At 62.3% G+C, this 56,794-nt stretch carries 49 protein-coding genes and 2 tRNA genes (1 of these 51 only partly in view); 18 read left to right on the forward strand and 33 right to left on the reverse strand.

From position 1 onward, the window contains the following. From recJ to ACRTG1_RS12820, 5 genes are all read right to left on the reverse strand, one after another. Window positions 1-667, reverse strand: partial view of a single-stranded-DNA-specific exonuclease RecJ gene (gene recJ, locus ACRTG1_RS12800; protein WP_432516223.1) — the 5' portion only. The gene continues 1,115 nt to the left of window position 1, outside the view; the window shows 667 of its 1,782 coding nt (coding positions 1-667); its start codon is at window positions 665-667; the stop codon falls past the left edge of the window. A 260-nt stretch (window positions 668-927) separates the two neighbouring features. Then, the gene (gene glpX / locus ACRTG1_RS12805; protein ID WP_113155452.1) at window positions 928-1,905 is read right to left on the reverse strand and encodes a class II fructose-bisphosphatase; all 978 of its coding nucleotides are present in this window, start codon (window positions 1,903-1,905) and stop codon (window positions 928-930) included. Window positions 1,906-2,045: 140 nt separating this feature from the next. Further along, window positions 2,046-3,359 (reverse strand): homoserine dehydrogenase, encoded by a 1,314-nt coding sequence (locus ACRTG1_RS12810; protein WP_113155453.1) that lies wholly within the window; start codon window positions 3,357-3,359, stop codon window positions 2,046-2,048. A gap of 40 nt (window positions 3,360-3,399) precedes the next feature. After that, the gene (locus ACRTG1_RS12815) at window positions 3,400-4,620 is read right to left on the reverse strand and encodes an LL-diaminopimelate aminotransferase (RefSeq protein WP_206546348.1); all 1,221 of its coding nucleotides are present in this window, start codon (window positions 4,618-4,620) and stop codon (window positions 3,400-3,402) included. A gap of 84 nt (window positions 4,621-4,704) precedes the next feature. Next, window positions 4,705-5,061 carry a hypothetical protein gene (locus tag ACRTG1_RS12820; protein ID WP_432516224.1) on the reverse strand — a complete coding sequence of 119 codons (357 nt, stop codon included), beginning with the start codon at window positions 5,059-5,061 and terminating at the stop codon, window positions 4,705-4,707. A gap of 200 nt (window positions 5,062-5,261) precedes the next feature. Between ACRTG1_RS12820 and ACRTG1_RS12825 the strand changes: the two genes are divergently transcribed. The 10 genes from ACRTG1_RS12825 to ACRTG1_RS12870 all read left to right on the forward strand — a co-directional run bounded on the left by ACRTG1_RS12825 (window position 5,262) and on the right by ACRTG1_RS12870 (window position 17,618). Next, entirely contained in the window at window positions 5,262-7,091 is a 1,830-nt protein-coding gene (locus ACRTG1_RS12825) for a PHA/PHB synthase family protein (RefSeq protein ID WP_113155455.1), read from the forward strand. A 280-nt stretch (window positions 7,092-7,371) separates the two neighbouring features. After that, on the forward strand, window positions 7,372-8,520 hold the full coding sequence (locus ACRTG1_RS12830; protein ID WP_432516225.1) for a D-Ala-D-Ala carboxypeptidase family metallohydrolase: 1,149 nt from the start codon (window positions 7,372-7,374) through the stop codon (window positions 8,518-8,520). 81 nt (window positions 8,521-8,601) lie between these two features. Further along, a tRNA-Glu gene (locus ACRTG1_RS12835) sits at window positions 8,602-8,677 on the forward strand. 148 nt (window positions 8,678-8,825) lie between these two features. After that, the gene (locus ACRTG1_RS12840) at window positions 8,826-9,800 is read left to right on the forward strand and encodes a hypothetical protein (RefSeq protein ID WP_210344230.1); all 975 of its coding nucleotides are present in this window, start codon (window positions 8,826-8,828) and stop codon (window positions 9,798-9,800) included. Between the two features lie 61 nt (window positions 9,801-9,861). Next, window positions 9,862-10,563, forward strand: a complete 702-nt coding sequence (gene sfsA / locus ACRTG1_RS12845) for a DNA/RNA nuclease SfsA (protein ID WP_113155457.1) — start codon at window positions 9,862-9,864, stop codon at window positions 10,561-10,563. Window positions 10,564-10,620: 57 nt separating this feature from the next. Beyond that, a complete protein-coding gene (map, locus tag ACRTG1_RS12850) occupies window positions 10,621-11,448 on the forward strand; it encodes a type I methionyl aminopeptidase (RefSeq protein WP_113155458.1) in 828 nt (275 codons plus the stop codon). 71 nt (window positions 11,449-11,519) lie between these two features. Then, window positions 11,520-12,275, forward strand: coding sequence for a RadC family protein (radC, locus tag ACRTG1_RS12855; RefSeq protein WP_206546353.1), 756 nt, complete (start codon window positions 11,520-11,522; stop codon window positions 12,273-12,275). A 346-nt stretch (window positions 12,276-12,621) separates the two neighbouring features. Then, window positions 12,622-13,401, forward strand: coding sequence for a sulfate reduction electron transfer complex DsrMKJOP subunit DsrO (gene dsrO, locus ACRTG1_RS12860; protein ID WP_113155460.1), 780 nt, complete (start codon window positions 12,622-12,624; stop codon window positions 13,399-13,401). After that, a complete protein-coding gene (gene nrfD, locus ACRTG1_RS12865; RefSeq protein WP_317087882.1) occupies window positions 13,382-14,539 on the forward strand; it encodes an NrfD/PsrC family molybdoenzyme membrane anchor subunit in 1,158 nt (385 codons plus the stop codon). The genes dsrO and nrfD overlap by 20 nt, the downstream gene beginning before the upstream one ends. After that, on the forward strand, window positions 14,532-17,618 hold the full coding sequence (locus ACRTG1_RS12870; RefSeq protein ID WP_432516226.1) for a molybdopterin dinucleotide binding domain-containing protein: 3,087 nt from the start codon (window positions 14,532-14,534) through the stop codon (window positions 17,616-17,618). The genes nrfD and ACRTG1_RS12870 overlap by 8 nt, the downstream gene beginning before the upstream one ends. 132 nt (window positions 17,619-17,750) lie before the next feature. Here ACRTG1_RS12870 and ACRTG1_RS12875 read toward each other — a convergent pair whose 3' ends face one another. The 4 genes from ACRTG1_RS12875 to ACRTG1_RS12890 all read right to left on the reverse strand — a co-directional run bounded on the left by ACRTG1_RS12875 (window position 17,751) and on the right by ACRTG1_RS12890 (window position 20,931). After that, window positions 17,751-18,248: a GNAT family N-acetyltransferase gene (locus tag ACRTG1_RS12875; protein WP_299935307.1), complete on the reverse strand. Its 498-nt coding sequence runs from the start codon at window positions 18,246-18,248 to the stop codon at window positions 17,751-17,753. 76 nt (window positions 18,249-18,324) lie between these two features. After that, window positions 18,325-19,137, reverse strand: coding sequence for an aminoglycoside phosphotransferase family protein (locus tag ACRTG1_RS12880; RefSeq protein ID WP_432516227.1), 813 nt, complete (start codon window positions 19,135-19,137; stop codon window positions 18,325-18,327). Between the two features lie 184 nt (window positions 19,138-19,321). After that, the gene (gene tig, locus ACRTG1_RS12885; protein WP_206548883.1) at window positions 19,322-20,758 is read right to left on the reverse strand and encodes a trigger factor; all 1,437 of its coding nucleotides are present in this window, start codon (window positions 20,756-20,758) and stop codon (window positions 19,322-19,324) included. A gap of 88 nt (window positions 20,759-20,846) precedes the next feature. Next, a tRNA-Leu gene (locus ACRTG1_RS12890) sits at window positions 20,847-20,931 on the reverse strand. Window positions 20,932-21,267: 336 nt separating this feature from the next. Here ACRTG1_RS12890 and ACRTG1_RS12895 point away from each other — a divergent pair. Continuing rightward, entirely contained in the window at window positions 21,268-21,408 is a 141-nt protein-coding gene (locus ACRTG1_RS12895) for a DUF1127 domain-containing protein (RefSeq protein ID WP_008599151.1), read from the forward strand. Between the two features lie 510 nt (window positions 21,409-21,918). Here the strand turns inward: ACRTG1_RS12895 and ACRTG1_RS12900 are convergent. After that, window positions 21,919-22,500, reverse strand: coding sequence for a hypothetical protein (locus tag ACRTG1_RS12900; protein ID WP_432516228.1), 582 nt, complete (start codon window positions 22,498-22,500; stop codon window positions 21,919-21,921). 123 nt (window positions 22,501-22,623) lie between these two features. On the opposite strand from ACRTG1_RS12900, the gene trmFO reads away from it, so the two are divergent. Then, window positions 22,624-24,027, forward strand: coding sequence for a methylenetetrahydrofolate--tRNA-(uracil(54)-C(5))-methyltransferase (FADH(2)-oxidizing) TrmFO (trmFO, locus tag ACRTG1_RS12905; RefSeq protein ID WP_206552324.1), 1,404 nt, complete (start codon window positions 22,624-22,626; stop codon window positions 24,025-24,027). An 84-nt stretch (window positions 24,028-24,111) separates the two neighbouring features. On the opposite strand, the gene ACRTG1_RS12910 is transcribed toward trmFO, so the two are convergent. The 5 genes from ACRTG1_RS12910 to yajC form a co-directional block, all read right to left on the reverse strand. Beyond that, a complete protein-coding gene (locus ACRTG1_RS12910) occupies window positions 24,112-25,869 on the reverse strand; it encodes a DUF4153 domain-containing protein (RefSeq protein ID WP_432516229.1) in 1,758 nt (585 codons plus the stop codon). A 178-nt stretch (window positions 25,870-26,047) separates the two neighbouring features. After that, window positions 26,048-26,896: a phytoene/squalene synthase family protein gene (locus ACRTG1_RS12915; RefSeq protein WP_432516230.1), complete on the reverse strand. Its 849-nt coding sequence runs from the start codon at window positions 26,894-26,896 to the stop codon at window positions 26,048-26,050. Window position 26,897: 1 nt separating this feature from the next. Beyond that, on the reverse strand, window positions 26,898-27,287 hold the full coding sequence (locus ACRTG1_RS12920; protein WP_113155468.1) for an Mth938-like domain-containing protein: 390 nt from the start codon (window positions 27,285-27,287) through the stop codon (window positions 26,898-26,900). Then, window positions 27,287-29,857, reverse strand: coding sequence for a protein translocase subunit SecDF (secDF, locus tag ACRTG1_RS12925; RefSeq protein WP_206546361.1), 2,571 nt, complete (start codon window positions 29,855-29,857; stop codon window positions 27,287-27,289). Before secDF ends, ACRTG1_RS12920 begins: the two co-directional genes overlap by 1 nt. A 70-nt stretch (window positions 29,858-29,927) precedes the next feature. Further along, the gene (gene yajC / locus ACRTG1_RS12930; RefSeq protein ID WP_113156340.1) at window positions 29,928-30,275 is read right to left on the reverse strand and encodes a preprotein translocase subunit YajC; all 348 of its coding nucleotides are present in this window, start codon (window positions 30,273-30,275) and stop codon (window positions 29,928-29,930) included. Window positions 30,276-30,528: 253 nt separating this feature from the next. On the opposite strand from yajC, the gene ACRTG1_RS12935 reads away from it, so the two are divergent. Continuing rightward, window positions 30,529-31,407, forward strand: a complete 879-nt coding sequence (locus ACRTG1_RS12935) for an ATP-binding protein (protein ID WP_297559965.1) — start codon at window positions 30,529-30,531, stop codon at window positions 31,405-31,407. Window positions 31,408-31,533: 126 nt separating this feature from the next. Here ACRTG1_RS12935 and ACRTG1_RS12940 read toward each other — a convergent pair whose 3' ends face one another. The 14 genes from ACRTG1_RS12940 to ACRTG1_RS13005 all read right to left on the reverse strand — a co-directional run bounded on the left by ACRTG1_RS12940 (window position 31,534) and on the right by ACRTG1_RS13005 (window position 47,809). Continuing rightward, on the reverse strand, window positions 31,534-33,018 hold the full coding sequence (locus ACRTG1_RS12940) for a peptidoglycan DD-metalloendopeptidase family protein (protein WP_432516231.1): 1,485 nt from the start codon (window positions 33,016-33,018) through the stop codon (window positions 31,534-31,536). Window positions 33,019-33,221: 203 nt separating this feature from the next. Then, window positions 33,222-33,875: a protein-L-isoaspartate(D-aspartate) O-methyltransferase gene (locus tag ACRTG1_RS12945; protein WP_283800867.1), complete on the reverse strand. Its 654-nt coding sequence runs from the start codon at window positions 33,873-33,875 to the stop codon at window positions 33,222-33,224. After that, the gene (surE, locus tag ACRTG1_RS12950; RefSeq protein ID WP_113155472.1) at window positions 33,872-34,630 is read right to left on the reverse strand and encodes a 5'/3'-nucleotidase SurE; all 759 of its coding nucleotides are present in this window, start codon (window positions 34,628-34,630) and stop codon (window positions 33,872-33,874) included. The genes ACRTG1_RS12945 and surE overlap by 4 nt, the downstream gene beginning before the upstream one ends. A 4-nt stretch (window positions 34,631-34,634) precedes the next feature. Continuing rightward, on the reverse strand, window positions 34,635-35,918 hold the full coding sequence (serS, locus tag ACRTG1_RS12955; RefSeq protein ID WP_432516232.1) for a serine--tRNA ligase: 1,284 nt from the start codon (window positions 35,916-35,918) through the stop codon (window positions 34,635-34,637). 68 nt (window positions 35,919-35,986) lie between these two features. Further along, complete coding sequence (gene tatC, locus ACRTG1_RS12960) at window positions 35,987-36,772, reverse strand: twin-arginine translocase subunit TatC (protein WP_113156342.1); 786 nt, start codon at window positions 36,770-36,772, stop codon at window positions 35,987-35,989. Between the two features lie 52 nt (window positions 36,773-36,824). Next, the gene (gene tatB / locus ACRTG1_RS12965) at window positions 36,825-37,412 is read right to left on the reverse strand and encodes a Sec-independent protein translocase protein TatB (protein WP_432516233.1); all 588 of its coding nucleotides are present in this window, start codon (window positions 37,410-37,412) and stop codon (window positions 36,825-36,827) included. 52 nt (window positions 37,413-37,464) lie between these two features. Then, window positions 37,465-37,689, reverse strand: a complete 225-nt coding sequence (locus ACRTG1_RS12970) for a twin-arginine translocase TatA/TatE family subunit (RefSeq protein ID WP_113155475.1) — start codon at window positions 37,687-37,689, stop codon at window positions 37,465-37,467. A gap of 35 nt (window positions 37,690-37,724) precedes the next feature. Continuing rightward, window positions 37,725-38,843 carry an ABC transporter ATP-binding protein gene (locus tag ACRTG1_RS12975; protein ID WP_432516234.1) on the reverse strand — a complete coding sequence of 373 codons (1,119 nt, stop codon included), beginning with the start codon at window positions 38,841-38,843 and terminating at the stop codon, window positions 37,725-37,727. 53 nt (window positions 38,844-38,896) lie between these two features. Then, window positions 38,897-39,628, reverse strand: a complete 732-nt coding sequence (scpB, locus tag ACRTG1_RS12980; protein WP_113156343.1) for an SMC-Scp complex subunit ScpB — start codon at window positions 39,626-39,628, stop codon at window positions 38,897-38,899. Continuing rightward, window positions 39,621-40,427, reverse strand: coding sequence for a segregation and condensation protein A (locus tag ACRTG1_RS12985; RefSeq protein ID WP_204360910.1), 807 nt, complete (start codon window positions 40,425-40,427; stop codon window positions 39,621-39,623). The genes scpB and ACRTG1_RS12985 overlap by 8 nt, the downstream gene beginning before the upstream one ends. Window positions 40,428-40,487: 60 nt before the next feature. Then, on the reverse strand, window positions 40,488-41,507 hold the full coding sequence (nagZ, locus tag ACRTG1_RS12990; protein ID WP_206548875.1) for a beta-N-acetylhexosaminidase: 1,020 nt from the start codon (window positions 41,505-41,507) through the stop codon (window positions 40,488-40,490). A 91-nt stretch (window positions 41,508-41,598) separates the two neighbouring features. Then, a complete protein-coding gene (locus ACRTG1_RS12995) occupies window positions 41,599-44,652 on the reverse strand; it encodes an SPOR domain-containing protein (RefSeq protein WP_432516235.1) in 3,054 nt (1,017 codons plus the stop codon). A gap of 111 nt (window positions 44,653-44,763) precedes the next feature. Then, on the reverse strand, window positions 44,764-46,521 hold the full coding sequence (gene argS, locus ACRTG1_RS13000) for an arginine--tRNA ligase (RefSeq protein ID WP_299935267.1): 1,758 nt from the start codon (window positions 46,519-46,521) through the stop codon (window positions 44,764-44,766). Between the two features lie 67 nt (window positions 46,522-46,588). Then, complete coding sequence (locus tag ACRTG1_RS13005) at window positions 46,589-47,809, reverse strand: deoxyguanosinetriphosphate triphosphohydrolase (protein ID WP_206552316.1); 1,221 nt, start codon at window positions 47,807-47,809, stop codon at window positions 46,589-46,591. A gap of 170 nt (window positions 47,810-47,979) precedes the next feature. On the opposite strand from ACRTG1_RS13005, the gene erpA reads away from it, so the two are divergent. Next, a complete protein-coding gene (erpA, locus tag ACRTG1_RS13010; RefSeq protein WP_206546368.1) occupies window positions 47,980-48,330 on the forward strand; it encodes an iron-sulfur cluster insertion protein ErpA in 351 nt (116 codons plus the stop codon). Window positions 48,331-48,530: 200 nt separating this feature from the next. Further along, on the forward strand, window positions 48,531-48,971 hold the full coding sequence (locus tag ACRTG1_RS13015) for a cupin domain-containing protein (RefSeq protein WP_224873587.1): 441 nt from the start codon (window positions 48,531-48,533) through the stop codon (window positions 48,969-48,971). Window positions 48,972-49,031: 60 nt separating this feature from the next. Here ACRTG1_RS13015 and ACRTG1_RS13020 read toward each other — a convergent pair whose 3' ends face one another. After that, window positions 49,032-50,411, reverse strand: coding sequence for a uracil-xanthine permease family protein (locus ACRTG1_RS13020; protein ID WP_420506326.1), 1,380 nt, complete (start codon window positions 50,409-50,411; stop codon window positions 49,032-49,034). A 269-nt stretch (window positions 50,412-50,680) separates the two neighbouring features. On the opposite strand from ACRTG1_RS13020, the gene ACRTG1_RS13025 reads away from it, so the two are divergent. From ACRTG1_RS13025 to ACRTG1_RS13035, 3 genes are all read left to right on the forward strand, one after another. After that, window positions 50,681-51,748: a polysaccharide deacetylase family protein gene (locus tag ACRTG1_RS13025; protein WP_432516236.1), complete on the forward strand. Its 1,068-nt coding sequence runs from the start codon at window positions 50,681-50,683 to the stop codon at window positions 51,746-51,748. 95 nt (window positions 51,749-51,843) lie between these two features. After that, entirely contained in the window at window positions 51,844-52,635 is a 792-nt protein-coding gene (gene xth, locus ACRTG1_RS13030) for an exodeoxyribonuclease III (RefSeq protein WP_432516237.1), read from the forward strand. 97 nt (window positions 52,636-52,732) lie between these two features. Further along, complete coding sequence (locus ACRTG1_RS13035) at window positions 52,733-53,020, forward strand: hypothetical protein (RefSeq protein ID WP_432516238.1); 288 nt, start codon at window positions 52,733-52,735, stop codon at window positions 53,018-53,020. A gap of 19 nt (window positions 53,021-53,039) precedes the next feature. On the opposite strand, the gene ACRTG1_RS13040 is transcribed toward ACRTG1_RS13035, so the two are convergent. The 3 genes from ACRTG1_RS13040 to ACRTG1_RS13050 all read right to left on the reverse strand — a co-directional run bounded on the left by ACRTG1_RS13040 (window position 53,040) and on the right by ACRTG1_RS13050 (window position 56,716). Beyond that, a complete protein-coding gene (locus ACRTG1_RS13040; protein WP_113155487.1) occupies window positions 53,040-53,843 on the reverse strand; it encodes a tetratricopeptide repeat protein in 804 nt (267 codons plus the stop codon). Continuing rightward, entirely contained in the window at window positions 53,830-55,554 is a 1,725-nt protein-coding gene (gene ilvD / locus ACRTG1_RS13045) for a dihydroxy-acid dehydratase (RefSeq protein ID WP_206546373.1), read from the reverse strand. Before ilvD ends, ACRTG1_RS13040 begins: the two co-directional genes overlap by 14 nt. A gap of 229 nt (window positions 55,555-55,783) precedes the next feature. Beyond that, window positions 55,784-56,716 (reverse strand): TerC family protein, encoded by a 933-nt coding sequence (locus tag ACRTG1_RS13050; protein WP_299935241.1) that lies wholly within the window; start codon window positions 56,714-56,716, stop codon window positions 55,784-55,786. Between the last annotated feature and the right edge of the window lie 78 nt (window positions 56,717-56,794).

The following is a 56,794-nucleotide window of genomic DNA, read 5'->3' on the forward strand; positions in this document are numbered from 1 at the left end:
TCTGGACAAGCGCCAGAAACACGACGCCCGCAGCGCACAGGAACCCCTGGCCGGAAAGATCGTCCTCGCGATTGGGGTTCACCACCGCAACCGCATCCGGCAGATCGCCGCCCACCTGGTGGTGATCGAGCACGACCACATCCGCGCCCGCCTCGTTGGCGGCGGCGATGGCGGCGGCGCTGTTGACGCCGCAATCGACGGTAACGATGAGGCTCGCACGCCCCGCAAGGTCGCGCATCGCGTCGGGATTGGGGCCGTAGCCCTCGAAAATGCGGTCGGGAATATAGATCTCGGCATCGATGCCGTAATGCCCGAAAAAGCGCTTCATCATGGCCGAGGAAACAGCGCCATCGACGTCGTAATCGCCGAAGATCGCCACCTTTTCGCCGCGCCGCACCGCATGGGCGAGCCGCTCGGCAGCCTTGTCCATGTCGGTCAGCGTTGCCGGATCTGGCAAGAGATCGCGAATGGTGGGATCGAGGAAGCGCTCTGCATCATCGATATCCACCCCGCGACCGGCCAGAACCCGCGCCACGATTTCGGGAATGCCATGGGTCTGCGCCATGGCCAGCGCAGCGTTCTCGCCGCGCAGGTCAAGCCGATGCTCCCACGCAAGACCGCGTGCGGAGTGCCGGACATCGAGGAAATACCGTTTTTCGCCAGTCATTACCGCCTACGTTTCACAGCGGCCGAACAAAGGCAAGCGGGCCGTAACCCGCCTGGATATTTGTGCGTCCTCTCGGACGCACAAAGGACGATCTAAACCTATTGATCAAGCGTCGGAGCGCCCAGAAAGCCGCCCCTCCACTTTTCGGTCCGATGCATTAGATCGCCGTGCGTCCATCAGGACGCACAAAGGACGATCTAAATCATTGATGGAGCATCGGAATGACCCGAAAACCGGATCCCACTTTTCGGTCCGATGCTCTAAAACTTGTCCAGATCCTGGTGGCGGGCGATGATCTCGCGCACCGTCTGCGAAGAAGAGCGCATGACGATGGTGTGGGTGGAGATCTGGTCACGGCCGAACTTCACGCCTGAAAGCAGGTTGCCGTCCGTCACGCCGGTCGCAGCGAACAGAACGTCGCCCTTGGCCATCTCGTCCATGCGGTAGACCTTGGCGGGATCGGAAATTCCCATCTTGGCCGCGCGCGCCACCTTTTCCTCGGTGTTGAGCTGCAGACGTCCCTGCATCTGGCCGCCAATGCAGCGCAGGGCGGCAGCCGCCAGAACGCCTTCCGGCGCGCCACCGATGCCCAGATAGATGTCGATGCCGGTTTCGTCCGGGTCGGTCGTGTGGATCACGCCGGCCACGTCGCCATCGCCGATCAGGCGAATTGCAGCGCCGGTGCCGCGCACTTCCTCGATCAGGCGCGCATGGCGCGGACGATCGAGAATGCAGGCCGTGATCTCATTGACCGGAACGCCCTTGGCCTTGGCCAGCGCTTCGATGTTCTCCACGGCCGGCGCATCGAGATCGACAACGCCCTCGGGATAGCCCGGGCCGACGGCAATCTTTTCCATGTAGACGTCGGGCGCATAAAGCAGGCTGCCGCGCTCTGCGATGGCGATCACCGCCAGCGAGTTCGGCAGGTTCTTGGCGCAGATCGTGGTGCCTTCCAGCGGGTCGAGCGCGATGTCGACTTCCGGGCCTTCGCCCACGCCCACTTCCTCACCGATGTAAAGCATCGGCGCTTCGTCGCGTTCGCCTTCGCCGATCACCACCGTGCCCTGAATGGGCAGGCGGTTGAGTTCGGAGCGCATCGCGTCGACGGCCACCTGATCGGCGGCCTTCTCGTCACCACGTCCGCGCAGCCGCGCTGCAGCCACAGCCGCGCGCTCCGTCACACGAACGAGTTCCAGCGTGAGAATGCGGTCGAGACCCGCCTGCGAGGCTTTCAACATTGACTCAAATCCTGATGTTCTTCCGCTCCCCATGAGCGGGCCGGCTTCTTGTGACAAAGACGGCGCGGGACGGCAAGTCCCTCACCGCCCCGTCAAAAACATGAATCGATTGAATAAATGTGACAGACGCTAAACCTGCGTCAGGCTGCCCGCTCGATGCGGATAACCTGGGGCTTGTCGACCATGTGACCGTCCGCAATCACACCATCCACCGCCTTGCGCACGGCTTCCTCGGTGGTCTCATGGGTCACGAGAATCACGTTCTTCTGATCCTCCGGCAGACCGCCATCGGCGTGCTGAACGATGGATTCCAGCGAAATCTCGTTATCGGCCATACGCTTGGCAATGGCTGCGAACACGCCGGCGCGGTCATGCACGGTCATGCGGATGAAGTAGCCGCCCTCATGCGCACGCATGCGCGCACGCTGGTAAGGCTTCAGCTTCGCGGCCGGACGCCCGAAGACCGGGCCATGCTGGAAGCCGGGCCGGCTCTTGGCGATATCCGCCATGTCGCCGATCACGGCAGAGGCCGTCGCATTGCCGCCGGCGCCGGGGCCGGAGAGCAGGAGCTCGCCCAGAACATCGGTCTCGATTGCCACGGCGTTGGTCACGCCGTGCACCTGAGCGATCACGGACTGCGTGGGAACCATGGTCGGGTGCACGCGCTGCTCGATGCCGCTGTCGGTGCGCTGCGCGACGCCCAGAAGCTTGATGCGGTAGCCGAGTTCGCTGGCGGCGCGAATATCGGCCTGGCTGATGTTGGAAATGCCTTCCATGTAGATGTCGTCAGCCGAGATCTGGCAGCCAAAGGCAAGGCTCGTGAGGATCGAGAGCTTGTGCGCCGTGTCGTGTCCCTCGATATCGAAGGTCGGATCGGCTTCGGCATAACCAAGACGCTGAGCCTCTGCGAGGCAGTCCTCAAAGGAAAGCCCCTCTTCTTCCATCCGCGTCAGAATGTAGTTGGCCGTACCATTCATGATGCCGAACACGCGGCTCACATCATTACCGGCCAGCGCTTCGCGCATGGTCTTGATGACCGGAATGCCGCCAGCGACCGCCGCCTCATAGTTGAGGAGAACGCCCTTTTCCTCAGCAATCGTCGCCAGCGCCACGCCATGTTTGGACAGAAGCGCCTTGTTGGCGGTCACCACGTGATGACCAGCCTCAAGCGCTGCCTTCACCGCGTCATAGGCAGGGCCGCTATCGCCGCCGATCAGTTCGACGAACACGTCGATATCAGACGAACGGGCGAGCTCCACCGGATCATCGAACCACTTTGCATTGCCGAGATCGACGCCACGGTCACGGGTTCGGTCGCGCGCCGAGACAGCCGTGAGCGTCATCATGCGTCCGCATTGCCTGGTCAGTTCCGCTTCCTTCTCCGTCATGCAGCGCACGACAGAAGCTCCTACGGTTCCCAAACCCGCAATTCCAATACGCAACGCTTCGGACATGATGCGGCGTGCTCCTTCTTGAACAGTCTGTAAGTGGGACTCAGCGACGGGCGCCGAGCGGGATGACGTTGTCGGTGTTTTCGGGCGCCGTTGCAAGGAAGCGCTTGATGCTGCGCGCCGCCTGGCGAATCCGGTGCTCGTTCTCCACCAGTGCAATGCGCACATGCTGATCGCCAAACTCGCCGAAACCGATGCCCGGCGCGACCGCCACCTCCGCCTTCTCGACCAGCAGCTTGGAAAACTCAAGCGAGCCAAGCGCGCGATAGGCTTCGGGGATCGGCACCCAGGCAAACATGGTGGCCGGCGGAGGCGGAACCTCCCAGCCTGCGCGACCAAAAGACTCGACGAGCACATCGCGGCGGCGGTGATAGACCTCGCGCACCTCTTCGATCTCGGAGCCATCGGAATTGAGCGCGGCGGCAGCAGCCACCTGGATCGGCGTGAACGCGCCATAGTCCAGATAGGACTTCACCCGCGAGAGCGCTGCGATCAGACGCTCATTGCCGACCGCAAACCCCATGCGCCAGCCGGGCATGGAGAAGGTCTTCGACATGGAGGTGAACTCCACCGTCACATCCATTGCGCCCGGAACCTCCAGAACGGAGGGCGGCGGGTTGCCGTCGAAATAGATTTCCGAATAGGCGAGATCCGACAAAATGATGAGGTCATTCTTGCGGGCGAACGCAACGACGTCCCTGTAGAAATCGAGCGACGCCATACAGGCCGTCGGATTTGACGGATAGTTGAGGATCAGCGCCAGCGGCTTTGGCGTCGAATAGCGCACCGCGCGTTCAAGCGCGGGAATGAAATTCTCATCCGGCTCGGCGGGAATGGCGCGCACGACGCCGCCCGACATGATGAAGCCGAATGTATGGATCGGATAGGTCGGGTTCGGGCAAAGAACCACATCGCCCGGCGCGGTGATCGCCTGGGCCATGTTGGCAAAACCTTCCTTCGAGCCAAGCGTCGCGACAATCTGGGTCTCGGGATCAAGCTTCACACCAAAGCGGCGCTCATAATAAGCCGCCTGCGCACGGCGCAATCCCGGAATGCCCCGCGAAGAAGAATAGCGATGCGTGCGCGGATCGCGCACCACGTCGCACAGCTTGTCGACAATGGCCTGCGGCGTCGGCAGGTCGGGATTGCCCATTCCGAGATCGATGATGTCCGCGCCGCGCGCTCGCGCGCTGGCTTTCAGGCGGTTTACCTGTTCGAAAACATAAGGCGGAAGCCGGCGGATCTTATGGAATTCTTCCATCATCGTACCTCAAAACGGGATGCGCGATGCCGCGCCCGGTCCTCATATACCCAATCCCGTCAACGGTCGAGAGCAGGAACCCCGTCCCTACTCGGTCTTTTCGATTTCCTGAAGCTGCCGCTCGGCATGGGTTTTCGCCAGATTGCGCAGACGGCGCGCCTCGGCATCCGCATTATTTGCCGGCGCACTGTTCTCCAGCCTTTGCCGCGTCGCTGTCAGGTCGCGCATCAGCGCATCCTTTTCCGAAGGCGCGATGGGCGCGGTCGCCGAGGCCGGCGGCACATTCAGGTCAGGATACGCGCCGGTCACATTTGCACCCGGTGTGGGCGCACCCGGTGTCGGCTTCTGCGACGGCGTTGCCGCCGTGCGCGGGGCGGGTTGTGGAGCCACGGGCGGCGTGCGGAGGGCGGCGGCGGGCGCTGCATCCTCCAGGCTTGCGCTCATGCACCCCCCCAGAATCGGCGGCAACGCAACCACCGGAGCGAGAAGCGCGACTGCGCGAAAAAAACCGCCGTGAGATTTGATTTTCATATTCTCTTCCGATTCAAGCCACTACCATGCATGATGGCAGAGGGGGAGCCTCCCGTCAGATTATGTTAACACCGCGCCCGTTGAAAGGCGCGTTTAGGTTGTAGGCGCAGAACATGGCTCATGAAAAGCAGACCAATGGCGCAGAAAACCAAGCAGACAGCACGGTAGAGCAGTATTTCGCAAAAGATCCGCAGCGTTTTGCGCAGAATCTGGCGCAGGCGCTCGAAGAGCTCGGCAAGGCGGCCGCCTCCTGGAGGCAGGCCCGCGAAAGTGGCGAATCGACCGACATTTCCGCAGCGCCCCTCGCCGACATGGTCAAAACGTTCTCCCGCGTCAGTGAATACTGGCTGAGCGATCCGGCGCGCGCACTGGAGGCGCAGACGCGGCTCTTTGGCGAGTTCATGGGCATCTGGGCGAATGCGATCCGCCGCATGAGCGAAGACAACATCGCCGACTATGCGCCGGCATCCGACAGGGACAAGCGGTTTCAGGACCCCGAATGGGGCCGCAACGCCTTTTTCAGCTTCCTGAAACAGGCCTATCTGGTTACCGCGCGCTGGGCGGCCGACCTGGTTGATGGAGCCGACAATCTGGATGAGGCGACGCGCCACAAGGCCCGCTTCTATGTCGAGCAGATGAGCCAGGCCCTCTCGCCGTCGAACTTCCTGCTCACCAATCCCGAGCTTTACCGTGAAACCATGGCGAGCGACGGCGAAAATCTCGTGCGCGGCATGCGCATGCTCGCCGAGGACATCGCCGCTGGCAAGGGCGACCTGAAACTGCGCCAGTCCGACGCCTCCAAGTTCAAGGTGGGCGAGAACATCGCCACCACGCCGGGCAAGGTCATCGCCCGCAACCGGCTTGTGGAAGTGCTGCAATACGAGCCGACCACCAAGAAAGCTTTCAAGCGGCCCTTGCTCATCGTGCCGCCATGGATCAACAAGTTCTACATTCTCGACCTCAACCCCAAGCGCTCCTTCATCCGCTGGGCGGTGGAACAGGGCCACACGGTGTTTGTCATCTCGTGGATCAACCCGGATGAGCGCCACGCCTGTCTGGACTGGGGTGATTACATTGATGAGGGCATTCGCTTCGCGCTCGACACGATCGAACAGGCGACGGGCGAGAAGCAGGTCAACGCAATGGGCTATTGCGTGGGCGGCACGCTGCTTGCCGCAGGCCTCGCGCTGATGGCGGCAGAGGGTGAGCAACGCATCGCGTCTGCAACCTTCCTCACAACGCAGGTGGACTTCACCTTTGCCGGCGATCTCAAGGTCTTTGTCGATGAAGAGCAGATAAAGGCGCTGGACGCGGCAATGCGTGAACGCGGTTTTCTGGACGCCACACGCATGGCCACCGCCTTCAACATGCTGCGCGCGGGCGACCTGATCTGGCCCTATGTGGTCAACAACTACCTGCGCGGTCAGGCGCCCCTGCCCTTTGACCTTCTCTACTGGAACTCCGATTCCACCCGGCTCGCAGCGGCGAACCACTCCTATTACCTGCGCAACTGCTATCTGGAGAACAATCTCTCGCAGGGTCGCGCGGTGCTGCGCGGCAGGACGCTGCATCTGGAAGATGTCGACATACCGATCTTCAACCTCGCCACCCGCGAGGATCACATCGCGCCTGCGAAATCCGTCTTTTTGGGAAGCCGTTTCTTCGGTGGACCGGTGGAGTTCGTGCTCGCGGGGTCCGGCCACATCGCCGGCGTGATCAACCCGCCCGAGATGAAGAAATACCAGTTCTGGAGCGGACCGAAGCCTGAAGGCGAACTGGACGACTGGATGGCGCAGGCGAAGGAGAACGCGGGCTCCTGGTGGCCCAGATGGCACGAATGGATCACCGGCCTCGACAAGGAAGAGGTAAAGGCGCGCAAACCCGCAAAAGGCAAGAAAGCTCTGGCCGACGCACCCGGAGATTATGTTCGCACCCGCGCCTGATCACGCCCTTGGATAAGGACCAAAACCTTGATCACGCGTTGTAACCGAACGAAAGAAGCTTTTACGCACTGAGCCGGGTCTCTGGCCTATGCTTAAAAGCTAACATGTTGTTGCCTTAATTGTTTTCTAACGCCTATGATAGTTATCCACATGGGGACCAAGATTCGTTAGCAGACAAACGGTGGCTGCATGCCCGTAACCGGGCATGGGTTGTTTGGTTCGTGAATTCATATGAGGGGGCAGACTTCTGTTGCTGGGGGACGAGAGCGGAAAGCGCTGTATGAAGTTGATGAGTAGCGGGCGTGCGAGCCTTGCCAGCGTTCTTTGCGCTCTTTTTCTTGCTTCATGCTCCACCACATCAGATCCGGTAACGCAGTTCGGCCTGACACCGACCGATTTGCAGGCGAGCGCCGGCGAAGACGGGTTTGAGGCCAGCGACAGCGACCTTATTGCCGCAGCACCCGGCGAAGAGAATGCCGCTGAAGGCAGCAGTGTTCCACTCCCGGCAGCGCGCCCCGGCTCCCAAACGGCGGCCACCCCGGCCCCGGAACCCCAGACACAGACCGCTCAGACGAATGAGCAGCCCCCGGCCGGCGAGACAGCGCCGGTAGAGACCGCAGCGCAACAGGCTGTCGAAACCACGACGCAGACAGCCGCCGCAGAGGTTCCCCAGCCTGCAGCCCGCCCGGCGGAAACAGAAACCGCGGAGGCAGAAGCCGTCGCAGCAGCCGAGGCGGAAGCATCCGCCAAGAAACAGACTTTCCTTGCCGCCTTCTTCTCGGCTCGCGAGCCGAAGGCCGCCCAGGCCGCGGAAAGAGCGGCCCGCCCGCTCATCGACCCGAAGAAGACGCAAAAGAAGGCCGAAGAGAAACCCAAAGTGGTTCTCGCCGCCACCTCCGAGAGCCGGCCCGTAACGGCATCCCTCGGCACCGGCGCGGCCCTTCCCGGCGTGCGCCAGGGTGACAGCCTGTTCGAATTCTCGAGCAAGTCCGGCGCGGACGATGATGCCGACGCCGACATTTACGAAGAAGAGCCTGCCTATCAGGTCGCCTCTGCGGCCGGCATGGCGCGCCTTGCGCCCAATGGCCTCCTCAAGCAGCGCGAAAGCGTCGACACTGCCTGCCTGAAGCCAGCGCTCGTTGGCATGCTCAAGGCCATTGAGCGCCACTACGGCAAACGAATCGTCGTTACCTCCGGCTATCGCAGCCCCAACTACAACCGTCGCGTCCGTGGCGCCCGCAAGTCGCTGCACATGTATTGCGCGGCAGCCGACATCCAGATTTCGGGCGTCAGCAAATGGGAGCTGGCCAAGTTCGTTCGCTCCATGCCGGGCCGTGGTGGTGTAGGCACCTATTGCCACACGAAATCCGTGCATGTGGACGTCGGTCCGGAGCGCGATTGGAACTGGCGCTGCCGCCGCAGAAAATAATTTTGAAAAAAATGCATGTTCCATCAATTGATGGGTTGCCCCATGCAGCGAAGCTTACTATAAGCCGTCTCGTTCTCGAGCGCGCCCATCGTCTAGCGGTCTAGGACGCCGCCCTTTCACGGCGGAAACACGGGTTCGAGTCCCGTTGGGCGTGCCAGTTTCTTTCCCGAAATTGCACATAGTAAAACGTCAGCCGAATGCTTCGGTTTGACCCGCTCTCGCAGTCCGCGTACTTGTCGGATGCAGATGTCTTCGACACATGGCCAGTCGCCTACCGTCGAGACCTTGGGAGAAAGGCGGGGAGAATGCAGGGCGTACTGACCGCCATTTCGAATACGCTCGGCTTTGCAGCCTCGCATGCGCGATTCTTTCTGATAGCCGGGCTTGTGGCGGGAATCGCTTCTCCGGCAGCAGCACACGCCGCAAAGCCATGGATTGCGGAAATGATCGCCGGCCTGCTCTTTCTTGCAGCGCTGCGCGTCGGCCCCAGAGCCCTCATCGGCGCATTGAGCGACCTGAGGCAGTCACTGGTCGCCACGCTCGCCTTTCAGCTGGCGCTTCCCCTCGCTTTCGCCCTCTTCTTCCTCGCCATCGGCTGGACCGGCGTTCTGCCCACCGCTCTGGTGCTCATGGCCGCAGCCGCGCCCGTTTCCGGCAGCCCACATCTGGCGATCATGACGGGAAACGATCCTGCACCGGTCATGCGGGTCATGACGCTCGGCACCGCGCTCCTGCCACTCACCGTTCTGCCCGTATTCTGGCTCACGCCCGCGCTGGGGAGCGCTGACGTGATTCTGGCGGCCGCAGGCCGTCTGCTGGCCGTTATCGCGCTGGCGGTCTCTGCTGCCTTCCTGCTGCGCCGATTCGCGTTACGCAGTCCCGGCCCCGCCGCCATACGCTCGATCGACGGTCTTTCCGCGATTCTCATGGGTGTGGTCGTTGTGGGGCTCATGTCCGCCGTTGGCGAAACCCTGCTGGTCGACCCCGCCCTCGTGGGTCTCAACCTCGCCATTGCCTTCGCAGCGAACTTTCTTCTGCAGCTTGCCGTGACCACACTTCTGGAACGCTCCGGCTCCAAAGCCATTGCAGCGCCTCTGGGCATTGCCGCCGGCAACCGCAATATCGGCCTCTTCCTCACTGCGCTTCCTGCGAGCGTCACCGATTCACTTCTGCTCTTTATCGGCTGCTATCAGATCCCCATGTATCTGACGCCGCTCGTGCTCGGCCGTTATTACCGTAAGCGCGCAGCGATAAGTGCCCACGGCCAGCCGTCCACCTGAATCAGCGCTTGCAGAAGCCCACGCAACCCGCTGAAAAGACTCTCCCTTCGGAAAGGCCCAAATGCAGTTTCCAGAGCCCCTGATCGAAGCCCGGCTGATCCGCCGCTACAAGCGCTTCCTGGCCGATGTCATCCTGCAGGATGGAACGCAGACAACGGTTTCGGTGCCCAACACCGGCTCCATGCTGGGCCTGACCGCTGAAGGGTCACGCGTCTTTCTCTCCCACTCCGACGATCCCAAGCGCAAATACGCCCATCGCCTGGAGATCGTGGAGGCGGACGACACGCTGGTCGGAATCAACACCGGCCTGCCCAACAGGCTCGCCGAAGAAGCAATCCGCGCCGGCCTCGTTTCCGATCTTGCCGCCTACCCCGTCCTGAAGCGCGAGCAACGCTACGGAGAGCGCTCGCGCATCGACATGCTTCTGGAGGCCGCAGACCGCGCCTGCGCCTATGTGGAGGTCAAGAACGTCCACTTCATGCGCGAGCCGGGGCTGGCCGAGTTCCCCGACACGGTCACGGAGCGCGGCGCGCGGCACCTGCATGAGCTCATCGGCATGCGCGCCGCCGGCCACCGCGCAATCATGATCTATCTGGTGCAGCGCGGCGACTGCGACCGCTTCCGCCTCTGTGGCGATCTGGACCCCGCCTATGCTGCGGCTTTTGCGCAGGCCAGCGCCGCCGGGGTTGAAGCTTACGCCATCAAATGCCAAATCACCCCTGAAGCCATCCGCCCGGATCGTCTGATAGACATCGTGCGATAAAAGCCGCAAAATCCGGCACAACGATTATTGAACAAAGCGCAAGCGAACCAAAGCCCCATGGTCACCTATCTCGAAGCAGACTCCGCCCCCATGCGTAATACCGGCCAGATCCGCCTTTACGGCGAAGAGGGCTTTGAAGGCATGCGCAAGGCGTGCAACCTCACGGCGCGCTGCCTTGATGAGCTGGCAGACCGCGTCGCGCCGGGCGTGACGACCAACGAGATCGACCGTTTCGTCTTCGAGTTCGGCATGGACCATGGCGCCATTCCCGCGACGCTCAACTATCGCGGCTACACAAAGTCCACCTGCACCTCGATCAACCATGTGGTCTGCCACGGCATTCCAGACAACAAGCCGCTGCGCGAAGGCGACATCGTGAACATCGACGTCACCTACATTCTCGACGGCTGGCACGGCGATTCGAGCCGCATGTATCCGGTGGGCACGATCAAGCGCGCGGCCGAACGGCTTCTCGAAGTCACGCATGAATGCCTCATGCGCGGCATCGCCGCCGTAAAGCCGGGTGCACGCACCGGCGCAATCGGCGCCGCCATCCAGTCCTATGCGGAAGGCGAGCGCTGCTCTGTGGTGCGCGATTTCTGCGGCCATGGCCTCGGACAGCTGTTCCACGACGCGCCGAACATTCTGCACTATGGCACTCCGAGCGAAGGCGTCGAGATGCGGCCTGGCATGATCTTCACCATTGAGCCGATGATCAATCTTGGCCGTCCGCATGTGAAGGTGCTCTCGGATGGCTGGACGGCCGTGACGCGCGACCGCTCGCTTTCGGCTCAGTATGAGCACTCAATCGGCGTCACCGAAACCGGTTGTGAAATCTTCACCCTTTCGCCTGCAGGGCTCGACCGCCCCGGCCTCTCCGCCTAAACTGCTCTACCGGTGCGTGCAGTCCGTTGCGGACTCACGCCTGTTTGAGCGGTGCAAGGGGGGAGGCACTTATGGGCAGGCAGGACGAGCACACATTCTTTGCTGAAGGGCCAGTCGGACCGACCACGAAGATAGAACGCGCAAAGCCAGCGCGAAAACCGCACTATCACGGCCATCGAGACAGGTTACGGCAGCGCTTCGCCGACAATGGAAGCGAAGCGCTTCTGGATTACGAGCTTCTCGAACTCTTCCTCTTCCGCTCCATTCCCCGCGCAGACACCAAGGGGCCGGCAAAGGCCCTTCTGGAGCGCTTCGGTTCACTCCCCGAAGTGCTCGGCGCGCCAGAGCGCCTTCTGCAGGAAGTGGAAGGCATTGGCGAGGCTGCCGCACGCGATCTCAAGATTGCCGCCACCCTCGCCCGACGCATGCTGAAAGCCGAACTGCGCGGCCGCCACCTGCTGACCTCCTGGTCACAGGTCATCGACTATTGCATGGCCTCCATGGCGCACGAGCAGATAGAACAGTTTCGCGTCCTGTTCCTCGACAAGAAGAATCAGCTCATTGCCGACGAAGTGCAGCAGACCGGCACGGTCGACCACACACCGGTCTATCCGCGCGAACTCGTTCGGCGCGCGCTGGAACTGTCGGCGAGCGCCGTGGTGCTGGTGCACAACCACCCTTCGGGCGACCCGACGCCGTCACGCGCCGATATCGAGATGACCAAAACCATCGTGCAAACCGCGACGCCGCTCGGCATCGCCGTGCATGATCACATCATCATCGGCAAGAACGGCCATGTGAGCTTCAAGGGGCTACAGCTCTTCTAGAGCGCCGTGCATTCAGATGCACAAAGGACGCTCTAACCTATTGAAACTGCGCATCGTGCTTTCCGAAAATCGATTCCGATTTTCGGGCCGATGCTCTAGCCTGCGCCCACCATCCCGCGCGAAACGGGAAGCCCCGCCAGACAGCAATGGCAGGGCAGCGCTGCTACGCGGCCGATTTACCAACAAGGCATGCAGAAATGCATCGCACCCATGCTAAAAAGCATAACTCATTGATATTTTTGGAATTTTGACTCTGGTCAAATTCCACCTCGAACCTCCGGGCTACGACTTTCGTAGCAATGCCTGCCTGCAGATTCGCGGGCTAGCCAAACTCATTGGAGGTCACATGGATCTTGCAAGACGGATGTTCATGGGGCAGCTCGCGCGGCTTGCCGCGGGCGCCAGCCTCGTGCCACTGGCCACGGTGGCGGAAGCCGCCATCAACGACCAGCCGCCGCGTCGCGGCGGTGATCCCACAAAGCGCTACGCCATGCTGATCGACCTGCGCCGCTGCATCGGTTGCCAGGCCTGCACGGTTTCGTGCCATCTGGAAAACGATGCGCCGCTGGGCAAGTTCCGCACCATCGTGTCGCAATATGAGGTCGACGATCCTGAGACGGGCGACATGTCGACCTTCTTCCTGCCACGGCTGTGCAATCACTGCGACAACCCGCCCTGCGTGCCGGTCTGCCCGGTGCAGGCCACCTATCAGCAGGAAGACGGCATCGTCGTCGTCGATGCGGAACGCTGCGTCGGCTGCGCCTATTGCGTACAGGCCTGCCCCTATGATGCGCGCTTCATCAACGACAAGACGCAGACCGCCGACAAGTGCACATTCTGCACCCACCGGCTGGAAGCCGGTCTTCTGCCGGCCTGTGTTGAAAGCTGCGTCGGCGGCGCGCGCATCATCGGCGATCTGAACGATCCCGAAAGCACCATTGCCCGCATGATCGCCGAGCACCGGGACGAATTGCAGGTTCTGCAGCCCGAAAAGGGAACGCTGCCGCACGTCTTCTATCTCGGCATGGATGAACGCTTCGTCGACCGCCCCGAGGCCTTCGCCTCGATCTGGGAAATCCGTGGCACGGACAATGAGGAGTTGCACTATGAATTCAGCGGTCATTGAGATCCTCGCGCCACGCTACCAGATCGCCTGGTACCCATGGGCCGTGCAGTACTTTTTCATGATTGCGCTGGCCTATGCCTCGCTCTGGCTGGCCCTGCCGGGTCTTCTCGGCGCACGCCGCTGGAAGGCGACGGCGCGCTATGCGCTCCTTGGCGCGATGACAACCGCCATCGTTGCCCCCATCGCGCTTCTGGCCGATCTGCATCAGCCGCTGCGGTTCTGGCATTTTTATGCCTACTTCACACCGTGGTCGTGGATGTCCATCGGCAGCCTCATGCTGCCGCCCTTCGTCTTCGCGATCATAGCGCTCGCCTGGCTTGTCTGGCGCGAGCCCATGCTGGCCTGGCGCACGCGTGACGACATGACCGGCCTCATCGCCCGCATCGCCACGCTTGGCGGCTGGCAGACCCCGCGCTTCGCAGTCGTTGCACTTGCGCTGTTCGCTGCCGTGATGTCGTTCGCCATTGCCATCTACACCGGCAGCGAAGTGGCCATCCTCAAAGGTCGTCCGCTGTGGAACACGCAATGGCTCCTGCCCTTCTTCGCAGCCACGGGCTTCATCGGCGCTGCCGGTCTGGTGCTCGTGCTCAACCGCTTCACCGGCACGCGCGACGCCGACACCGACCGCAACATGCTGATGGTGGTTGTCGCCGCCGCGGTGGTGACGGCGCTTGTGGCCCTTGCCTGGGCGCTTGAGGGAATCTTCGTGGAAGACAGCTCCGTCGCAGCCGCCATCCAGTCGGTGCGCCACAGCGCCGAATGGCGATCCACGGCCATCTGGAGCCTCTCCATCGGCGCATCCATGACGCTTGTCAGCTTCCTGCTCGTGTGGCGCAACGGCGCGCGCATCTGGGGCTGGATCATCGGGCTGGTGGCGCTGCATCTCGCCTGGATGGCCCGCTGGAACGTGCTGATGGACGTGCAGACGGTGCAGAAGCAGACCGCCGGCTATCTCGAATATGTGGTTGGCTGGGGGTCCAGCGGCTGGCTCGGCGTGATCGGAACCTTCGGGCTCTGGATCGCCCTCCTGCTCGTCATCGACATGTTCGTACCGTGGAAACAGGCGCTCGACGGCCCCGCCGATGCGCCCGCAGAAAAGACCGACATCTCCGCCAAGGGAGTTCCCAGCCATGGATAAGAACCGCCGCAACCTGCTCAAGGGTGGCGTTGCCGCCGCCGGCGCAGCCACTTTCGTCGCCGGCTATTCCGAGCCGCTGACCCGCATGGCCAAGGGCCTGACCGGCAGCTCGGGCGAAAAGCCCCGCCACCCCGTCTACGGCAATGCGCTCGATCCCGAATACAGGGTCGATCTCGAAACCGGCGCGATGGAGCTCAATCCCGACCAGCGCGTCGCCTTCACCGTCTGCTATGGCTGCACCACCAAATGCGGCGTGCGGGTGCGCATCGACAACAACACCGAAGAGGTGCTGCGCTCGATCGGCAACCCGTTCAACCCGCTGTCCTCGGAGGTGCACACCGACGAGACCATGCCGGTCAAGGATGCGCTCCTGCGCACCACCGCCTATGCCGATCAGGGCTGGGCCAACCGCTCCACCACCTGCGCGCGCGGCAATGCCATGATCGCGCAGATGACCAGCCCGCAGCGCGTCACCGCGTGCCTGAAGCGCACGGGAAAACGCGGCGAAGGCAAGTGGGAGACGATCAGCTTCGAGCAGCTCATCGAGGAAATCGTCGAGGGCGGCGATCTGTTCGGCGAAGGCCAGGTGGACGGACTTGCCGCGATCAACGACTATGAGACGCCGCTCGACCCGGAAAACCCCGAATACGGCCCCATGACCAACCAGCTTCTGGTCATGGAAGCCACCGATTATGGACGTTCGGCCCTTCTGCGCCGTTTCTCCGACAAGGCGTTCGGCACCCGCAATTATGGCCATCACGGCTCCTATTGCGGCCTCGCCTTCCGCATGGGCGCGGGCGCGATGATGAACGATCTCGCCAAGAACGCCCATGTAAAGCCCGACTATGAAAAGGCCACGTTCGGCCTGTTCGTCGGCACCGCGCCATCACAGGCCGGCAACCCGTTCAAGCGGCAGGGACGGCTTCTGTCCAAGGCGCGTGTCGACGGTTCGCTCGAATACATGGTCGTGGATCCGGCGCTGAACGCCTCGGTCGCGCGCGCCGCCGGCAAACGCGCCAACTGGGTGCCGGTCAAGCCGGGCACCGATGCCGCGCTCGGCATGGCGCTCATCAAGCTCCTGTTCGACAATGAAGGCTATGCGGCCGACTATCTGGCGATCCCCAACCCGGATGCCGCCAGAGCCGCCGGCGAGCCTTCCAACAGCAATGCGACGCATCTGGTTATCATCGACGAGAACCATCCGCGCGCCGGCGCTTTCCTGCGCGAGTCCGATCTCGGCCTCAAGGAAGCCGGTAGCGAGGACGATGCGCCCATGGTCGTGGATGCCAATGGCCAGATCGTGCCGGCCAACGCCGTCGATCAGGCAGCGCTCTTTGCCGCTGAAACCGTCACGCTGGCGGATGGCAACACCATTGAGGTGCGCACCGGCCTGCGTCTGCTTCGTGACGAGGCGGAAGCGCACACGCTGGACGAAATGTCGGAGACCTGCGGCATCCCCGTCGCGCGCATGCAGGAGATGGCCGACAAGCTGGCCGAGCATGGCCGCACCGCCGTGGTCGACTGCCATGGCGGCATGATGTCGGGTGCCGGTTTCTATGCAGCCTTCTCGCTGCAATTGCTCAACGTGCTTCTCGGCAACATCAACCACACCGGCGGCAACGCCCATGGCGGCGGCAATTTCAACGGCACTGCCGGAGGCCCCCGCTACGACCTCGCGGGCTTCCAAGGCGCGCGCAAGCCAAAGGGCGTGTTCCTGTCGCGCTCGCGCTTCCCCTATGAGAAGACGAGCGAGTTCAAGCGTCTCAAGGCCGAGGGCAAGAACCCCTACCCGGCCCGTGCGCCCTGGCGTCGGCTGGCGCCGCCGGTCCTGACCGACCACATCACCGCTGCCGTGGAAGGATATCCCTACCCGATCAAGGCGATGATCGGCGTCATGTGCAATCCGATGTACGGCCAGGCCGGCCTCAGGGCCGTGCTGCGCGACAAGCTTGCCGATCCCAAAGTGCTGCCGCTCTATGTGGCCGTGGATGGTTTCATCAACGAGACCAACACCTACGCCGACTACATCGTGCCGGATTCGGTCATGTATGAAGTCTGGGGCTTCACGGGCGCTTGGTCGGGCAACTTGACCAAGATGACCACGGCCTGCTGGCCCATCGTCGAGCCACGTCAGGCGAAGACGCAGGACGGCGAGCCCGTGAGCATGGACAGTTTCTTCATCGCACTGTCCAAGCGTCTCGGCCTCAAGGGCTTTGGCGATGCAGCCATCACCGACGCCAATGGCGGCAAGCATCCGCTCAACCGGGCGGAAGACTTCTACCTGCGTGCGGCGGCCAACATCGCCTTCACCGGCGAGACGCTTCCCGACGCCAGCGAAGAAGACATCCGCTTCTCGGGCCTGGAACGCCTTCTGCCGGCCATCGAGGCCACCCTGCCGGCAGAAGAGCGCGGCCCCGTGGCGCATCTTTATTCGCGTGGCGGCCGGTTCCAGACTTTCGCCGACGCGCGCAAGGGGGATACGCTCGGCAATCTGTGGAAGCGCCAGCTCTGCGTCTGGAACGAGGATGTGGGCACCTGCGTCGACAGCATGACCGGCAAGCGCCTGTTCGGCACTGCAAAGCTGCAGCCGCCGGTCATGGCCGATGGTTCACCCATGCGCGATCACTTCACCGAGGAGGAATGGCCGATGCTCGCCTTCTCCTACAAGTCGAACGTGATGAACAGCTATGCCATCGGGCTTGAGCGGCTGCGCATGATCAAGCCCTACAACCCCATGCTCGTCAACAGCGAGGATGCGGCGGCGCTCGGCGTCGCCCATGGTGACGAGATCGTGGTGGAAAGCCCCGGTGGCGCCATTCGCGGACTGGCGATCGTCACCAATGGCGTGATGCCCGGCACGATCGGTATCGAGCACAGTTTCGGCCATACGGAGCTGGGCGCGCGCGATCATGTGATCGACGACAGGACCATGGCCGGCAATCCGTGGATTGCGGCCGGCGTCAACATCAACGATCTGGGCTTTGCCGACCCGACACGGCAGACGCTGGGCACCTGGCTGGAGCCCGTGTCAGGCGCATCCGTGCGTCAGGGCCTGCCGATCCGGGTCCGCGCTGCCTGATCAAAGCCCAACGACGGTCTCAAGCCCTCGCGCCATGCGCGGGGGCTTTGTCTTGAAAACGCGGCATGCGCCCTGATTTGAGCGATGGAAGCAGTCGCGACCGGCGACGGGGCGGCTCTGCCGGTTCAGCCGTCATGCAAAGTCGAGACGCATCAGCACTTCGTCAACAAATGCCCCCTCAACGCAGAGCGCCTTCCGATCAACCGCCCATTCCCTGAAACCTGCGCGCTGATACAGCCTTTTTGCCGCTTCGTTTGAAGCGGTCACGGAAAGCAGGACTGACTGGCAATCAACCATGGCTTCGTTGATGGCTGCCTGCAGCAGGTTTTTCGCCAGACCGGTGCCGCGAGCAGAAGGAGCCACATACATCCCCCAGATGCCGGCCCTGTGTCTGATCTTGGCCGCCTTTTCCCTGCGGAGACCGATGATCCCCTGCAAGGCTCCAGCAGCGTCAAATCCACCCAAAACGACATTCTCCGCCAAACGTGCGGCTGCCCGTTCCAGCGGCTGGGCAAGCTCATCATCAAACGAAGCGCCGAACGCCTCGGGATGCATCTTTAGCCCCTCGAGCCTCAGTTCTCTGAACGCGCGCGCGTCTTCGGCTCCAAGCCGTCTGATATTCATCTGCATGGCCTTCTCACAAGCACGAGCCTCCGCTCCCCTCTCACAGGGAGAAAATTCGCCTCAACATGCCGCAAGCGACGTCTCACCGCGAAAGCTCCGCAGCCGCCAGTGCGGCAATTTTAAGATCCACTTCCGCCAATGGGTTCTCATCCTCGAGAAACCACGCCGCCGACAAGCCGGTCCATGCGAGAATCCACTGAAGCAGGGTGCGGCGCTCCACCTTCGCCGCCTCGGAAACGACCGCCAGGCGTCGCTGAAAGCAGCCGGGCTGCGTTGCGACCGGTCGGCTGGAATCGCTCAAATCGGGGTTGGTGAAAATGTTCGCAAAGTCGAAGCCGCGATCACCCGTCAGGCCATGCGGATCGATGGCCAGCCAGCCCCGCTTGCCGAAATCAAGCACATTGCCGTGGTGCAAGTCGCCGTGAAGGACGACCTGCTCTTTTGGCTCGGCAAGAAGCTTTTGCGCTGTCTCAAGCGAGTGAATCAGGATACCGCCATGCCTGGCCGCCGCCGGTTCGAGGCACCGGAACCAGCGCTTTAAAGGGACGAGTTCAGGCATGGGGCCGGGTCTGCTGCGATGCAGGCGGTTGGCGGTGGCGCAGAGAATACGGCAGGCCTCATCATCATCGTTGCCACGCGCCATGTCCGCCAGAGAGCGAGCGCCGGTGGCGCGCTCAAGAAGCAGAGCGCCTTCAGTGCACGCCAGAACCTCTGCCGCCCCGTCCCCGCTCCACCATGTCATAAGGCTCGCCCCGCGCTTCTGATCCGTGCTGGAGAACAGTTTGAGCATTGCCGGCTCGTCCCCTCGAAGCACCGGCAGAAGGTTCGCTGCCGGGGTAACGATCGGCTCACCATCAATGGCGAGCTTCCAAAGGCGCAGATACGGCTCGAACATCACAGTCTCCCCGGGCTCGTGCGAATACCGCAAGTGTCATATTCGGAAATCAGACAGGTTCCTCGCATGCCCGTTTAAGAGCGGCAATGCCCGCGCCGTCGCTCCAGCCCACCAGCCAGACAGCGCATAAAGAAAAAGGCCGCCCCAAAGGACGGCCTTTCTCGAACTTTCAAAAAGGAGAGGCTTATTCGCCCTCTTCCTTCTTCTTGGCAGCAGCCTTCTTCGGAGCGGCTTTCTTCTTCGGAGCAGCCTTCTCCTTCTTCGCCGGCTTCGCCTCGGTCTCGTCCTCGTCGTCAGCCATCAGCTCGTCGCGGGAGACCTTCTCGTCGGTGACCGCGATTTCAGCGAGCAGATGGTCGATGACCTTCTCCTCGAAGAGCGGCGCACGGATGTTGGCCATGGCCTGCGGGTTCTGACGATAGAACTCGTAGATTTCCTGCTGCTGGTGCGGCGGGTAGCGGCGGATCGATTCGATGAGCGCGCGCTGCATCTCTTCGTCGCCAACCTTGACCTCTGCCTTCTCACCGATCTCGGAGAGAACCAGGCCCAGACGTACGCGGCGCTCAGCAAGACGCTGATACTCTTCGCGAGCCTCTTCCTCGGTCGTCTCTTCGTCTTCGAAGGAGCGGCCGGCAGCCTCGAGATCGCGGGTCACCTGGTTCCAGATGTTCTCGAACTCGGCTTCCACGAGCTTGGACGGCGCTTCGAACTTGTAAGCCTCATCCAGCGCGTCGAGGATCTGACGCTTCGCCTTCTGGCGGGTCACCTGGCCGAACTGGTTCTCGAGCTGGCCACGAACGATCTCGCGCAGCTTGTCAGCCGATTCAAGGCCGAGCTGCTGTGCGGTCTCGTCGTTGATCTCCATCTCGTTGGGCTTGGAGACTTCTTTGACCTTGATGTCGAACTCGGCTTCCTTGCCGGCGAGATGCGCTGCCGCATACTCTTCCGGGAACGTGACCTTGATCGTGCTCTCGTCGCCGGCCTTCAGGCCCACGAGCTGCTCTTCGAAACCGGCGATGAACTGGTTCATGCCGATCACGACCTCGGAATCCTCGGCAGCGCCGCCATCAAAGGCTTCGCCGTCGATCTTGCCGAGATAGTCGATCTTGACCTTGTCGCCGTCAGCCGCCTTGCCCTTCTTCACCTCGTAGGTGCGGGCGGAGTCGGCAACGCGCTTGACCTGCTCTTCGACTTCCTCATCCGTCACGTCATAGACCTGACGCGTGATCTTGATGTCGGAGAAATCCTTCAGCTCGATCGGCGGAATGACTTCATAGGACATGGAGAATTCGAAGTCGGCATCGCCGGAGAGAACCTTGTCGGCTTCCTTCTCGTCCTCGGTCATCGAGATTTCCGGCTGAATGGCCGGCTTCTCACCGCGCTCGGTCAGGATGCTCTGCGTGCCTGCGAGGATCTCGTTCACGACTTCAGCCATGAAAGACTTGCCGTAGACGCGGCGCAGGTGCTGCGCGGGCACTTTACCGGGGCGGAAACCCTTGAGGTTCACCTTGTCCTTTGCGTCGTTGAGACGCTCAGCGAGGCGCGCCTCCATGTCCTTGGCAGGAACAACGACCTTAAGTTCGCGCTTGAGCCCTGAATTGAGAGTTTCGGTTACCTGCATCCATCATACCTTTGTATTCGCTTTTGCCGCCGCGTTCACGGCGCCCACCGCTCTTCCTGTCGGGGATACTTACCGGGAATGGCCCTTCTGGTGCGGGTGGAGGGACTTGAACCCCCACGGCTTGCGCCACAGGAACCTAAATCCTGCGTGTCTACCAATTCCACCACACCCGCTTCGAAAGACCCAAGGAACGCCTTAAGCTTCCGAAAGCGCGGGTTCTATATCACCTGCACCTAGTCTATCAAAGCAAAATTGGCAAGATTCAGGGCTTTTTTGATCGCTTCGGCCCCCTTGCGCATACCGGCTGCATCCCCCGCTCCCACCGTGCTTTTTATAAACCGATTAGAACCGCGCCAAACCCGAGCCATGCAGCAGCCGCAAAAAGGCCATGTTGCATTGCACAAATCGCATTGCTGTCATGCAACATTGTCACTTCAAAGCCGGGCGGCTTGGGACTATCTCCTGCTCACAAGACGAACACAGAATATTCGAACGAAGCGAGCAGCAAGATGAACATCATTCGCAACTACCGCAACTGGCGCCGTTACCGTCAGACCGTCAACGAGCTGAGCCGCCTGTCCAACCGTGAACTGAACGATCTGGGCATCTCCCGCGGCGACATCCCGTTCGTTGCACGCAAGTCTGTCTAAGGACAGCAGCTAATTCAGTTTCGCCAGGATTACCTCCTCCCAATCCTGACGGATATGACCGACAAACTCCTCCTCCCAATTGTCGGTCACCCAAAACAACCCCTGCCGAACCTCCTCCCTCGGCAGGGGTTGTAAAAAGGGCGGTAAGCCTCGTAAGAGCCCGCCAGACAGAGTTTTAGAGATTCCTTCGGAGTTATCCTCCTCCCAACTTCGAAGGAAACGACCGGCATCTCCTCCTCCCAATTGCCGGTCACCCTATAATGACACCCGCCGAACCTCCTCCCTCGGCGGGTGTTGTTTCCGGGCAGAGGCCTTCCTATATGGGCGCTGTCAGGATTTGAGTTTCATAGATTTCGTCCGGGTTACCTCCTCCCAACCCTGACGAATAGACCGGCAACCTCCTCCTCCCAAAATTGCCGGTCACCCTATAACGACACCCGCCGAACCTCCTCCCTCGGCGGGTGTCGTTTTTTTTATCCTCTCCGCTTCCATGCACGCGCGCCGGATGCGCTAGCGCTCGCCGCGCACGCCGCGCTTCTTCCACTCAGAAAGCTGCATGATGTCCGGCGCACCGCCGGCCGGTTCGTACCAGCTGTCGATAGCCCAGTCCCGGCCATCCTTCGCGCGCACCACGGCAGTGGCGTGCGGGTAGCGGATGTCGATGAAGAAGCCGCGTGCAGCGTTCCTGCGCACGGTGTGATGATGCAGCAGCCCGTGGCGCTGCAGATAGGTCAGGAGCGTCCGCGTGTTGCGCGACTCGTCGATGCAGTCCATCTGGCCATAGACCCGCGCGCCGCCCGGTCCGGACTTCGCGCCATCGCGCACGCCCATGGTCTGTGTCGCCAGCGTCTCGAAATAGCGGACCGCCTTGCTGATGGCCGCCCGTTCGGCGCTTGCGGAAGACCTGCCGCCCGCCATGATTGCGGCCAGCCGCTGCTTCGCAGCCGCCCCCAGGTTCATGCTCTTCTTGTAGACACAGCCATAGCCGCTGCACAGATAGATGCGCTCCGCATTCGCCGCCGCCGGCCCGGTCACACATGCCAGACACAGCGCCGCTGCAAACAGCCCCGCCCGTGATGCTCCAAATTCCATTCGCACAGTATAAAACGCCCCTGTTGATTGCGAAACCGGATGGCAGAGCCGCCTCTATAATTGGTTAGCGCCACACGCCATCCACCGTTGCATTCCATGGTCCGGCGGCTTATCTCCTCCCCCATGAAACCGATACACATCATTGGCGGCGGTCTCGCCGGTTCCGAAGCTGCCTGGCAGGCGGCACAAGCGGGTGTTCCCGTCATTCTCCACGAGATGCGGCCGGTGCGCGGCACCGATGCGCACAAGACCGACGGGCTTGCCGAGCTGGTCTGCTCGAACTCGTTCCGCTCCGACGATGCGGAAACGAATGCGGTCGGCCTGCTGCATGCGGAAATGCGGCTCGCAGACTCCCTCATCATGCGCTGCGGCGACGCCAACCAGGTGCCCGCCGGCGGCGCGCTGGCCGTGGACCGCGACGGATTTTCCGAAGCCGTCACCGCAGAGCTTGAGGCGCATCCGCTCATCACCATCGAGCGCGAGGAAGTCACCGGCCTGCCGCCGGAAGAGTGGGATCAGGCAATCATCTCCACCGGCCCGCTGACCGCGCCCTCGCTGGCGGAAGCCATTTCGGAGGCCACGGGCGCGCAGTCGCTCGCCTTCTTCGACGCGATCGCCCCAATTGTCCACTTCGATTCCATCGATCTAGGCACCGCATGGTTCCAGTCGCGTTACGACAAGGTCGGCCCCGGCGGCACCGGCAAGGACTACATCAACTGCCCCATGGACAAGGAGCAGTATGAAGCCTTCATCCAGGCACTGCTCGACGGCGGCAAGACCGAGTTCAAGGAATGGGAAGGCACGCCCTATTTCGATGGCTGTTTGCCCATCGAGGTGATGGCGGAACGCGGACCGGAGACGCTGCGCCACGGACCGATGAAGCCGATGGGCCTCACCAATGCACACAATCCCGACGTAAAGGCCTATGCGGTGGTGCAGTTGCGCCAGGACAACGCGCTTGGCACGCTCTACAACATGGTCGGCTTCCAGACGAAGCTGAAATATGCCGAGCAGACACGCATCTTCCGCATGATCCCCGGTCTGGAAAATGCGGAATTCGCACGGCTCGGCGGCCTGCACCGCAACACCTATCTGAATTCGCCTGCGCTTCTGGACGGCAAGCTTCAGCTGAAAAGCCGGCCCGGCCTGCGCTTTGCCGGTCAGATCACCGGCTGCGAGGGCTATGTGGAAAGTGCGGCCATGGGCCTGATCGCCGGTCGCTTTGCCGCATCCGAGCGTCTGGGTCAGCCGATCTCCACGCCACCCGGAACCACGGCCTTCGGCGCGCTGCTCAACCACATCACCGGCGGGCATCTCATCTCCGACGATGAGCCGGGCAAACGCTCCTTCCAGCCAATGAACGTCAATTTCGGCCTGTTCCCGCCCGTCGAGGTACCGAAGCCCGAAGGCAAGCGCCTCCGCGGCAAGGAGAAGACCGTCGCCAAGAAGAAGGCGATGACGGCGCGCGCGCTGGTCGACTTCAAGGAATGGCTCGCTGCCCAGCCGGCAAGCCAGGCCGCCGAATAGGCAGGTTCTCGAAAGAGAGACCACAAAGAGAAAGGGGAAGCCGCAATGCCGGCTTCCCCTTTTTTATTCAGACCTGGCTGCGCCCTACTTCCAGTCTTCAAGCCTTAGAAGCAGCGTCCCGGTCATGTTGCGCAACTCCAGCTCCGGCTCAAACGTGGCGTGGAGATGAGATGGCACGATGAGGATCTTTCGCCCCTCAGCCTCCAGAGAGAACATCACCGTCTGCCCATCCTGTGAGGCGAGAGAAGCGATGCGTTTTTCCTCCACGGGGAACAGCCCTTCAACCCCGTTCGCGGTTTTCACCGAAACCGCATTCTGCTTCAGCAGAAGCGCGATCTTTCCGCCATCCGGCAGAACGATATCGAAAGTACCCGGCTCCCCGTCCAGGAAGATCGCATTCTGGACAACGACATCGAACCCATCCGACTTGAATGCAACGATCAACGGATTGCTGTAGAAAACCCCGTTTCGATCCACATGGACGGGATTGTCGGGATCGAGCCCCCAGGCGATGGCCACTTCGCGATATGCATTGCCGTCCGGGCTCAGCGCAAAACCTTCAGGCTCCACAGCGCCAACGGCGTCCTCTCCGTTGAGATAACGCAGCACCGAAAGCGCCTCGGATTTCGCTGCCACGCTGAGCGGCGTATCGTTGACGAGTTCCAGAAACCTCGCCGTCTGCGACCGCACCGACCAGTCGAGCGCACCCTGCGGCCCGAAACTGCCCAAAAGCAGCGCCAGAACCGGAATGCCGGCGATGAGGCGGATATCGCCCCGCAGACGCGGCAGCGCCTGCATCCCGACGAGCGCGAGCGTCACCAGACCGAACAGGCCGAGGAAATAGCGCTGCGGCGTCCAGCCGAACGCCCCCACCCGCAGAGCGAGCGCGTAGAACAGAAGCCCCAGCGGCGCCAGAAGGAACAGCGGCCAGAAACGCACGAAGAAGCGCGTCGGCGCACGGGCGGTGTCCAGAAACGGCTTTGTCAGAAGAAGAACGGCGACAATGCACACGCCATATGTGAGCACCAGCCAGCCGATCTGGCCCTGCGGAACCTCTCCGGTAATCGCGATCTTGGCCGCATAGAGGTGCAGAATGAGCGCATAGATGATGAGCATGGGCACGGCGGCGAAATCACCCAGCGCGCGCATGCCGCTCTGCATCAGCGCATGCTCATGGCCGCCCGGCTCTTCATCGAAGGTGCGCGGCGTCTGCCCGAGCCCGAAGAGCGGTGCGACGAACAGGCCGATCGAGGCCCAGATATGCTCATAGAGATCATTCGGAACATCGATCCCGAAGAGATGGGTCAGACTTGCCAGAATGGCCGAAATCCCGCCGCCGAACAGCGCAAACGCCAACAGGCCGAGCCCCACGGCAAATACCAGCCGCGCCGTGAACATCCAGAACGCATCGCCCGTCCCCCGCCATGCGAAAGGCGCAATGGGCGCAAGCGCCATCAGGGAGAGCACAAACGCCCATTCCACCGTGCGCTCGGTGATGTCCGGCCACATGACGGCAAAGGCGGCAACACCGGCGAGCACCGGCAATGCCACGCTGATCAACGCTGAAAGTTGCCGGGCCTGCGCAAACAGGGTTGCGGCAAAAGAGGCTATCACGGCGGCGATCAGCGCAAAGAGGAGGTCATCCTTGTTGGCCGCACCAAGAAGGGCGGCGGGCACAAGATCGATATCCGCAACAAGCGCGTTGGCGTAGGTGGCGGTCAAAAAGAGAAAAAACACGGTGACGGGAAACCGCGCCACGGCATCGCCCATGGCGACAAGCGCCTCAAGCGCTGATGCGAGCCACCCCGTGGCCGCATGATTTCTGTTCAGATTTTCAGCCACAAACCTTCCCCCGATCAATGAGCCGATAGTCAGAGACCATGCGGACGCGGCGTAAATTGGACAACGGCATCGTCAATCGCCGTGTGCCCCTTCGGGCGCACCAGGGACAATCCGGATTGTAAATGAAGCGCCGGAACAACCGAAAAACGGATCGCGCTTTGAGGTCCAGGTCCTGGGGTTATCCCCATCCCTTCGTGGCGCGCCGGAACATCAGCCAGTGCCGTCGCCATTGCGGCAGCGTCACGATGTCGTCGAGTGCCGCAGCCCCGCTGGCCTCAAGACGCTTGAGATAGGCCTGTGAAAGCCCCGCAGGCAGGAATGCCGGGCGCAGAGAAGCCGGCAGCGCCTTCGCGCCTGCCTCGAATGCCGCCGCATGATGTTTGCCAAGGGCGACCATGGCCGCCACGGCGCGCGCCGCACCGTCACGGTCCTCGCCGCTCAAAAGGTTTTCGCGTGTGGTGCCGGCGGCCCGTAACAGATCGCCCGGAATGTAGCACTGCCCGCGCCGGCGATGGATCGGCAGCATGCGCAGAAGCCCGGCAATAGCCTGCGCACAGCCCGCATGGCCTGCCAGTTCCGAGGCGCGCATGGCGGCTGGCGTGTCGAGCACCAGTCCGGCAAGCTGGATCAGAGCCGAAGCGGTCTCGCCGCAATAGCCTTCCAGGTCGTTGCGGCTTGGCATCGGGTCGTCATAGAGATCGAAGATGCGCGCTTCGAGAAGGTCGAGCAGTGGCTGCACGGGAAGCCCATGCGTGCGGATTGCCTCCAGAAGAGCCACCGCGAGCGGCGAACCGTCCGCACTCTCCGGCGCAGCCTCCGCCGTCAGAACATCCCGCCAGAACTGCAGCCGCACCTCGCCGGGAAGCGGCTCGCTCACCCGGTCGCGAATGCCCGCCACTTCCACATTGAAAGCATAAAGCGCAAACAGCGCCGGGCGCTTTTCCTCGGGTGCGTACAGCACGGAGAGATAGCGGTCGGGATCGGCGTCGCGCACCACCGACATGACAAAAGGCTGCGTTTCGGCCATCTCAGTCGACAGCGATCAGCGCTGCTGCAACCGTGCGGTCTTCCGCAAGCAGCACATTGTAGGTGCGTACCGCGGCGCCCGTCGCCATGGGCTCGACCGCCACGCCGGCCGCCCGGAAGCGCTTGCGCAGCTCTGCCGGCACAGGGATCAGCGTTTTTCCGGTGCCAAGAAGGAGAATGTCGAAGTCGGCGGCTTCGTCGAACAGCCTGGTGAAGTCGCCCTCGCCCAGCCCTTCGAAAGCCGCCACGTCCCACCCGTGAATGCCCGAAGGCATGCACAGGATGGAACCGCGATGCGACATGTCGGCAAAGCGAAAACCGCCATTGCCGTAAGCGTCGATGGGAGCGCGGCCCGGGAAATGGGCCGCGCGTATTTCAATGCCGCCCGCCATCACTTGGCCGGCATCTGTCCGGTCGTGTCCGAACCGGTCGCATCATCGTCCTTCTGCTCTGCGCCCAGCGCCCCGGTGGAGCGCATGCGGAACAGGATCAGCAGCGGACCGGCGATGAAGATCGACGAGTAGGTGCCGATCACCACACCGAAGATCATCGCGGCCGTGAAGGAACGGATCACCTCGCCACCGAAGACGAACAGTGCACCGAGCGCCAGAAGCGTCGTCACCGAGGTCATGATGGTGCGCGACAGCGTCTGGTTCATCGACAGGTTCAGAAGCTCCGGAAGCGGCATCTTCTTGAACCGTCGCAGGTTCTCGCGCACGCGGTCATAGACCACGACCGTATCGTTCAATGAGTAACCCACGATTGTCAGGATCGCCGCGATACTCGTCAGATTGAACTCGATGCCGGTTATCACGAAGAAGCCGACGGTCATGATCACATCGTGCAGTGTGGCAAGAATTGCACCCACGGCAAACTGCCACTCGAAGCGCAGCCAGATGTAAATCAGGATCGCCAGGAGCGAGACCAGAACCGCAATCGTGCCGGCACGCGCAAGCTCACCGGAGACGGTCGGCCCCACCACTTCGACGCGGCGGAACTCATAGGCGTCCTCAAGCTCGCCCCGCACCTTGGCGATGACGGTCTGTTCGGCATTCTCGCCGCCGTCCTGCGCCTGAACGCGGATCAGCACCTCACGCGGATCGCCGAACTCCTGCACCTGAACGTCGCCCAGATTGAGTTCCGACAGACGCGCGCGGATATCGCCGATGTCAGCCGGTCCTTCGCGGGACTGCACCTCGATGGAGGAGCCGCCCTTGAAGTCGATGCCGTAGTTCATGTTGACGGTCATGAACAGCGCCACAGCCGCGATGGAAGCCAGAGCCGAAAGCGTGAAGGTCACGCGGCGCAGCTTCATGAAGCCGATCTTCGTGTTGTCAGGCACGAAACGCAGCGGCGTGCGCGGCAGCTCACGGGGACGCCGGCGGCGCACCCATTCGGCGACGATCCAGCGCGTCAGCGAATAGGCGGTGAAGACCGTCGTCGCGATACCGATGGCAAGCGTGACGGCAAAGCCGCGGATCGGACCCGAACCCAGATAGAACAGGATCACGGCGGCGATCAGCGTCGTCACATTGGCGTCGACGATGGTTGCCAGCGCCTTGGAGAAACCCGTGTCGACCGCCTGAATGAGCGAACGCCCGCCGGCCCTCTCCTCGCGAATGCGCTCGAAGATGAGCACGCTGGAGTCCACCGCCATGCCGATGGTCAGCACGATACCGGCAATGCCCGGCAGCGTCAGCGTTGCACCGAGCGCCGAGAGGATCGCGATGATCATCGTCACATTGGCGGCAAGCGCAATCACGGCGAACACGCCGAGAAGCCCGTAAGCGGCAATCATGAACACAACGACAAGCGCCGCGCCGATCAACGAGGCGATCTTGCCGGCGTCAATGGAGTCCTGACCAAGGCCCGGTCCGACCGTGCGCTCTTCAATGATCGTCAGCGTCGCCGGCAGAGCGCCCGCGCGCAGAAGAACGGCAAGATCATTGGCCGACTGGACGTTGAAATTGCCCGAAATCTGGCCGGTGCCGCCGAGGATGGGCTCGCGGATCTGCGGAGCCGAAATCACCTGGTCGTCGAGAATGATGGCGAACAGGCGACCGACATTCTCCTGCGTCGCCTGACCGAAGCGCGTCGCGCCCTTCGTGTCGAAGCGGAAGCTCACCACCGGTTCGTTGGTGCGCTGGTCGAAGGTCGCCTGCGCATCCACGAGGTTCTCACCCGAAACGATGACGCGGTCTTCGATCAGGTAGGGAACGGGCGGATCGTCCACCGAGTATTTGATGGTCGTGCCGATGGGCGGGCGGCTGTTGATGGCCTCCTGCACGGGCACCGACTGGTCGACCATCTGGAAGCTCAGCTTGGCGGTCTGGCCAAGAATGTCTTTCAGGCGCTGCGGGTCCTGAAGGCCCGGCACCTGAACGAGAATGCGGTCTTCGCCCTGCCGCTGGATCACCGGCTCGGTGGTGCCGAGCTCGTTGACGCGGCGGGAGACCACTTCAATGGACTGCGAAAGCGCGGAGGACACACGGTAGTTGATACCGTCTTCCGTCAGCGTGAAGCGCAGAAGGCCCGGCTCCGGTTCGGTGAGCGCAAGCTCGGTCACCGTGCCGCCACTGAACAGGCCGGAATTCACCGGCTGTGTCAGCTCGCGCAGAGCCTCCTTGGCTTCGGGTATCTGAGCGGCGTCGCGAATGCGCACCTGCACGCTCTGGCCCGAACCGGTGAGGCCGGTATAGCCGATCCGCTTGTCACGCAGCGTACGGCGGATGTCGTCGCGCGTCGTAACGATGCGCTCCTCGATCAGCTCCTTCTTCTCGATCTGGAGAAGAATGTGCGAACCGCCCTGAAGGTCGAGGCCCAGCGTCATTGGCCGCGAAGGCGCCCAGCTCGGCATGGAGGACAAATAGGATGCCGGAATGATGTTCGGCGCCGCGTAGGCGACGCCAAGCGCCACGGCCAGCCAGATAAGTATCGTTTGCCAGCGCGAGAAGTGTAGCATGGGGCCTCGTCTGTTCAGGTTGGGAGGGCCGTTTTTGCCGGCCCTTCCCGGCAATCACGTCATATTGCGGTTATTTCTTGGCGGGCTGCTTGTTGTCTGCAACCGGCTCACCCTTCACGCGAACCTCTGCGAGCATGGAGCGCACGGCCGTAACCTTGTTGCCGCCGCCCAGGTCGATTTCGAGCTCGCTGTCATTGATGACCTTGCTCACCTTGCCGACCAGGCCGCCGCCCGTCACCACCGTGTCGCCACGACGAACAGCCGACAGCATCTCGGCGCGCTTCTTCATCTGCTGGCGCTGCGGACGGATGATGAGGAAATACATGATCACGAAGATCAGAACGAAGGGCAGAATGCTGACAAAGATGTCGGGCGCTCCGCCTGCGCCAGCCTGTGCGTATGCCGGGGTGATGAACATCGAAAACTCCTGATATCTGCCGGACGTCCGGCTGGTCATAAATGTGGCCGGAATATAGACTTTCACCCCTTCATTGCAACTGTTGGCGCAGTGTGCACAGGCCCGCAAGGCCGCTTATGCGCAGACATCTGACGCTGCGTCCGGCAATACACTCCCCCGCGCCGCCTCCCGCACTTGCAAATCCCGCCCCCTTATGGAAGAACCGTACCGTACGGTACGCAACCCGTCTGCGCATGAGCTTTGCGAGGAAATCATGTCCGAAAACACCATCGAAGCGCTGTCCGAGAAACTCGACCGGCTGATCGATACGATCGCCCGCCTCACCCCGCAGCAGCCCGAGCCGCCGCGCTTCGAGGAAGCCGACTGTTTTGTCTGGAATGCGGAGCGCCGGACGCTGGATCCCGTCGAAAAGGTCAATCGCGTGGAGCTTTCGCTGATTCGCGGCGTCGACCGCGTGCGCGATATCCTGGCCGACAACACCGAGCGCTTTGCCCGCGACCTTCCCGCCAACAACGTGCTTCTGTGGGGCGCGCGCGGCATGGGCAAGTCGTCGCTGGTGAAAGCCGTCCATGCCGAGATCAACCGCGCCGCCCCTGCCGGCCAGCCACCGCTGAAGCTGGTGGAGATCCATCGCGAGGACATCGAGACCCTGCCGCAGCTCATGGCTTTCCTGAAAGCCGCGCCGTTCCGCTTCATCCTTTTCTGCGACGATCTGTCCTTCGACCAGAATGACGCCTCCTACAAATCGCTCAAGGCAGCATTGGAAGGCGGCGTTGAAGGCAGGCCCGCCAATGTCATCCTCTACGCCACCTCCAACCGGCGGCACCTCTTGCCGCGCGACATGATCGAGAATGAGCGCTCGACGGCCATCAACCCGTCGGAAGCCGTCGAAGAAAAGGTTTCCCTGTCAGACCGTTTCGGCCTCTGGCTCGGCTTCCACAAATGCTCGCAGGACGAATATCTGGCGATGATCGACGGCTATGTCGCCCATTACGGCCTCGAGATCGATCCGGAGCGCCTGCGCGCCGAAGCACTCGAATGGGCCACCACGCGCGGCAGCCGTTCGGGCCGCGTCGCCTGGCAGTTCATTCAGGATCTCGCCGGCCGCCTCGGCAAGCGTCTCGACGCCTAAGGCGTCCCCCCCCCCCGACCCAACGCTTCGCCTCAATAAAAAACCCGCCCTTTCGGGCGGGTCAAAGAGGCAGCCTGACCGGAGGTCTGGCAGGCCGCAGCTTTTTTCTCGTTATTCAGGGAACGTCTATTCCAGATAACCCGTCGGATTGACCGGCGTGGCGTCCTTGCGCACTTCGAAGTGCAGTTTCGGACGCTCGGCGCTGCCGCTCATGCCCGACAGGGCGATTTCCTGACCGCGCCGCACCTTCTCGCCACGCTTCACCCGAAGCGCGCTGGCATGGCCGTAAACCGTCACCATGCCGTTGTCATGGCGCACCAGAACCGTGTTGCCGAATTCCTTCAGCCCGTCGCCGGCATAGATCACGACGCCGTTTTCGGCTGCCTTGACCGGCGTGCCTGCCGGAACGGCAATGTCGATGCCGTCATTGCGCACGGAACCCGAGGTGCTGCCGAAGTCCGAGATGATTCGACCACGCGCGGGCCAGCGCAGCTTGCCGATGCCGGTCGAGTCCGGCGCAACTTCATTGCTCTGCTTCGCCACGGCGGCAACCTGTGTCTGAGCCTGCGTCGAGGTTTTCACCACCGGTGCAGGATCGCGCGTCGTGGCGCTGGTCGTCGTGCGGTCAACCGTCTTCGGAGCCGCTGCAACCTGCGTCGGCTGGCTCACATTGCCGGACGGGATGGTCAGAATCTGACCGACCTTCAGATAACCATCGGCAAGACCATTGGCCGCCTTGATGTTCGCGACGCTCGCACCCGTCTTGCGGGCAATGCCGTAAAGCGTGTCGCCCGAAACCACGGTGTAGGAACCGGCAGAAGCCGTCTTGGCCTGCACCGGCGCCGTCTGGCTGTTCGTATTGGCGTTGCTCGCGGCATTGTTCGTTTCAGAACCCTGCGGGCGCGGCTTGGGTCGCGGCGTCTCGCGCAGAACCGCAAGGCGCTCCTGCGGCTCTCTCTGAGGCGTCGGCTCATTGGGAACAGGCTGCGGCGCAGCGGCCTGACGCTGCGTGGCCGCACCATTGTCAGATGCGGCAGCCGGTGCATTGCCCGAATAGGCATAGCTCGGGATCATCAGCGTCTGTCCCGTGCGCAGCTGCGATGCGCTGGAAAGATTGTTTGCGCCGAGAATGGCGGCAACCGGCACACCGAACCGGCGCGACAGGTTGAACACCGTCTCGCCTTCGCGCACCGTGATCGTCTGGCCGCCGCCCTGCCCGGTCTGCGCAGGCTGGCGCGTCACCGATCCGGTCGACGTGCGGTCAAGCTGCGGCTGCGCCGGCACGGGCGCTGCGGCAACGCGTGCCGGCTGCGGCTGCGACGGCGCGGGAAGCGCCTGGCGCTGTACGTTGGAAGCGGTCTGATTGGTCAGGTCCACCGGCCGGGTCGCTGCGCGAACCGGTGTGTTGGTCGGCGCGGGCAGAGGCTGGCTGACGGCACCGCCCACGAGACCGTTCGGCCGCGGGCTGGAGCCCTGACGGCTGATCGAACCCGTGTAGGTGGTGTCAACACCGCCGACATCGCCCGGATAGGGCTGGCTGGCAGGGGCCATGGCCACCGCCCGGTTGGTCGACCGTGCATCTGCAAAATCGCTGGACTTGAAGCGGGACACATCGGAACTGCATCCTGCCGCAACGCCGCCCATCAAAATGACAGCGGCTCCGCGCAACATAGCGCGATCGAAACTCCGTGTAATGCAACGCATGTGACTACCCGCGTACCCAATACCTGAACACGGGCAATTAAATCGCGTTAATGTTACTCAGCGGTTAAGCTGCGGGGAGATTTTGAGATGAACGCCCCTTGCCGGGGGCGTCAGATGGCCTCGGCAGCGCTTTTGAAAAGAGGCTGTAACCGCACGTTTTCAAGGTCTGTGCGCTCGAAACGACTGCCAACCTTGGCCAGTTTCGTCATCATCTGCACATCGTCGCCCGGTCCGATTGGCGCGACCATAATGCCGCCGGTGGCAAGCTGGTCGACGAAACGGCGCGGCAATTCATCGAAAGCGGCCCACACGATGATTCGGTCGAACGGCCCGTCGGAGGGTGCGCCTTCGCAACCGTCTGCATGCCGGGCCGACACATTGGTGAGGCCCAGATTCTCCCAGCGCAATTGTGCTTCCACACCAAGCGTCTTGTAACGGTCGAGCGTGAGGACCCGGCCCGCCAGCCTCGCGATCACCGCAGCGGTGAAGCCCGACCCCGTGCCGATCTCCAGCACGCGGTGCCCGGAAGAGAGTTCCAGCGCATCGATGGCCCTTGCCTGCAGGTCGCAGCCTTCTATGGCCTCGCCACAGGCAATCGGCACCATGCGCTGCGACCACGCCGCCGCATACCATTCCGATGGAAGAAAGCCCGCGCGCGGCGTCGCCTCCATGGCGGCAAAGAGCTCCTTGCCGCCAATTCCGCGTGCGCGCATGCGCAGCATGAACGCGGCAAAGCTCTCGCGCTCCTGCCCCGCTTCGTTCATGCCAGAGCCTTGGAAAGCTGGTCACGCACTTCATGCGCCGTCAGGTCGAGATGCAGCGGCGTCACCGAAACATAGCCGTCACGGATCGCCGCCTGATCGCTGCCCTGGCGAATATCGGCCTGCTGACGGCCGAAGCGCAGCCAGTAATAGGGATAGTTGCGCCCGTCGCGGCGCTCTTCCACGTTCAGCCCGTGCACCATCTTGCCCTGTGCGGTCACCAGAGTGCCCTTGGCGTCTTCCGGCGCACAATTGGGGAAGTTGATGTTGATCAGAACGCCTTCGGGCATGGGCCGGTCGATCAGCTTCTTCAGAAGCGGCGGCGCAAGCGCCTCGGCGGTGCCGAAGGGAATGTAGCGGCTTTCGTCGGTGAAGTCGTAGGCCTGGCTCAGCGCAAAGGACGGAATGCCCAGAAGCGTCCCTTCCATCGCACCGGCCACGGTTCCCGAATAGGTCACGTCATCGGCAATGTTGGTGCCGTTGTTAACGCCGGACAGGATCAGGTCCGGCGGCGTGTCCATCACATGCCGCACGCCCATGATAACGCAATCGGTGGGCGTGCCGCGTAAGGCAAAATGCCTGTCATCGATCTTGCGCATCCTGAGCGGCTCCGACAATGACAGCGAATGGGCAAAGCCCGACTGGTCGGTTTCGGGCGCCACAACCCAGACATCATCGCTCAAAGTGCGGGCGATACGCTCCAGCGTCGCCAGTCCTTCTGCGTGAATGCCATCGTCATTGGTCAACAGAATGCGCAAAGTCTCAATCCTTCGATGCTTCGATTTTCTCCAGGCCGCCCATATAGGGTTTGAGGGCTGACGGTATCGTGACACTGCCGTCCTCATTCTGGTAATTTTCCAGAACCGCGATCAGCGCACGGCCAACAGCCGTTCCCGAACCGTTGAGCGTGTGCACGAAGCGGGTCTGCTTCTCGCCGGCCGCACGGTAGCGCGCATTCATGCGACGCCCCTGGAAATCGCCACAGACCGAGCAGGACGAGATTTCACGATAGGCGTTCTGCCCCGGCAGCCAGACTTCCAGATCGTAGGTCTTGCGTGCACCGAAGCCCATATCGCCCGTGCACAGAACCATGGTCCGGTAAGGCAGGTCGAGCTTCTTCAGCACGGTCTCGGCACAGGCCGTCATGCGCTCATGCTCGTCAATCGATGTTTCGGCATCGGTGATCGAGACCAGCTCGACCTTGTAGAACTGGTGCTGGCGCAGCATGCCGCGCGTGTCGCGTCCCGCAGAACCCGCTTCCGAACGGAAGCACGGCGTCAGCGCGGTAAAGCGCAGCGGCAGCTTGTCGCCTTCCAGAATTTCCTCGCGCACGAGATTGGTGAGCGAGACCTCAGCCGTCGGGATCAGCCAGTGATCGTCACCGGCGCGGAACAGGTCCTCGGTGAACTTCGGCAACTGCCCGGTGCCAAACATCGCATCGTCTCGCACCAGAAGCGGCGGCTGCACTTCCGTGTAGCCATGCTCCTGCGTGTGCAGGTCGAGCATGAACTGGCCAAGCGCGCGCTCAAGGCGGGCAAGCTGGCCGGATAGCACCGTGAAGCGCGAGCCCGAAAGCTTTGCCGCGCGCTCGAAATCCATCAGGCCGAGCGCCTCGCCGATCTCGAAATGCTCTTTCGACCAGCTGGCGTGCTTCGGCTCGCCATGCCTGCGCACTTCGACATTGTCGTTTTCGTCCGCGCCAACCGGCACGTCTTCGAGCGGGATGTTGGGAACACGCGCCAGCGCATCGTTGAGCGCGGCGTCGTGGCGGCGCTCTTCAGCCTCGCCATCCTGAACGAAACTCTTCAGCTCAGACACTTCGGCCTTCAGCTTCTCGGCGAGGTCCTTGTCGCCGGATGCCATGGCCTTGCCGATTTCCTTGGAGGCGGCATTGCGGCGCTCCTGCGCCTCCTGAAGCTTCGTCAGGTGCTGGCGGCGCGCTTCGTCAAGCGCCAGGAGCTTCCCACTTTCAGGGTCCGCGCCGCGCTTTTTGAGCGCTTCGTCCAGCGCCTGCGGGTTCTCGCGAATCCATTTGATGTCGAGCATGTCTGATTTCCAATCGCGGAGAGATTGCAGTGAACCGCCCCGGGACAGACAGGAAATGACCTGCTGATCTAGGCGGTCGGCTGGTCCGTCTCGCCGGTGTCGTCCTGCGCGTTCGCTTCCTTCTCGCGCTGGCGCTCGACCATGCGGGCGGCCCAGATGGCAATTTCGTAGAGAAGGATGGTCGGAAGCGCAAGGCCGATCTGGCTCACCGGATCCGGCGGCGTGAGGATCGCCGCAGCCACGAAAGCCGCCACGATGGCGTATTTGCGCTTGTCGGCAAGCCCGGTCGAGGTCAGAAGGCCCACCCGCGCCATGAGCGTCGTCACGACCGGAAGCTGGAACACGAGGCCGAAGGACAGGATCAGCGTCATGATCAGGCCGAGATACTCCGAAACCTTGGGCAGCAGAGAGATCTGCACCGTGTTGTCAGGCCCCACCTGCTGCATGGACAGGAAGAACCACATCACCATCGGCGTGAAGAAAAAATAGACGAGTGCAGCGCCGATCAGGAACAGGATCGGCGAGGCAATCAGGAACGGAATGAACGCGCGGCGCTCGTTGCGGTAAAGCCCCGGCGCGACAAACTTGTAGATCTGCATGGCGATCACCGGGAAGGCGATCACCAGGCCGCCAAACATGGCCAGCTTGATCTGGGTAAAGAAGAATTCCTGCGGCGCGGTGTAGATCAAGTCCACCTTGTCCGCGTCGAGACCGGCCCACAGGGTCGCCCACTGGAACGGAATCACCAGCAGGTTGAAGATCTGCTTGGCGAAGAAGAAGCAGACCAGAAAGGCCACGAAGAACCCTCCGATCGCCCAGATGAGCCGCGAACGCAGCTCGATCAGGTGATCCATCAGCGGGGCGGAAGACTGATCGATGTCGTCGTCTCGTTCGGCGTTCACGACATTAGGCTCCGCTGGTCTTCTTGGTGGCCGGACGCTTCGCCGCGCCAGCCGCAGTGGTCTTGCTGGCGGCCTTCGGCTTGGCTGCCGCTCTCGGCTTTGCAGCCGCCTTCGTCGACGCCGCCTTTGTTGAAGTAGCCTTCGGCGACGTCTTGGCAGACGTGGACTTCGCCGGAGCCTTGGCGGCTCCAGCCTTCCCCTCGCCCGGCATGCGGGTTGCCCCGGCCTTGGCCGGTTCCGCCGCATGCGTCTCGGTCGAGGCCGGAGGCCCTGACTTTGCCGCCTGCGGCTTCATGGCCTCATCCAGCCCGGAACGAATATCACGTCCCACCTGCTCCAGAGGGTTCAGGTGCTTCTTGATCTCGTTGCGCGGATCGAGCTTGCGCGCGTCGTCCACGATAGACTTCACGTCATCAAGCTCGGCTTCCTGCAGCGCTTCATCGAACTGCTTGCGGAAATCGCCAGCCATGCTGCGCAATTTGGACGTCGTGCGCCCGAATGAGCGCAGCATACGCGGCAAGTCCTTCGGCCCGACCACGACGATCAGGACGATGGCGATCACCATGATTTCGGGCCAGCCAAGATCAAACATAAGTCACCGGAAAGAGGGGCAGGAAGTTTATCCGCAGCGCATCAGCGCCGAATCAGCCGGACTTCTTCTTGTTCGGCTTGCTTGCGTCCTTCACCGGCTCGTCAGCCTGATGCTCGACCGTCTTGGTCGTGTCCTCGTCATCGTCGGACATGCCCTTCTTGAAGCTTTTGATGCCCTTGGCCATGTCACCCATCAGCTCGGGGATCTTGCCGCGACCAAAGAGGAGCAGCACCACGACGAGCACGATGAGCCAGTGCCAGATTGAAAAGGAACCCATGATCAGTCTCTTTCACCAATTGCCATTGATTTGATTTATGCGCTTTCGCCCGATTGTTCAAACGATTGTCTCGCAAACACAAGCACATCGCTCGGGACGACATTCAGCCATATATCGCGCACGCCCGGCTCCAGATGTCCACAGCGCACACGCGCCCGGACATGATGATCCGCGCCGGGAATGGCGAGTTCGAGAAATTCCACCACCCCGAGGAACCGGCGCGAGATGATGCGGGCAGGAACGGCCCCGCCCTTCTGGTCCACCTGGAAGCCGGAAAGGCGCACCGCGACCGTTGCCGCAGCCCCCTCTTCCAGCCCATCGGCGGGAAAACGTCCAAGCGGCGTTTCCACCGCGCCTGCATAAACCCGCCCCTCGAATTCGTTGATCTCGGAGAAGAAACCCGCAACGAAAAGATCGGCAGGACGGTGATAGAGTTCTTCGGCGGTGCCCACCTGCACCAGCCCGCCATCCTTGAGCAGGGCTATCCGGTCGCCCATGCGCATGGCCTCCTCGGCGTCATGCGTCACCACAACCGCCGTGGCGCGGCTCTGGCGCAGGATCGCAAGCGTTTCGGCGCGCACATTGTCCTTCAGGCGCGAATCGAGCCCGGAAAACGGCTCGTCCATCAGGAGAACCGCCGGACGCGGCGCAAGCGCGCGCGCCAGCGCAACACGCTGCTGCTCACCGCCCGACAGGACATGTGGATAGGCGTCGGCATAGCCGTCGAGCCCGACACGCTCCAGCGCGTTCATCGCCTCCTGCCGCGCCTCGCCGCCCGACAGGGCTGTCAGGCCAAAGCGCACATTGTCGAGAATCGTCAGATGCGGGAACAGCGCGAAATCCTGGAACACCAGGCCGATGGAGCGTTTCTCCGGCGGCAGGAAGACATCCGGCCCCGCAATCTCCCGCTCATTGAGGAACACCTGCCCGGCGCGCTGCGCCTCGATGCCGGCGGCAATGCGCAGAAGCGTCGTCTTGCCGGAGCCGGAAGGCCCAAGAAGGCACAGCACCTCGCCCGGCTCGGCCGAAAGCGAAACATCGCGCAGCGTCTGCCCGCCCGAAGCGTAGGAATGGCTGATGTTCTTGAAGGAGAGACGCGCCGCAAAGCTGACGCCGGCTGTCCTGCGCGCCGAACTTTGCTTCTTACTGTCCATGCACCGGTATCCCTGGATGGATCGCAGGCGGCCCCTGTCCCGCGGACCTTCCGTCAATCATCCTCTGCGAGCGGTGTCAACAGACCGAGCTCTTCCAGATCGATATCCGTCAACGGATCTTCATCTTCTGTGAGTTCATCGGGATCTGTCATGGGCTGGGGAACGGCAAAATTGGCCGGCATGCGGGCAGAAAGCAGCCCCGCGCCCTTCAACTCTTCGATCCCCGGCAGATCACGCAGTTCCGCCAGACCGAAATGGTCGAGAAATTCCGTGCTGGTTCCGTAGGTTACGGGCCGTCCGGGCGTGCGGCGGCGACCGCGCATCTTCACCCAGCCCGTCTCCAGCAGAATGTCGAGCGTGCCCTTGGAGGTCTCGACACCACGGATTTCTTCGATCTCCGCCCGCGTCACCGGCTGGTGGTAGGCGATGACCGCGAGCATCTCGAGCGCGGCGCGCGACAATTTGCGCTGCTGGACCGCATTGCGGCTCATCAGGAAGGAAAGATCGCTCGCCGTGCGAAACACCCAGCAATCTTCCACGCGAACCAGATTGATGCCGCGCTTTTCATAGTCGCTGCGCAGTGCTTCCAGCGCCTCGGCAACATCCGTACCCTGTGGAAGCCGCTCGACCAGCGCCCGCTCGGGCACCGGTTCGGCGCTGGCAAAGATGATCGCTTCGACCATGCGCTTGGCTTCCACCAGATGCGGCGAAACAGACTTGCTCTCTTCCCTTTCCTCATCGCCGTCATTGGCGACAAACGGAACCACATTGCTGTTTTCAGTCATCATAGCCCTCGAACAGGCTGGCGGGAGCCTTCTTGCCCGTGCGCATATAGATGGGCGCAAAAGCCTCCTGCTGCCGGATTTCCAGTGCGCCTTCGCGCACCAGCTCCAGCGAAGCGGCAAACGAACTGGCCGTCGCGGTCGCCCGCTCCTCGGCATTGGTCATGTAACGGATCAGAAAATGATCGAGCGCCGTCCAGTCGCCAAAATCGCCGATCATCCGCACCAGAATGTCGCGCGCCTGCTTCAGGGACCAGACGCCGCGCTTGGCGATCCGCACATTGGTCACCGCGCGCCGCTGGCGCTGCGCAGCATAGGCCGTCAGAAGATCATAGAGCGAAGCGGAGAAAGCGCTCTGCTTCTGCACGATCACCGGCTCGGGCATGCCGCGCGCAAACACATCCCGGCCAAGCCGGTTGCGGTTCACGAGCCGCGCTGCCGCATCACGCATCGCCTCAAGCCGTTTCAGGCGAAACTGCAGAAGGGCCGCCATCTCCTCACCCGTCGGTTCTTCGTCCTCGGGCTTCTTGGGGATCAGCAGGCGCGATTTCAGATAGGCAAGCCAGGCCGCCATCACCAGATAGTCGGCGGCCAGCTCCAGGCGCATCTTGCGCACCTGTTCGATGAAGGCGATGTACTGCTCGGCGAGCGCCAGAACGGAAATGCGCGCCAGATCCACCTTCTGTGTACGCGCCAGATGCAGCAACAGATCGAGCGGGCCTTCAAAGCCCGCCACATCGACCGTCAGCGCAGGCTCCGACACCCCGTGATCATCGGGTTTGTCGTCCCACAGCTTCTCCATGGGAGCCGGTTTGACGGCTGTCTTTTCAGCACTCTGCGCCAAGCGTTGTGGTTCCTATCATCAGGCGACCGCCGCGAAGCATTGCTCGAATTCCGCCCGCGCGGCCAATTCTTCAGTGTCGTCACCCGGTGTCAGGTACGCCATGGCGCGGTTCGCACGCTCCAGGCTCTTGCCCGACAATTCCGGCGCTTTTTCGGCGACGGCCTTCATTTCCGGCATGATGCCGTGACAGTGAAGGACGAGATCACAGCCTGCCGCAAGGATTGCTTCCGCACGATCCGAGAAATCCCCAGAAAGTGCGTGCATCGAGACGTCATCGCTCATCAAAAGCCCGTCAAAGCCGATTTCGCCGCGAATGATCTCCTGCACCACCTTCTCGGAAGTGGTCGCCGGACGCTCCGCATCGATGGCGTGGAAAACGATATGCGCGGTCATGGCCATGGGCAGATCGGCAAGCGCCTTGAACGGCACGAAATCATGCGCGCGCAGCTCGTCCAGCGAGGCCGTCACCTCCGGCAGCGCCTTGTGGCTGTCGCAGAACGCGCGCCCGTGACCGGGCACATGCTTCATCACCGGCAGCACGCCACCGGCCATCAGGCCGTCACTGGCCGCGCGTCCGAGCGCAATCACGGCCTCTGGATCATGCGCATAGGCGCGGTCGCCGATCACGTCATGCGCGCCGGCGATCGGCACATCGAGAACCGGCAGACAGTCAGCGGTAATGCCGTAGCGCTTAAGGTCCATCGCGTGCAGACGCGACATCAGCCAGGCAGCGCGCACGCCGGCCTCGGGATCCTTGTCGTAAATCCTGCCAAGCTCCGAAGCCGTCGGATAATTGGCGGCCATGGGCGGTCGCAGCCGCTGCACCCTTCCGCCTTCCTGATCGATGAAAACCGGCGCATCCGGCCGCCCGACGCTGTCGCGCATGGAGGCGACAAGGTCACTCAGCTGCCCGGCCTCCGCGATATTGCGCGCGAAGAGGATGAACCCCCAGGGACGCTCGTTTCGATAGAAGGCGATTTCGTCCGCCGTCAGCTTGGTCCCGGTCGCGCCGAGGATCATGGATTTTGATTCGCTCATGCTCACAGGATAGCCGGGCGCACGAATCTGGAAAAGAAAACAAAAAACCGCCGCGCAATGGCGGCGGTTTTGACTGGAGTGTCTGCGAAACCTACTTCGAGACGAAGCAGCTTCCGCCAGCCGATTTCAGCTGCGAGCAGAGACGGATTGCATCGTCCTTCGAAGAAGAAGGAATGCGCACACGATAGTAAGTGCCCTTCCCTGCGATCTCCGCCTTGACGATGTTCACGCCCTTGCCGGTCAGCAGGTTCCCGTAGCGCTGCGCCATGTCCTGATAGGATTTTTGCGCCGCTTCCACGGTCGGCTGCGAAGAAATCTGCACCGACCAGCCATCCGTACCGGTGGTTACCGGTGCGGGAGCCGGAGCCTGTGCGACAGGCTGCGTCGGCTGGCTCGGGGCTGCGGCCACCTGCGAAGACTGCTGCTGTGCAGCTGGCTGCTGCGGCGCCGCCGGCGCTGCAGGCCGCGATGTCGGCACCGGCGCCTGCACATTCGGGGCGGCGGCCGTTTCGCCGGCACCCGTCTGGGCTGTGCCGGAAACAGGCGCATTCTCACCGGCTGCCGCCAGCCTTGCGTCAGGCGCAACCTCTTGTGCATTGCCGGTCGCAGCAGGCGCGCCCGCCGTTTCCGTCGCCGTCTGCACCGGAGCTTCCGGCTCGCGCGGAACAATCGTTCCGTCGGGACGAACCACCATGGTGCGCACGCGGCGCGGGGTCATTGCCGTCACCGGCTCACTGGTCGGCGCTGCGGTGTCACCTGCATTCGGATCAAGACGTTCTTCCGACTTCGGTGCGGCAAGCGGAACCTCGACGGGCTCCTCTGCCGTGGACACCAGGCGCTCCTGCGCGGGATCGCTGTCCGTCTCACCACCGGTCACACGCTGATAGACCTGATTGTCCTGATTGGGGACCTGCTGGCCGCCCGGGTTTTCAGGCTTCACCTTGACCGGGTCATTGTCCGCGCGAACCACCGCCGGGGCCGTGTTGTCATCGCCGCCACCGGATCCCAGTGCGAAGAAGGCAATCGCGCCAACCACGGCGACACCACCAACCGCAGCCGCGATCAGCGTGTTGCGACGGCTCTTGAGCGGGTTGGAGCGCGAGGCCGCAGCCGCAGCAGCTGCCGCTGCGGGCGCTGCCGCCTGTTCTGCCGGCGTAAATTCGTCGACGGGCTCGTCCCAGGGCGTCATGGCCGGGGCAAATCCATCCGCAGCTTCCGCACGACCGGAAACCGCCGCACCGGCATCCCTGCCCGCAGCGAAATCATCGTCGAACTCGCCGGTTTCGGCAAAGCTGTCGGCAAAGGCCGTCTCGAAGTCGAAATCGTCCTGCGGACGCCGCGGCTCATCGCCCTCAAGGGCAGCTGCGGCATAGGCGTCTCTGGGAATGGACGATGCCGGCGTTTCCTCGGCCGCGCTTCTGGTCTCTGCACGCTCGGGCAGGCTCTCGCTATCGCCGAAAGCACGCGCCAGCGCCAGTTCCAGATCATCCGCCTCGGCTGCCGGCGCATGCTCCGGCTCGCTCACGAATTCCGGGATGTGGGCGGAATCGGTAACGGGAACGCGCTCATTGCCGGGAACATCGACCGTATCGATGAACGGCGTGCTGGCTTCGCTGCCGCCACCATAGCTCACATTCGGCTGCGGCTCTTCAGGCTGCTGCCAGAACGGAATGGACGATGCCGGTGTGGTCTCGGTTGCCTCGGGCGCGACTGGCTCATGCGTCTCGACAGACTGGAGGGCCTCGGGCGCTCCAAAATCAAGATCACCCCAGTCGAAGCTCGTTTCGGGGGTCGGTTCTCTCTGCGGCTCCATGACGGGTTCCGCCACCTCCTCTTCCGCAAGAGCCCCCGCAGCCAGTTGCTGTTCGAGACTGGCCGCAAAATCATGGTCATCGCCGGCCATGTCTGCATCGACAGTACCAGACTTTTCAGCCCCCTGCGCAACGGAATTTGCGAAGGCCTGAGGCGAAAGATAGGGATCCGCACCGCCCGAAACCCGAACGGCGTCGGCAAGAGCCGCCGAAATGTCGGTGGCTGGCGGCACGTCGATTTCGGAGAATGTCGATGGAACATCCCCGGCAACGGCATCCGCCGTATCCGTGTCCTCAGAAGGCATGCTTGCCCAGGCGTCGGGCTCCGGGAACATGTCCTCGTCCTCAACGCCCGCTCCAGTGGGAGTGGCGGAAGACGTGATGTCGGTCTCGACCGTCTGCTCTGGCTGCACGTTCATGGGTTGCGTGACCATGGGCTGGGAGTGCATGGACTGTGTGTGCAGGGGCTGTGCGTGCACGTAACGCGTATCGGCCGCGTCTGATTCGACCGGCTGAGCGGATACGTCGCTCACCTGCCAGTTGTCGGCTGCAAGCGAAGCTTCAAGGTCATTGTCGAGCTGTGCAAAATCGCTCTCATCGAACGTTACGACCGGCTCCTCGGCTGGCTCCGGCGCGCTTTCCTCGATGGGCTGCTGCTCTTCCGCAGCGAAGGACGCAAACTCACGGGCGCTCGCATCAATGTCGAACTCGGAAAAATGCTGTTCGATATCGTGCGGGTCAAAAGCCGGAGGCGCTTCATGGCCCTGACGGGCCTCGGGAGCCTCGGGCGCTGCAAACGCATCGTGCTGCGAAACCTGCCCCGGCTCCTGAGCAGCGGCCACCGGCTCGCGCTCCATGGAAGGTTCAAACGACGGTTCAGGCTCTGCCATGGATGCGGCCGGGGAAGCGGAAACGTCTGCCGACACGGCTTCCTCCACGGGCTCGAGGCGCATTTCGCTCTCAAAGCTCGCCGCAAAGGTCTCGTCGAGTTCATTTGCCATGTCGGAGGCAAGATCCACTTCGGGCTCCTGCTCCATCGCTCCGGGCTCTTCAGCCGCTGGCGGCGCTTCGAAGCGCCAGTCCTGCGTCTGCATTTCCGGACGGCTGAGGTCTTCGGCCGGTTCTTCGCGAACCTCGTCGGAAAACTCCGCCAGGTCGCCCAGCAGCTCGTTCTCAAGCTCGAGGGCGAGATCATCGCCCTCCTGCCCTGCTGCATTGCCAGAATCCTCGGCGCGCCGTGGATCATGCCCCATAATGCGGGTCAGTTCCGCAAACGGGTCATCATCAGCAAAAACGGCGCTATCCGCACGTTGGTTCGGGCTATGATCTGCCATACCTTTTTCCGCACTCACACTCGGTAGACGCCCGCGACGTCATACAATTGTCGGGTACCAGCGCAATGTGGGCAAAAGGTGACAGACGATCGCACCCCTTTCGGGATGAGATTAGCGCATCTCTGAAGGCGCCTCGGCCCCGATCAACGCAAGTCCGGATGTGAGTACATCACGAACTGCCTGCACCAGACCCAGTCTGGCGTAGGTCAATTCTGGATCGTTAACCTTAACAAAACGTAAGTCGTCTGTCTCGCTGCCGCGATTCCACTGAGCGTGGAAGAGGCTCGCCAGGTCGTAGAGGTAGAATGCCAGCCTGTGCGGCTCCATCGCCTGGGCTGCACTTTCGACCAGACGCGGGTACTCGGCGAGCTTGCGTACAAGCGCCATTTCGCCCTCGTCGGAAAGCTTCGAAAGCTGCGCCTTCATCTCCTCGCGACCGAATTCCGCAATGCCCAGCTGCTCGCTCGCCTGGCGGAAAGCCGAGTGGCTGCGCGCAGATGCATACTGCACGTAAAAGACCGGATTGTCCTTGGACTGCTCGGTCACCTTCTGGAAGTCGAAGTCGAGCGGCGCATCGTTCTTGCGATAGAGCATCATGAAACGGATCGGATCACGCCCGACCTCGTCCACCGCCTCGCGCAGGGTCACGAACTCGCCTGCCCGCTTGGACATGCGCACCGGCTCGCCGCCACGGAACAGCTTCACGAGCTGGCAAAGCAGCACCGTCAGCTCCACCTTGTCTTCGGCCAGCGCCCGCGCCACGGCCTGAAGCCGCTTCACATAACCGCTGTGATCAGCGCCCAGCACATAGATCATATGCTCGAAGCCACGATCCAACTTGTCCTTCATATAGGCCACGTCGGCGGCAAAATAGGTGAAGCTGCCATCCGACTTCATCAACGGACGGTCGATGTCATCGCCCACTTCGGTGGAGCGGAACAGGGTCTGCTCGCGGTCTTCCCAGTCTTCCGGCTTCTGCCCCTTCGGCGGCGGCAGCTTGCCCTTGTAGACATGGCCCTTCATGGTCAGATCGTTGATCGCGGAACGGATCGCCCCGCCATTGCCCTCATGCAGCGAACGTTCGGAGAAGAACACGTCGTGGCGGATGTTCAGCGCGGCGAGATCGTCGCGGATCATCTGCATCATGCTCTCGACCGTCCTGTCCTTGACGATCGCCATCGCGTCTGCGGACGGCATTTCCAGAAGCCGGGTGCCATATTCGTCCGCCAGCGCCTTGCCGACCGGCTTCAGGTAATCGCCCGGATAGAGACCTGCGGGGATTTCGCCGATGTTCTCGCCAAGGGCCTCGCGGTAGCGCACCATGACCGACTGGCCGAGCACGTCGATCTGCACGCCCGCATCGTTGATGTAGTACTCGCGCACCACGTCATAACCGGCGAAATCGAGCAGATTGGCCAGCGCATCGCCAACCACCGCGCCGCGGCAATGGCCCACATGCATCGGGCCGGTCGGGTTGGCCGACACATATTCCACGTTCACCTTCTCGCCCCTGCCGAGCTGCGAACGGCCATAATTCGTGCCCAGGTCGAGCATTTCGCCAAGCCGCGCCTGCCAGAAGCTGTCGCTCAGCTTCAGGTTCACGAAGCCGGGACCGGCCACGGAGGCAACCGCCACATCCGGATCGGCCTCGAACGCCTTGGCGATCTTCTCGCCCAGCGCGCGCGGATTGTCGCCAACGGCCTTCGCCAGCACCATGGCTGCATTGGTCGCCACATCGCCATGGCTGGCGTCTCGCGGCGGCTCCACGGCGACGCGCGAAAGGTCAAGCGGCTCACCGTTGCTGGCCTGCAGGCCAAGGGCTTCAATGGTCTTTGCGACCCGATCCGAAAAATCGGCGAAAATGTTCATGGACGATGTCCTGAAAAAGGTTCGGTTGAAAGGTACCGTCCGCCCGGTGGCGGAATTGCGGTTGGCACTAGCTCAATTCAGGAGTCTGGTCAAACAGACGTCGATGTTCCTTCACCGCGTAGGTGTCGGTCATGCCGGCCAGAAAATCGGCCACATGCCGCGCCTTTTCAGCGTCTTGTGCCACATCCAGCCCCTCGCGCCAGCCCTCAGGCATTTGGCGTGGATTGTCGAAATAGGCGTCGAACAGGTCCTTCACGATGCGGTCGGCATTGGCCCGCACCGCCACAACCGTCTCATGCCGGTAGAGATTGGCGTAAAGGAAGCGCTTCAGCTCCTTTTCATCCGCCGCCATGCCGTCGGAGAAGGCCACAATCGTCTGTCCCGCATCGTGCACATCGTCCGCATTCGCGGGCTTCAGTTCTTCCAGACGCTGCCTTGACGCCACGATCACATCCTCGACCATCACCGTGATCTGCCGGCGCATCAGCTCATGCCCGCGCCGCACCGGATCGAGATCGGGATAGCGTTCCTCAACCGCGCTCAGAATTCTTCCCGGCAGGCCAACGCCCGCCATCATGTCGAGCGTGAGCAGGCCCGAGCGCAGACCGTCATCGATGTCATGGGCGTTATAGGCAATGTCGTCGGCAATGGCCGCGCACTGGGCCTCGATGCCCGCATAGCGCGCCAGCTCCAGATCGTGCCGCGCCACATAATCCAGAATGGGCTGCGGCACCGGCCCCTCGAGCCCCCTGCCCTGTGCATCCATCAGCGGGCCATTGTGCTTCACCAGCCCTTCCAGCGTTTCCCAGGAAAGGTTCAACCCGTCGAACTCGGCATAGCGGTTCTCAAGTTCCGTCACGATCCGCAGCGACTGTGCGTTGTGATCAAACCCGCCCCAGCGCGCCATGCATTCGTCGAGCGCATCTTCGCCCGTATGGCCGAATGGCGTGTGGCCGAAATCGTGAACCAGCGCGATGGCTTCCGCCAGATCCTCGTCACAGCACAGCGCCCGCGCCAGAGCACGGGCGATCTGCGCCACCTCGATGGAATGGGTCAGCCGCGTGCGGTAATGGTCGCCCTCATGGGCGATGAAAACCTGCGTCTTGTGCTTCAGGCGGCGAAAAGCGGTCGAATGGATGATCCTGTCGCGGTCGCGCTGAAAAGGCGTTCGTGTCGGGCTTTCCGGTTCTGGAAAAAGCCGCCCCCGCGAGGCCGCCGGGTCCGTGGCGTAAACCGCCCTTGGCCGATACCCGAAGCCGATGTCCCGCAAACCCTGTTCACTGTGCATGATCCGCCACACCGTTGGGGCAGACCGTTTCAGGCCTGCCGCTGTTGCTGTTTCAACCCCAACTGCACCACTCGGACAAACCCGACTGCGTTGCTCAGGTTGACTTGCCGCCTGCGGCTTCATACCTATTCCATGAACACGAACGCAAGGTGACCGTCAGGACAACCACCATGGGCATGGACGCGGGAACGGAAATGAAGAGCGTTGAACTGACCGAGGCTGCGGCCCGGCGCATTACCAGCATCCTCAAGGACGAGCCGGGCAAGATCGCCCTGCGCGTGTCCGTCGAGGGCGGCGGCTGCTCCGGTTTCTCCTATGCATTCGACCTGGTCGGTGAGCGCAATGAGGACGACCACGCCATCGAGCGGGACGGAGCCACCGTCCTGATCGACGATCTCTCGCTGGTCTATATGGGCGGCTCGGTGATCGATTTTGTCGACGACCTGATCGGCCAGTCCTTCCAGATCAGAAACCCGAACGCCGTCGCCTCCTGCGGCTGCGGAACCAGTTTCTCCATCTGATCCAAAAATCCCTTTCAGAAAAAAGCGTCGCGCCCCCTGTGCGGCGCTTTTTTTTCGTGCGCATTTTCCGGCGCATTCTTTCCGTGGGCGCTCTGTCACAGCCAGAACCCGATTGACGCAGCGGCTGAACCCGCTACAAGGGCGGCCGCCTCAATGAGGCATTTTTATTCAACTATATATTTGTTTTAAAAGGTTATTTCATGAACAGACGAGATATGGCGGGGCTTCTCGTGCTCCCCGCATTGCTGGCGTCAATGCACACGCCCGCCCGCGCCGACGATCAGGCTCCGAAGGCTGATTATCAGCGGGTCCAGCCGCTCCTCGACACGAAGAGCACCATCCTTGATCAGAAGCTCATCTACCCGAATGGCGAGGCCGAGCTGAAAGCGGTCGTGGTCACGCTGATGCCGGGCGAGGAAACCGGGCGTCACATGCACACGGTTCCCCTGTTCGGTCACATTCTGGAAGGTGAACTCGCCATTCAGTACGAAGGCGAGGAAGAGAAGACCTTCAAGGCCGGCGACAGCTTCATCGAAGCGCTCAACACCTGGCACAATGGCCGCGTGGTGGGCGACAAGCCGGCCCGCATTCTCGCCGTCTTCATCGGCAACGCAGAAACGCCGCCCGTCATCCGCCCCTGACAGCGCGCGGCCCCGACCATTTTGCGTCTTCGGGAGCAAGCCCCCGAAGACGCGTGCGGCTTACGCTTCGTTCTCGCCCCCGACCTCTTCAGGCAGGATCAGGTTAAGGACGATGGCCAGGAATGCCGCCGGCAACAGGCCGGAGGTCAGCAGGATCTGCGCCGTCTTCGGCAGGTGCTGGAGTGCTGCCGGCTCCATCTGAAGCCCGAGCCCGACCGAAAGCGACACGGCGAAGATCACCATGTTGCGGCGGTTCCAGTTCACTTCCGAAAGCATGTTGATGCCCGCTGCCGCAACCATGCCGAACATCACGATCACGCCGCCACCCAGCACCGTGATCGGCACGGTCGAGATGATTGCGCCCACCTTGGGGATCAGACCGCAGACAATCAGGAAGACCGCGCCGCAGGTCACCACATGCCGGCTCATCACGCCCGTCATCGAGATCAGGCCGACATTCTGGCTGAACGAGGTGTTCGGCAGACCGCCGAAAATGCCGCCAATGGCCGTTCCAAGACCATCCGCATAGGTCGCACCGGAGATTTCCTTCTCCGTCGCCTCACGGCCCGCACCCCCCTTGGTGATGCCCGACACGTCCCCCACGGTCTCGATGGCCGAGATGACCGCCATGAAGCACATGCCGATGATTGCGGGCGCAGCCAGTTCAAAGCCCCATTTGAAGGGAACGGGAACGGCCATCCAGGATGCATTGCCAACATTGGAGAAGCTCACCATCCCCATGGCGAGCGCGACCACATAGCCGGCGATGAGGCCCAGAAGCACGGCTGCAATCGACCACATGCCGCGCGCGAAGAATTTTAGCAGAAGCGTCACGACAACCACGACCAGCGCCACGCTCCAGTTCTGAAGGCTGCCATATTCCGGCTTGCCGATCAGCGGCACACCGCCTGCCGAATACTGGATGCCCACCTGAATGAGCGACAGGCCGATCATGAGAACGATCAGACCGGTCACCAGCGGCGGCAGCGCAAAGCGCAGGCGTCCGACAAAGCTGCCCAGGAAGAAGTGGAAAATGCCACCGATCACGACACCGCCCATCAGTGCGCCCATGGCGGCCACGCCCTGCCCGGCCACGACCGGGATCATCACCGGCAGAAAGGCGAAGCTCGTGCCCTGCACGATCGGCAGCCTTGCGCCCACCGGGCCCATGCCAATTGTCTGAAACAGCGTCGCGATGCCCGCAAACAGCATCGCCATCTGGATCATGTAGATCAAATTCGGAAAATCGGGCGAGTTGGAGCCAAAACCGAAACCGGCCGCTCCCGCCACGATAATGGCCGGCGTGACGTTCGAAACGAACATCGCCAGCACATGCTGAATGCCCAGCGGCACCGCCTGCATCAGCGGTGGCGTATAATCTGGATTGCTCAAATCGGCCCGCGATAAAGCATCGCCGGCGCGCTCCATTGTCTGTGTCATTTCGTTCCCCGGTTGTGTTTCAGATTTTCTGAAATCTTTTCTTGAAATCATCGGGCACAATGGGGCGCGCAACTATCTATAATTTTTTGAAAGACAGACACGGATTCAAACAGTAAGCGTCCGCAGCATTGAAGCTTTTCGCGAAGGAAATTCTTCAGCTTTTTCTGTTTGGATCGCCTTGTTCCCAGCCCTGACCGGACCGGGCTCACATGAGCCCGGTCCCACCGTTCAAAATCAATGCCAGCCCGCGGAAAGACGCCGAACGCCTGATGCTGCCACTCCAAGCCCTCAAGAGATCCGCTCGCTACGCGTTGATCCGGGCTGGCCTGGAAGGTTCAGCCATTGCCCTCAGGACAGGCCTGCCATCGAAAACGCCGGCACGCGGCGTCATCTTCGCCCTGCATCACGTGGATCCGCAGACGCCGCCAGGCTGGACGCCCAATGCGTGGCTCAGCATCACGCCCGCTTTTCTTGAAGAAGCGATCAACGCCGCGCGCGCACAGGGGCTCACCCCCATCGCGCTCGAAGACCTGCCCGAACGCCTGGCCGACGAGAGCGACACACGCCGCTATGTTTCTTTCACGCTCGATGACGGTTATCGCGACAATGCCCGCTTTGCCGCGCCCGTGTTCCAGCGTCACGGCATTCCCTACACGATCTTCATCACCTCGGGCTTCATCGAGCGCAGCCGCTCGATCTGGTGGAAGACGGCGCAGGAAATCACCATGTGCTGCGAAACGGTCGACCTCGCACGCATCGGCGTCGATGGGCGCGTGAGCGCCGGCACCCGCATGGCCAAGATCGCCCTGTTTGACCGGCTGTCGGATCTCGTGACGGATGCGCAGGACGAAGACGCGGCAATCGCGCTGCTGGACGATCTTGCGCTGGCCCATGGCGTCAATCCGCTGGAGATCACCGAACGCCTCACCATGAGCGCGGAAGAGCTTGCCGATCTTGCAGGCGATCCACTTGCCCGTTTCGGCGCGCACACGCTGACCCACGCCAATTTGCGCAAGGTCAACGACGCCCGCCTCCATCAAGAGCTTTCCGCCTCCGCCTCGAAGCTTCGCGGCTATGTGGGCGTTTCTCCCACGACCTTCGCCTATCCCTATGGCTATCCGTCCGCCGTGGGTGCACGCGAAATCGCCGCCGTGGAACAGGCGGGCTTTGCCGCTGCGGTCACCACGCAGCCCGGCCTGCTCTTGCCCGGCGCACGCGACGCGCTCGCAGCCCTGCCCCGCGTCTCGCTCAACGGGTTCTATCAGCGCCGCCGCTATGTCGAGGCGCTTCTCTCCGGTCTGCCCTTCCGCCTGCGAGGCAGCCCGGCCGCGCAATAGGGCGCGCAAGGCATGGGCTGTCAGTATCCTGCACAAGGCGGTTGCGGCCCCTTCCCGTCCAACCTAAGAAGAGGTTGAGCTGTGGAAGGGCCCCCATGAAGATCGCTACCTGGAACATCAACGGCGTCAAGGCGCGCATCGACAATCTGCTGCACTGGCTCAGCGAGTCCAGCCCGGACATCGCCTGCCTGCAGGAGATCAAATCCGTCGACGAACTGTTCCCGCGCGAGGCCATCGAGGCGCTCGGCTACAATGTCGAGACCCATGGCCAGAAGGGCTTTAACGGCGTCGCCATTCTTTCCAAACTGCCTTTCGACGAGGTCAACCGCCGCCTGCCCGGCGATGACAGCGACGAACAGGCCCGCTTCATCGAAGGTGTCTTCTCCACCGACAAGGGCGTTCTCAGGGTCGTGTCGCTCTACCTGCCAAACGGCAACCCCGTCGACACCGAGAAATTCCCTTACAAACTTGGCTGGATGGAGCGGCTCGAGCGCTGGAGCGCAGAGCGCCTGAAACTCGAAGAGCCGCTCGTTCTTGCCGGCGACTACAACGTCATTCCCGAGCCCGAAGATGCGAAAAACCCGGACGCCTGGGTGGGTGACGCCCTGTTCAGGCCCGAAAGCCGCCAGGCCTTCCGTCGTCTCGGCGCACTCGGCTTCACAGACGCACTGCGCGCCGTCAATGATCAAACCGGCGTCTACACATTCTGGGATTATCAGGGTGGCTCCTGGCAGAAGAACAACGGCATCCGCATCGATCACCTGATGCTGTCGCCAGAGGCCGCAGACCATCTGGGGACCGTCACGGTGGAAAAGCACACGCGCGGCTGGGAGAAGCCCTCCGATCACGTGCCGGTCGTTGTCGATCTGAAGCTCAACCCCGCCTGAGGCAAACGCCCCGTATCCTGCCCCTTGGGGTGCTGCCCCTCAAAGCCGCTTGATGGCCCGCGCCGCGCTTGCGTGCTATCATTTGCGGGTTATGGGCATGTTCTGGTCCTTCCCGGTCGTCGCACTGGCGACAACACTCTGCCTGCCGGTCGCAGCATCTGCTGCGCCCGAATGTGCGTGCCGCGCCAATGGCAAGACCTTCGCGCAGGGCGAAACGGCCTGTCTGGCAATGCCGGACGGCCCGCGCCTCGCGCGCTGCGAGATGGTGCTCAACAATTCTTCATGGAAGGTTCTGGATCGCCCCTGCGTTGAGACGGCAAGGCTTCCAGAGAAACTGTCTTATCCGACAGCCACGCGGCTCAGCGCCGCAACCAGCGGGAAATAGCCCCGCCGGGTTTCATGCTTCAGTCGAAGCCGTTTTCGCGCAGATCATGCGCCAGTGCGATTGCCGTGCGGCGATCCGATTCGCCGGCCAGCGCAAAGGCCTGCTCCTGCATACCGCGGATCCAGCCCACATCGTTTGGTGCGGCATGGTCGAGCGCAGCGGTCATCATCGCCAGCCCCTTCACCACGCGCCCGCTCTCGAACAGGATGTGTCCGAGCATCGCCTGCGCGCCGGAATGGCCCTTTTCAGCAGCCAGCTGGAACCAGCGGGCGGCCTGCTGCACGCTCTGTGCAACGCCCTCGCCGTTCAGGAACATTCTGCCGACCTGATACTGCGCCTCGGAATTGCGATAGGTCGCAGCCGCACGCATGAAATGTTCCTGCGCGGCCAGCGGATTGGCGCGGATCGGGCTGTCGGGAATACCAGCCTTGAGATATTTGCCAAGCGCCACAAGCGCATCGGAAATGTAGGTCTCGTCGGGGCTGCCCGGACGCACTTCCTGCTGCGCAACCGCAGAGAAGAACTTGAAGGCTTCGTAGTCGTTGCGCGCAACGCCATCGCCTTCGGCATACATGCGCGCCAGTTTCCAGCGCGCGCCGACCTGACCGTTTTCAGCGGCGTAGCGGTAGGCCTCGACGGCTTCCTGCTTTTCGCCGCGCTTGTAGGCAGAGAAGCCGAAGCGGAACACGGCCCACGGGCTGCGCTTCTCCGGCTCCTGGATCACGGCGTTCTCGTCGAGCGCGTAAGCGGCTCCCGGTAGCGCCACGAAGGACGCTACCAGGCCGGCAAGAACAGCTGTTTTCCCTGCTTCAAATATCCGCATAACAGTGCGTTTCTTTCTTAGCCCCGGGATGGGTCACCGCGCCATCGCGAGCCGGACCAACCGTCTGGGCATACTTCCAGATCGCGCCCGACTGATAGTCTGTCTCACGCGGTTTCCAATCCTTGGCGCGCTCTGCGAGTTCTTCATCGCTGAGCGCCACGTCGATCGTGCCGTCAACGGCATTGATCGTGATCATGTCGCCATCCTTCAGCAGACCGATCGGTCCACCGACCGCAGCCTCAGGCCCGACATGGCCGATGCAGAAGCCGCGCGTTGCGCCGGAGAAACGGCCATCGGTGATGAGCGCAACCTTGTCGCCCATGCCCTGACCGTAAAGTGCGGCCGTGGTGGCAAGCATCTCGCGCATGCCGGGTCCGCCCTTCGGGCCTTCATAACGGATGACGAGCACTTCGCCTTCCTTGTAGTTCCGGTTCTGAACGGCTGCGAAGCATTCCTCTTCGGAATCGAAGCAGCGCGCCGGGCCCGTGAACTCCAGATTCTTCATGCCGGCGACCTTCACGATTGCACCTTCCGGAGCCAGATTGCCCCTGAGGCCAACCACACCGCCGGTCTTCGTGATGGGGTTATCCGCCGAACGAACGACGTCCTGTTCTTCATTCCACGGAACATGCTCCATGTTTTCGGCAATTGTGCGGCCAGTCACCGTCATGCAATCACCGTGTAAGAAGCCATGCTCCAGAAGCGTCTTCATGAGGAGCGGAATACCGCCGGCCTCGAACATGTCCTTGGCCACGTATTTGCCGCCCGGCTTCAGGTCGGCAATGTACGGGGTCTTCTTGAAGATCTCGGCAACGTCAAACAGCGTGAAGTCGATGCCGACCTCGTTGGCAATCGCCGGCAGGTGCAGCGCGGCGTTGGTCGAACCGCCCGAAGCGGCAACCACGGCAGCGGCGTTCTCCAGCGCCTTGCGGGTAACGATGTCGCGCGGGCGGATCTGCTTGGCGATGAGTTCCATCACCTTTTCGCCTGCCGCGTAGTTGAACCGGTCACGCATCTCGTAGGGAGCCGGCGCACCGCAGGAATAAGGCAGCGCCAGGCCGATGGCCTCGGCAACCGTCGCCATGGTGTTGGCGGTGAACTGCGCGCCACAGGAACCGGCCGACGGGCAGGCCGCCTGCTCGATTTCGGTCAGGTCGGCGTCGGAGATCGAGCCGACGGAGTGCTGGCCCACGGCCTCGAACACGTCCTGAACGGTGATCTGGCGACCACGGTAATTGCCGGGAAGGATCGAACCGCCATAGATGAAGACGGACGGCACGTTGAGGCGCACCATCGCCATCATCATGCCCGGCAGCGACTTGTCGCAGCCGGCGAGGCCCACGATCGCGTCATAGCAATGGCCGCGCATGGTCAGCTCGACCGAGTCCGCGATGACCTCACGCGACACCAGCGACGACTTCATGCCCTGGTGGCCCATGGCGATGCCGTCGGTCACGGTGATGGTGGTGAATTCGCGCGGCGTGCCATGGGCGGCTGCAACGCCCTTCTTGACCACCTGCGCCTGGCGCATAAGCGAAATGTTGCACGGCGCTGCCTCGTTCCAGCAGGTGGCAACACCCACGAGCGGCTGCGCGATCTCGTCCTCCGAAAGCCCCATGGCGTAAAGATAGGAGCGATGCGGCGCCTTTGCCGGGCCCACCGTCACGTATCGGCTTGGAAGTTTGTCTTTCGAAATTGCTTTAGCGTCCATAACTACCCCATCCGCAGCGCGCGGCATTCTCCTGAACATTCGGTTGTATCCCGAGCGCCATCGAGCATTTTCGATGCGCCGGGTTTATGGCGGGAAATTGACGTTCCGTCCCACGCTAGTCTTAGCCGAATGCTTATTGAGAAACTGTTGCCAAATGGGCACAGAAGTCTGTGCGTAGACTTCGGGGTGTCGGACAGGGCGAAAACACGCCCTGCCCCGGAGCATCAAATCAGGACTGAGCCCGTTGTTCTTCGCGCTTGCGCGCAAGGATGGAGATCACGACCGACCCGCCGATCAGGAGCGCCGTGACAGAGAGTGCCACCGGCGACGGGATCTTGATCCAGTGCGCGATCAGCATCTTGAAGCCGATGAACATCAACACGAGCGACAGGCCCGTCTGAAGGTATTTGAAATTGCGCATCATGCCCGAAAGCACGAAGAACATGGCGCGCAGCCCCATCACCGCAAAGACGTTGGACGAGAAAACGATGAAGGGATCGTTCGAGATCGCCAGCACCGCAGGGATCGAATCCACCGCGAAGATGAGATCGGTGAACTCCACCGTGACCAGAACCACGAAAAGCGGGGTCATGTAGAGAAGGCCGTTGCGCCGCGTCAGGAAGCGCGAGCCTTCATACTCTTCCGTCACGCGTCCGGTGCGCATCAACAGCTTCACGATCCGGCTTTCGCCGGGGTCCACCATTTCGTCGTCGGACGTCATCATCTTGAAGCCGGAGAAAACCAGCAGCGCGCCAAGCGCCATGCCGATCACCATGAACTGATCAACGAGCTTCACGCCCGGCACGATCAGCGAGAGACGCATCACGATCGCGCCAAGAATGCCGTAGAAGAGAACCCGGTACTGGGCCTCCGACGGCACTTTGAAATAGGTGAAGATGAGCGCGATGACGAAAATGTTGTCGAGGGAAAGCGCCTGCTCGACCAGATAACCGGTCAGAAATTCGGCGCCGCGGTCCTTGCCGCCGAAGTAGAACACGCCTGCTGCAAAGACCATGGCGAGCGCCACATAGCCGGCAACGGTTTTCATCGCCTCACGCGTGGTGATCACGTGATCGCGGCGATGCAGGACAAAAAGGTCGAAAAAGAGAATAACGGCCACAAAAGCTAGAAAGCCGGGCCAGAGCCAATCATGGGTTGTCATTGGAAGGATACGAGGTTTGCGCCGCGTTTGCGCGTTGTCGTTCGATCCGACATCACAGGCAACGCCTTGCCTGCCAGA

This window comes from Nitratireductor sp. PBL-C9 (assembly GCF_050877045.1).
GTDB classification, from domain to species: Bacteria; Pseudomonadota; Alphaproteobacteria; order Rhizobiales; family Rhizobiaceae; genus Nitratireductor; species Nitratireductor aquimarinus.

Bases quoted from the DNA above. Each gene is read 5' to 3' on its own strand.
- glpX (WP_113155452.1), bottom strand. From the start codon at position 1,905: ATGTTGAAAGCCTCGCAGGCGGGTCTCGACCGCATTCTCACGCTGGAA.
- ACRTG1_RS12810 (WP_113155453.1), bottom strand. From the start codon at position 3,359: ATGTCCGAAGCGTTGCGTATTGGAATTGCGGGTTTGGGAACCGTAGGA.
- ACRTG1_RS12815 (WP_206546348.1), bottom strand. From the start codon at position 4,620: ATGATGGAAGAATTCCATAAGATCCGCCGGCTTCCGCCTTATGTTTTC.
- ACRTG1_RS12820 (WP_432516224.1), bottom strand. From the start codon at position 5,061: ATGAGCGCAAGCCTGGAGGATGCAGCGCCCGCCGCCGCCCTCCGCACG.
- ACRTG1_RS12825 (WP_113155455.1), top strand. From the start codon at position 5,262: ATGGCTCATGAAAAGCAGACCAATGGCGCAGAAAACCAAGCAGACAGC.
- ACRTG1_RS12830 (WP_432516225.1), top strand. From the start codon at position 7,372: ATGAAGTTGATGAGTAGCGGGCGTGCGAGCCTTGCCAGCGTTCTTTGC.
- ACRTG1_RS12840 (WP_210344230.1), top strand. From the start codon at position 8,826: ATGCAGGGCGTACTGACCGCCATTTCGAATACGCTCGGCTTTGCAGCC.
- sfsA (WP_113155457.1), top strand. From the start codon at position 9,862: ATGCAGTTTCCAGAGCCCCTGATCGAAGCCCGGCTGATCCGCCGCTAC.
- map (WP_113155458.1), top strand. From the start codon at position 10,621: ATGGTCACCTATCTCGAAGCAGACTCCGCCCCCATGCGTAATACCGGC.
- radC (WP_206546353.1), top strand. From the start codon at position 11,520: ATGGGCAGGCAGGACGAGCACACATTCTTTGCTGAAGGGCCAGTCGGA.
- dsrO (WP_113155460.1), top strand. From the start codon at position 12,622: ATGGATCTTGCAAGACGGATGTTCATGGGGCAGCTCGCGCGGCTTGCC.
- nrfD (WP_317087882.1), top strand. From the start codon at position 13,382: ATGAATTCAGCGGTCATTGAGATCCTCGCGCCACGCTACCAGATCGCC.
- ACRTG1_RS12870 (WP_432516226.1), top strand. From the start codon at position 14,532: ATGGATAAGAACCGCCGCAACCTGCTCAAGGGTGGCGTTGCCGCCGCC.
- ACRTG1_RS12875 (WP_299935307.1), bottom strand. From the start codon at position 18,248: ATGCAGATGAATATCAGACGGCTTGGAGCCGAAGACGCGCGCGCGTTC.
- ACRTG1_RS12880 (WP_432516227.1), bottom strand. From the start codon at position 19,137: ATGTTCGAGCCGTATCTGCGCCTTTGGAAGCTCGCCATTGATGGTGAG.
- tig (WP_206548883.1), bottom strand. From the start codon at position 20,758: ATGCAGGTAACCGAAACTCTCAATTCAGGGCTCAAGCGCGAACTTAAG.
- ACRTG1_RS12895 (WP_008599151.1), top strand. From the start codon at position 21,268: ATGAACATCATTCGCAACTACCGCAACTGGCGCCGTTACCGTCAGACC.
- ACRTG1_RS12900 (WP_432516228.1), bottom strand. From the start codon at position 22,500: ATGGAATTTGGAGCATCACGGGCGGGGCTGTTTGCAGCGGCGCTGTGT.
- trmFO (WP_206552324.1), top strand. From the start codon at position 22,624: ATGAAACCGATACACATCATTGGCGGCGGTCTCGCCGGTTCCGAAGCT.
- ACRTG1_RS12915 (WP_432516230.1), bottom strand. From the start codon at position 26,896: ATGGCCGAAACGCAGCCTTTTGTCATGTCGGTGGTGCGCGACGCCGAT.
- ACRTG1_RS12920 (WP_113155468.1), bottom strand. From the start codon at position 27,287: ATGGCGGGCGGCATTGAAATACGCGCGGCCCATTTCCCGGGCCGCGCT.
- secDF (WP_206546361.1), bottom strand. From the start codon at position 29,857: ATGCTACACTTCTCGCGCTGGCAAACGATACTTATCTGGCTGGCCGTG.
- yajC (WP_113156340.1), bottom strand. From the start codon at position 30,275: ATGTTCATCACCCCGGCATACGCACAGGCTGGCGCAGGCGGAGCGCCC.
- ACRTG1_RS12935 (WP_297559965.1), top strand. From the start codon at position 30,529: ATGTCCGAAAACACCATCGAAGCGCTGTCCGAGAAACTCGACCGGCTG.
- ACRTG1_RS12945 (WP_283800867.1), bottom strand. From the start codon at position 33,875: ATGAACGAAGCGGGGCAGGAGCGCGAGAGCTTTGCCGCGTTCATGCTG.
- serS (WP_432516232.1), bottom strand. From the start codon at position 35,918: ATGCTCGACATCAAATGGATTCGCGAGAACCCGCAGGCGCTGGACGAA.
- tatC (WP_113156342.1), bottom strand. From the start codon at position 36,772: ATGGATCACCTGATCGAGCTGCGTTCGCGGCTCATCTGGGCGATCGGA.
- tatB (WP_432516233.1), bottom strand. From the start codon at position 37,412: ATGTTTGATCTTGGCTGGCCCGAAATCATGGTGATCGCCATCGTCCTG.
- ACRTG1_RS12970 (WP_113155475.1), bottom strand. From the start codon at position 37,689: ATGGGTTCCTTTTCAATCTGGCACTGGCTCATCGTGCTCGTCGTGGTG.
- ACRTG1_RS12975 (WP_432516234.1), bottom strand. From the start codon at position 38,843: ATGGACAGTAAGAAGCAAAGTTCGGCGCGCAGGACAGCCGGCGTCAGC.
- scpB (WP_113156343.1), bottom strand. From the start codon at position 39,628: ATGACTGAAAACAGCAATGTGGTTCCGTTTGTCGCCAATGACGGCGAT.
- ACRTG1_RS12985 (WP_204360910.1), bottom strand. From the start codon at position 40,427: ATGGAGAAGCTGTGGGACGACAAACCCGATGATCACGGGGTGTCGGAG.
- nagZ (WP_206548875.1), bottom strand. From the start codon at position 41,507: ATGAGCGAATCAAAATCCATGATCCTCGGCGCGACCGGGACCAAGCTG.
- ACRTG1_RS12995 (WP_432516235.1), bottom strand. From the start codon at position 44,652: ATGGCAGATCATAGCCCGAACCAACGTGCGGATAGCGCCGTTTTTGCT.
- argS (WP_299935267.1), bottom strand. From the start codon at position 46,521: ATGAACATTTTCGCCGATTTTTCGGATCGGGTCGCAAAGACCATTGAA.
- ACRTG1_RS13005 (WP_206552316.1), bottom strand. From the start codon at position 47,809: ATGCACAGTGAACAGGGTTTGCGGGACATCGGCTTCGGGTATCGGCCA.
- erpA (WP_206546368.1), top strand. From the start codon at position 47,980: ATGGGCATGGACGCGGGAACGGAAATGAAGAGCGTTGAACTGACCGAG.
- ACRTG1_RS13015 (WP_224873587.1), top strand. From the start codon at position 48,531: ATGAACAGACGAGATATGGCGGGGCTTCTCGTGCTCCCCGCATTGCTG.
- ACRTG1_RS13020 (WP_420506326.1), bottom strand. From the start codon at position 50,411: ATGACACAGACAATGGAGCGCGCCGGCGATGCTTTATCGCGGGCCGAT.
- ACRTG1_RS13025 (WP_432516236.1), top strand. From the start codon at position 50,681: ATGCTGCCACTCCAAGCCCTCAAGAGATCCGCTCGCTACGCGTTGATC.
- xth (WP_432516237.1), top strand. From the start codon at position 51,844: ATGAAGATCGCTACCTGGAACATCAACGGCGTCAAGGCGCGCATCGAC.
- ACRTG1_RS13035 (WP_432516238.1), top strand. From the start codon at position 52,733: ATGTTCTGGTCCTTCCCGGTCGTCGCACTGGCGACAACACTCTGCCTG.
- ACRTG1_RS13040 (WP_113155487.1), bottom strand. From the start codon at position 53,843: ATGCGGATATTTGAAGCAGGGAAAACAGCTGTTCTTGCCGGCCTGGTA.
- ilvD (WP_206546373.1), bottom strand. From the start codon at position 55,554: ATGGACGCTAAAGCAATTTCGAAAGACAAACTTCCAAGCCGATACGTG.
- ACRTG1_RS13050 (WP_299935241.1), bottom strand. From the start codon at position 56,716: ATGACAACCCATGATTGGCTCTGGCCCGGCTTTCTAGCTTTTGTGGCC.